Genomic DNA, 57,671 nt, shown 5'->3' with positions numbered 1-57,671 from the left:
CGCCGGCACCACCGCCGGGCGCTCGAACGCGAACGCCACGCAGACCCCCGGATACATCGAGGTCCGCACGAACCACCGGTCGCCCCGGCCGAGGCCCGCGAAGACCAGGGTGTACGCCCCGCCGCCCGACCCGACGCCGGTCAGCGCGAGCCACGGCGCCGCGCTGCCGTTGACCGTCTGCTCCCCCGTCGCGTCGGCGGTGAACACCTCCGCCCCGCCACCGGCGGCGGCCCGCCAGAAGAACCCGCCGTATCCGGCCCCGCCCGGTCGGCCGTTGGTGGCCGGGCTGCCCAGGCGCACCTCCCGGCCGGCCGGGGCGGTGAGGACGGAGTCCAGGTCGAGCCGCCAGACGTCCGGCGCGACCGCCGACGCGGCGAGCCCTCGTCGTTCGGTGAGCAGCACACCACCGGCCCGGTCGCGCCACTGGAGGTCGTGCGCGTACCGGCCCGGGGACCGCCGCACCTCGCCGAGGTGGGCGATGACGCCGTGGTCGTCACGCCAGGTGTAGCCGACGTCGCGAACGTAGGTGCGCCCACCCCAGAGGTTGTTGCCGTCGACGTCCTGCACGGCGAGGGACGCGCCGAGGTGCCACACGTGGTCGGCGGGCAGCGCGTCGGTGACCACCGTGCCGCCGAGGGTGCGTACCGGATGCAGGTACGGCCGGGGCCCGTGCCGCGCGTCCAACGCCGGGTCGAGCACGTACTCGGCCACCCCGGTGGCCCCGACCGACAGCCGTACCGGCTCGGTACTCACGGCAGCTCCCGGCGGGCGGCGACGGCGTGCAGGGCGGCCACGGTGTATCCGGCGAGGATCGGCACCGCGACCGGGGTGACCAGGACCGCGAGCAGCGCGGCCAGGGCGACGACCCCGGTGGGAGCGGCCCACCGGGTGGGCGCGTCGAGGCAGGCGCGGGCGACGGACCGGGCCGAGGCCCACCACCGCCCGCCCCCGTTGCCGCCCACCTCGACGACGACCAGCCCGGCGTACCCGGCCAGGCCGGCCACGACCAGTGCCGTCACCAGCAACGCCGGCGGGCCGCCCGGCACCCGGCCGGTGGCCAACGCCGCCAGGTCGGCGGCGAGCAGCCCGGCCACGGCGAGCGCGAGCAGGCTGACCGGTACGCCGGGCAGCACCGACCGACCGAACCGGCGGGCGGTGGTCCGCGCCGACGGCCAGCTGCCGGTCCGCGTCCAGTCGTGCACGGCCGCGCTGGCCGTGCCCGCCGCCGCGGCGGCGGTGAGCAGGGGCGCCGCCGCGACGGTGAGCAGGATGCCGAGCAGCGCCAGGTCCGCGGCGTCGCGGGCGACGTCGCGCCAGTCCCGCCGCCCGCCGGTGTCGACAAGTTCGGCCGTGGACGCCGCGTCAGCCCTTGATGCCACTGGTGTTGATCCCCTCGACGAGCATCCGCTGGAACGCGACGAAGAACAGGAAGACCGGCAGCAGCGACAACACCGACATGGCGAACATCGGCCCGACCGCGCTCTGACTGGTCGAGTCGATGAACAGGGTCAGCGCGACCGGCACGGTGTAGTCCTCCAGTTGGGACAGGAAGACCAACTGACGGAAGAAGTCGTTCCAGGTCCAGATGAACGAGAAGATCGCCGTGGTGACCAGCGCGGGCCGACTCAGCGGCAGGATGATGTGCCGGAAGATGCCGTACGGGCCGGCGCCGTCGATCCGGGCCGCCTCGTCCAGCTCGCGGGGCACGCCCCGCATGAACTGCACCATGAGGAAGACGAAGAACGCCTCGGTGGCCAGGAACTGTGGGATGAGCAGCGGCAGGTACGGCCAGTCGCCGCCGACCAGACCGAGCGTGCGGAACAGGATGTACTGCGGCACGATCAGCACGTGCTGCGGCAGCAGCAGCGTGCCGATCATGACGGCGAACCACATGCCCCGCAGCCGGAACCGCAGCCGCGCGAAGGCGTACGCGGCCAGCAGGCAGGAGAGCCCGTTGCCGACGACGGTGAGCAGGCTGACCATCGCGCTGTTGAGGAAGAACCGGCCGAAGCTGATGTCGAAGTTGGACCACCCGGCGGTGTAGTTGCCCGGGGTGAACCGTTGCGGCAGCAGCCCGACGTTGTTGACGATCTCCTCCTGGGACTTCAGCGAGGTGCCCACCATCCAGATCAGCGGGTAGAGCACCACGGCGACGATCGCCACCAGGATCAGCAGTCGCAGCAGCGGCCGTCCGCCGGGCCGCCGGCGCGCGTCCGGCGCCGCCGCGGTCGGCGCGTCGGCCGTCGGGGTCATCGTCACCGGTCCTCCCCGTCGGAGTAGTGCACCCAGAACCGCCCGGTGCTGAAGAAGACCGCGGTGATGACCGCGATGGCGAGCAGGAACACCCAGGCCATCGCCGACGCGTAGCCCATCTCCAGGTCGGTGAAGCCGGTGATGTAGAGGTTCAGCGTGTACATCAGCGTGGAGTCGACCGGGCCGCCGGTGCCGTTGCTGAGCACGAACGCGGCGGTGAAGCCCTGGAAACCGTTGATGGTCTCCAGCACCAGGTTGAAGAAGATGACCGGGGAGAGCATCGGCAGGGTGACGTTGCGGAACTGGCGGAACCGGCCGGCCCCGTCCACCGACGCGGCCTCGTACAGCTCGGTGGGCACCTGCTTGAGCCCGGCCAGGAAGATCACCATCGGCGCGCCGAACTGCCAGATGGCCAGCACCATCAGCGTCTCCAGGGCCCAGTCCGGGTCGTTGACCCAGGGTCTGCCGGTGATGCCGAACAGGCTCAGCAGCGAGTTGAACGCGCCGTCACGGTTGAACATGTTGACCCAGACGATGGCCAGGGCGACGCTGCCGCCGAGCAGGGACGGCAGGTAGAACAACCCACGGAACAGCCCCACCCCACGCCAGGCACGGTTGAGCAGCAATGCCACGCCGAGCGCCGCGGCCAGCTTCAGCGGCACGGCGATCAGCGCGAAGGTCACTGTCACCCGTACCGCGTGCCAGTACGACGGGTCGGCGGTGAACATCCGTTCGTAGTTGGCCAGCCCCACCCACTCCACCTCGGAGAAGGGGGTGAGGATGTCGTAGTTGGTGAAGCTCAGGTAGAGCGACAGCAGCATGGGGATTGCCGTGACACCCATCAGGCCGATGAGCCACGGCGACAGGAAGACGTACCCGGCCAGACCTTCGCTGTGCCGGAAGCGTCCGGGCCCACGCCGGTCGGCATGGGCCCGGACGGATCCGGGGCCGCGTCGGGTCGGGTCGGGCGCCGTGGTCAACGCCACGAACGGCTCCTCTCCTCGCCTCGCGGGGCGGTCAGGCGATGGCGGACTTGCACGCCTCGACGAATTGGGTGGCGGCCTCGGCGGGGGTGGCCCGGCCGTACTGCGCGTTCTCCGCGGCCTTGATCAGTTCGGACTTGACCTTGCTGTGTCCCTTGATCGGCACCTGCGGCGACTCGCCGAACTTCTGGGTCAGCTCGGCCTCGACGGCGATGGACTGCTTCATGGCCGGGTCGGTGGTGTCGTCGCTGACGACCCGGCGCAGGTCCAGGTTGGACGGCAGCCCCCGGTCGGTGCCGAGCAGCTTGACCGCCTCCACGTCGTTGTTCAGAAAGTTGATCACGTCGACCGCGACGTCCTTGTTCTTGCTGCCCTTGAAGACCGACCAGTACATCGACGCGCGGGCCCACTGCGCGCTGGGGTCACCGGGGTAGGCGACGACGCCCAGCTCGTCCTTGGTGTTCTTCTTCAGGTCGGGCATCTGGTTGGCCCAGACCCAGGAGGTCGCCGACTTGCCGGTGACCACCAGCTGCTTGGTGACGTCACTGGAGTTGCCCTCGTGGATGACGTCGGCGGTCGGGGTGGCCTTGCGGTCGCGGGCGCCCTTCCACAGGTCGAACCACTTGGTCACGTCCTCGGCGGTGAAGCCCAGATCCTTGCCCTGGTAGAGGTCCTTGCCCTGCTGGCGCAGCCAGACCCAGAACGCCTTGTAGTCGGCGCTCGGATCCTGGGTGCCCGGCACCTTGGTCCTGGCGGTGACCTGCTCGGCCCAGGCGATGTGCTGCTCCCAGCTCATCCCGGTGGTCGGCTCGGGCAGGTTGTGCTTGGTCAGCAGCGTCTTGTTGTAGACCAGACCCTGCGTGTTCTCCCCGGCGGCCAGGCCGGCGAGCTTGCCGTCCACGACGCCGTACTGCCAGAGGCTCTTGGGGAATTTGGAGGTGTCCAGTTTGCCGGACTCCTGGTACGAGGTCAGGTCGAGCGTGGTGTTGCGGGCCGCGTACTCGGCCAGGTAGTTGTCGTCGATCTGGAACAGGTCCGGCGGGTTGCCGCCGGCGGTGAGCGTGGCCAGCTTGTCGAAGTAGCCCTGGTTGGCCTGCCAGGTCTTCTCGAAGGTCACGTTCGGGTGTTTCTTGGTGTAGAGCGCCAGCGCGTCCTCGGTCAGCTTGGCCCGGGCGTCGCCGCCCCACCAGAAGACGGAGAGCTTGACCGGCGCGTTCGGGTCGGCGCCGCCGCCGCCGTCGTCGCCGCAGGCGGCGGCCCCGAACATCAGCGGCGCCGCGACCGTCAGGGCGAGCAGACCGCGCAGCAGGCGCCGCCGAAGCAGCGGGGTACGGTCATTGCGCCCGACGGGCGCGTCAGTGGTGGGGGGCGTTGCGGGGTGCATGTGCGCTCACTCCTCGGCATTAGGAGGCGACGGCGTCACCGGTGGCCGCGGTCGGGATGCCCGGACCCGCAGGGCAATGCGGGTCCGGGCCACGCGGCGCGGCCAGGGGACGTGCCGGTCGGGCGTGCGGGCCCGGGCCGGTCGAGTCGCGGATGACCAGGTCGGTCTGGAGCATTACCTGTGCGGTGGTACGACGGACGCCGAGCGCCGTGCCGGCACCGGGCCCCCGCGCGCCGCGCGGTGACTCGATGTCCTGTTGCAGCAGCATGTCGACGGCCGTCCGGCCGGCGGCCCCGGTAGGTGTGGCCACCGTCGTCAGTTTGGGTCGGGTCAGCCGGCTCAGGGTGATGTCGTCGACCCCGACGACGCTCACCTCCTGCGGCACCCGGACCCCGAGCGCGTCCAGCCCCTCGATCAGGCCGATCGCCATCAGGTCGTTGTAGGCGAGCACGGCCGACACACCGCTGCGTCGCACCTGCTCGGCGACGGCGGAGCCACCGATCTCGGTGGGCGCGTTGGGACCGAGCAGGGTCAGTTCCGCGCCACCGGCGCGGGCGGCCGTGCCGGCGGCACGGCGCATCTCCCGGTTGGTCCACGAGCTGCGCGGGCCGCCGAGCAGCGCGATGCTGCGGTGCCCCAGGCCGACCAGGTGTTCGATCGCCGAGCGGGCGCCCTGCCCGACGTCCATCAGCACGCAGGGCAGCCCGGTCACCTGGCGGTTCACCACCACCAGGGGCACCTCCCGGCTGAGTTGCTCGATCAGGCTGTTGCTCATCCGCGGGCTGCACAGCAGCACCCCGTCCACCTGTTTGGCCAGCGCGTGGACCAGTTCCTCCTCGGCGGTCGGGTCCTCGTTGGTGTCGGCCACGAAGACGTGGTAGTCGCGGTGCCGGGCCTGACTCTCCGCGGCCTTGATCAGGGGCGGGAAGAACGGGTTCGCGATGTCCGCGATGATCAGCCCGATGTTGTGCGTCCGCCCGGTGATCAGAGCCCGGGCGGCGCGGTTCGGTCGATAGCCCAGATCCTCCGCGCACGCCAGCACCCGGACCCGGGTCTCCGGGTTGACCAGGTGCGGAGCGGAGAAGGTGCGGGACACGGTGGAGATGTGCACGCCGGACGCCCGGGCGACGTCCCGGATGGTGACTGGCACTGCGGCCCCTTCGTCCGATGTGGCGGCGGTCACGTGGGTGTGGCCCATTAATGCAAACGGTTGCTCCACTGTCAACGGTCAATGGTTACGGCTTTGTTGCACCCGGACTCCCCTTGGTGACCCGCTGCCCCGCAAACACTGACATTTACCCCCGATCCCATCGCCGTCGTTGACGAGATCGAATCGATCGTGATTACTTCATTGCAAACCTTTGCAGGATCGCGGGAGGCGACCGCATGTCACCCAGAGCCACCGGACGCGCCCGGTACGCCGTCGTGGGCACCGGCGCGCGGGCCGAGATGTTCGTCCGGGCATTGGTGCTCGACCACGCCGACACCACCGAGTTGGTCGCCTTCGCCGACACCAACCAGGCCCGGATGGACGCGCACAACCGCTGGCTGACCGAGCTGGGTCACCGCCCGGTGCCGACGTACCCGGCCGGCGACTTCGCGGCCATGCTGGACTCCGAGCGTGTCGACGTCGTCCTGGTCACCAGCGTGGACGTCACCCACGACGAGTACGTGGTGGCCGCACTGCGCGCCGGCCGCGACGTCGTCACCGAGAAACCGATGACCGTGGACGCGGCGCGCTGTCGACGGATCCTGGACACGGTGACCGAGACCGGCGGCCGGGTGACGGTCGCCTTCAACTACCGCTACAACCCGCTGCACGAACAGGTCCGCCGGCTGCTCGCCGAGGGCGCGGTCGGCGAGATCGGCTCGGTGCACTTCGAGTGGCTGCTCGACGTCCGCCACGGCGCCGACTACTTCCGCCGCTGGCACCGCGACAAGGCCACCTCCGGCGGTCTGATGGTGCACAAGGCCAGCCACCACTTCGACCTGGTCAACTGGTGGCTGGCCGCCACACCCGTCGAGGTGTACGCGGCCGGCCGGCTCTTCTTCTACGGCGAGCAGGGTCGCCGGCACGGCTACGCCCGCGACTACGAGCGCGCGCACGGCTCCCCCGCCGCGGCCGACGACCCGTTCGCGCTGCGGCTCGACGCGCACCCCCGGCTGCGGGAGCTGTACCTCGACGCCGAGGCCGAGGACGGCTACCAGCGCGACCGCAACGTCTTCGCGCCCGGGGTGAGCATCGAGGACGACATGGCGGTGCTGGCCCGCTACTCCACCGGCGCCACGATGACCTACCACCTCACCGCGTACGCGCCCTGGGAGGGCTACCGGGTGATGGTCAACGGCAGCCGGGGCCGACTGGAGCTGGAGGTCACCGAGAACGACTTCGTCGACCGGGGCACCGCCGGCGCGGTGAAGGGCGCCGCCCTGCACGGCGTCGAGGCGCCGGCCGAGGGCGGCAGCGCGACGCTCACCCTGCGCCCGTTCTGGGCTCCGCCCCGGCAGATCCCGGTGCCGGGCCGCAGTCGGCACGGGCACGGCGGCGCGGACGCCCGGATGACCGGGGTGCTCCTCGGCGGTCAACCCGACCCGTTGGGCCGCGCGGCCACCGCCGAGGACGGCGCGTTGGCCCTGCTCACCGGCCTGGCCGCCAACCGTTCCTTCGAAACCGGCCAACCCGTCCGCGTCGCCGACCTGCTCACCCCCCGCTGACCCAGGAGACGAGGAGCCTCACCCCGTGCCGACGTTCGACCACACCGACCTGCTTCTGCCACCCGAACCGGGCCAGCGCGCGCTGGCCCGGGAGCTGTACGCCCTCGCGGCGGAGCAACCCATCATCTCGCCGCACGGTCACGTCGACCCCGCCCTGCTCGCCGAGGACCGCCCCTTCCCGGACCCGGCGCAGCTGCTCATCGTGCCCGACCACTACCTGACCCGGATGCTGCTCAGCCAGGGCGTACCCCCGGCGGATCTGGGGGTGCCCACCCGCGACGGCAGCCCGGTGGAGACCGACGGCCGGGTGATCTGGCGACGCTTCGCGGCGCACTGGCACCTGTTCCGGGGCACCCCGTCGCGGCTCTGGCTGGAGCAGACCTTCCGCACCGTGTTCGGGGTGCACACCCCGCTGGGCCCGAGCACCGCCGACGCCCTCTACGACGAGATCGCGGCCCGGCTCGCCGAGCCGGACTTCCGGCCCCGGGCCCTGTTCGAGCGCTTCAACATCGAGGTCCTCGCGACCACCGAGTCGCCGCTGGACGACCTCGGGCAGCACGCCAAGCTCGCCGCCGACGGGTGGGGCGGGCCGGGCGGCCGGGTGGTCACCACGTTCCGCCCGGACGACGTGGTGGACATGGAGTTCGAGGGCTGGTCGACCAACGTGGACCGGCTCGGCGAGCGAGCCGGCGAGGACACCGGCACGTACGCCGGCTACCTGGCCGCGCTGCGCGCCCGACGCGCCGCGTTCATCGCCGCCGGCGCGACCTCCTCCGACCACGGCCACCCCACGGCGCGCACCCTGGACCTGACGCCGGCGCAGGCCGAGCGGCTCTACGACCGGGGCCGACGCGGCGAGGCCGACGCCGCCGACGCGGAGGCGTTCCGGGCGCACATGCTCGTGGAGTTCGCCCGGATGTCGCTCGACGACGGCCTGGTGATGCAGTTGCACCCCGGCGCGGTGCGCAACCACAACCGATGGTTGCACGCCCGGCACGGCCGCGACGTCGGCGGCGACATCCCGCAGGCCACCGAGTACGTGCACGCGCTCGCCCCGCTGCTGGAGCGCTACGGCAACGACCCCCGGCTACGGGTGGTGCTCTACACCCTCGACGAGGACACCTTCACCCGCGAGTTGGCGCCGCTCGCCGGCGGGTACGCCGCGCTGCTGCTCGGCGCGCCCTGGTGGTTCCTGGACTCCCCGGAGGTGCTGCGCCGGTTCCGGGAGGCGGTCACCGAGAGCGCCGGCTTCTACAACACCACCGGGTTCGTCGACGACACCCGGGCGTTCTGCTCCATCCCGGTCCGCCACGACGTGGCCCGCCGGGTGGACGCCGGCTTCCTGGCCCGGCTGGTCGCCGAGCACCGGCTGCCGCTGGACGAGGCGGCCGAGACCATCGTCGACCTGGCGTACCGGCTGCCCAAGCGGGTCTTCAACTTCGGAGGACAGGCTCAATGACCGTCACCATCACCTCCGTCGAGGTGCACGACGTGCGGTTCCCGACCGCCGCCCGGGGCGACGGCTCCGACGCGATCAACCGGGGCGACTACTCGGCGACGTACGTACGGCTGGGCACCGATGCCGGCCCGGTCGGCGCCGGGTTCACCTTCACCAACGGTCGGGGCAACGAGATCACCTGCGCGGCGGTGCGTGCCCTGGCACACCACGTGCAGGGCCGCACGATCGAGGAGATCACGGCCGAGCCGGTGGCGTTCTGGCGCTCGCTCAGCGCCGACGTGCAGCTGCGCTGGCTGGGCCCGGAGAAGGGCGTCATCCACATGGCGACCGGTGCGCTGGTCAACGCCGTGTGGGATTTGCGGGCCACCCTGGCCGGCAAGCCGATGTGGCGGTTCCTCGCCGAACTGCCCACCGAGGACCTCGTGGCCAGTGTCGACTTCCGGCACATCACCGACGCGCTCACCCCGGACGAGGCGACGGCCATCCTGGACAAGGGGCGCGACGGGCTGGCCGACCGGTTGGCCACCCTGGAGCGGGACGGCTTCCCGTCGTACACCACCTCGGTCGGGTGGCTCGGCTACCCCGACGACAAGGTGCGGGCGCTGACCCGGCAGGCGTACGCCGACGGTTGGCGGGCGATGAAGATGAAGGTGGGCGGCCCGCTCGCCGACGACCTGCGTCGGGCCCGGATCATCCGGGCGGAGATCGGCCCGGACGCGCTGTTGATGATGGACGCCAACCAGGTCTGGGACGTCGACGAGGCGATCACCGCGATGGCGGCGCTGGCCGAGGTCGACCCGTACTGGATCGAGGAGCCCACGCACGCCGACGACATCCTCGGGCACGCCCGGATCGCCCGCGCGGTGACCGAGCTGACCGGCGGCCGGTGTCGGGTGGCCACCGGTGAGGTGGCAGCCAACCGGGTGATTTTCAAGCAGCTCTTGCAGGCCGAGGCGATCGGGGTGATGCAGATCGACGCGTGCCGGGTCGGCGGCGTCAACGAGGTCCTGGCCGAGCTGCTGCTGGCGGCGAAGTTCGGGGTGCCGGTCTGCCCGCACGCCGGCGGTGTCGGCCTCTGCGAGTACGTCCAGCACCTCGCGATCTTCGACTACCTGCGGGTGGGCACTCGCCTGGACGGACGAATGATCGAGTATGTCGACCACCTGCACGAGCACTTCGTCGATCCGGTGCGGACCCGAGGCGGCCGCTACCTGTTGCCCGAGCGGCCCGGGTACAGCGCCACCATGAAGCCGGCGTCGATCGCCGAGTTCCGTTTCCCGGACGGCCCGGCGTGGCGGTGACCGTCGGCGCCTCCCGGCTCGGCCTGGGCATGCTGCGCCGGCTGCCCGCCGAGGCCCGTCCCCTGATCCGGCCGGGCACCGTGCCGACCGGCGTGGTGCACCTGGGGCTGGGCGCGTTCCACCGCGCACACCAGGCCGTCTACACCGAGGCCGCGGTCGGCGCGGCCGGCGGTGACTGGGGCATCGTGGCCGTCGCCCCACGCAGCACCGCCGTGGTCGACGCGCTCGCCGCGCAGGACAACCTGTTCAGCGTCAGCACGCTCTCCGCCGCCGGCAGCGCCACCCGGGTGGTGGGCGCCCTGAGCGGGGTACGGCACGCTCCCCGCGATCCGGACGCCGTGGTGGCGCTGCTCGCCGACCCGGCGGTCCGGGTCGTGACCCTGACCGTCACCGAGAAGGCGTACCAACTCGACCCGGTGACCGGCCAGCTGTCCCCGGACGCGGCGCTCGCCGCGGACCTGGCCGGCGGCGCCGCACCGAGCACGGTGCCGGGGCTGTTGCTGCGGGGGCTGGCCGCCCGTGCCGCCGCGGACGCCGGGCCGGTGGCCCTGGTCAGCTGCGACAACCTGCCGGCCAACGGCCGACGACTGCGCGGCATGCTCGAGCAGGCGGTCGGCCGGGCGGGTCGGGTGCCGGCCGGTCTGGTCGAGTGGGTGGCCGGCAACGTCACCTGCCCGGGCACCATGGTGGACCGGATCGTGCCGGCCAGCACCCCGGCGACGATCGAGGCGGCGCGCCGGGCGCTCGGGGTGACCGACCTGGCCGCGGTGGCCGCCGAGCCGTACGCGCAGTGGGTGATCGAGGACGACTTCCCCGGTGGCCGGCCGGGCTGGGAACACGCCGGGGCGGTACTCACCGACGACGCCGGCCCGTGGGAGCGGTTGAAGCTGCGCACCCTCAACGGCGTGCACTCGGCCATCGCGTACCTCGGGGCGTTGGCCGGTCGGGAGACGATCGCCGACGCGCTGGAGATTCCGCACCTGGTCGGCGTGCTGCGCCGGCTGATCGCCGAGGACGTGGCGGCCAGTTTCGTCCCGCCGGACGGGGTCCGGGTGGTCGACTACGGAGAGCAGGCCCTCGCCCGCTTCGGCAACCCGGCGATCCACCACCGCACCCTCCAGGTGGCGATGGACGGTTCGCAGAAGCTGCCGCAGCGCGTCCTGCACACCATCGCCGACCTGCGCGCGGCCGGGCGCTCCGCGCGCTGGGGCGCGCTGGTCGTGGCGTCCTGGTTGCGCTTCGCGCTCGGGTACGCCGACGACGGCCGGCCGCTGCCGTTCCAGGACCCGCTGGCCGGGCCGATCCGGGCCGCGTTGGACGACGGCGCGCAGAGCCCGGCGGGCGCGGTCGACGCGGTCTTCGCGCTGCGCGACGTCGTCCCGGCCGAGGTGGCCGGAGACGACGAGGTCCGCGCCGACGTGATCGCCTGGCTGACCGCGCTGGAACGGCACGGCGTCGAGGCCACCCTGGCCGGTGCCCGATGACCGGGGCCACCCTGGCCGGTTGCCCGATGACCGGGGCAATGCGGGCCGGTGGGCGGTGAACGGGGCCGCGCCGCCGCCCCGGGTGGCGGTGATCGGGGCGAACGGGCACGGTCGCTGGCACCGGCGGGTGATCGCGCCTCTGCACGCCGCCGGTCGGCTCCGGCTGGTCGCCCTGGTCGACGTCCGGCCGGTGGAGGACGACCCGGCCGCCCCGGTGCCGCCCGGGGTCGAGGTGTTCACCGACCACCGGGCGATGCTCGTCGCCACCCGGCCGGAGGTGGTGGTGATCTGCACACCGCCGCACACCCACCTGGCGATCGCGCGCGACGCCCTGGCCACCGGTGCGGACCTGCTGCTGGAGAAGCCGCCGGTGCTGTCGCTGGCCGAGCACGAGGAGCTGACCTGGGCCCTCGCCGCCGCCGGCCGGGTGGCCCAGGTCGGCTTCCAGGCGCTCGGCTCGGCGGCCCTCACCGCGCTGACCGACGCGCTGGCCGCCGGCCGACTGGGCACGGTCACCGGCATCTCCACCGTCGCCGCCTGGCAACGACCGGACGCCTACTACACCCGCTCCCCGTGGGCCGGTCGGCGGAGTCTGGACGGCCGACCGGTGCTGGACGGGGCGCTCGCCAACCCGCTCGCGCACGCGGTGATGCAGTGCCTGGCGATCGCCGAGGCACTCGCCGGGGCGACGCCCTCGCCGGTCGCCATCGAGGTGGAGCGCTACCGCGTTCGCCCGATCGAGGTGGAGGACACCGCCGTGCTGCGGGTCCTGTTCCGCGCCGGCCCGCCGATGCTGGTGGCGGTGACCCTGGCCGCCGAGGAGTTCGTGGCGGGCGAGGTGGTGGTGACCGGTACCACGGGGCAGGCGGTGCTGGAGTACCCGACCGACCGGTTACGGCTGCCCGGGGACGTGGTGACCCGCCGGGTGCCGGGGCGGCTGGGGCTGCTGGAGAACCTGCTCGCCCACCGGGCCGACCCGGCCGGCGTGCCGCTGATCGCACCGCTGGCCCGTACCGCGCCGTTCACCGCGCTGCTGGACGCGTTGCGGCCGGCGCCGGAGCCCCGGCTGCTCGACGGCGACCTGGTGGCCACCCACGGCGAGGGCGGGGAGCGGGTCCGCCACCTGCGGGGTGTCGTCGACGTGTTGCGCCTGGCCGCCGAGCGGGGGGCGCTGCCGAGCGAGCTGGCGGTGCCGTGGGCGTCCGCCGCGTACCGCGCCGAACTGGCCGGGTAGCCGCGGACACCAGCTGGGACGAACACCCACCACCAACGAATGGAGCGAGTCGATGCGCAGAATCCTCACCGGCGCCACGGTGGTCGCCCTCCTGTTCGGCGTCGCCCCGGCCGCCGCCGCGGCACGTCCCGACGTCGCGTCCGCGGACCGGCTCTCCTGGTGGTCTCGGCAGCTCGGCCGGCAGACGCTGCCTGAGCGGGACGGCTGGGCGGCCGACGGCCCCGGCACCACCGGCGGCTCGGCGGCCACCTCCGAACGGACCCGGGTGGTTCACGACCGGGCCGAGTTGGTCGCCGCGCTGGGCGGCGACAACGCCGGCAACGCCACCGACGCCACCCCGAAGCTGATCTACGTCGACGGTGTCATCGACGGCTTCGAAGGACCCGACGGCACGGCGCTGAGCTGCGCCGACCTGGCGGACCCGGGGTACCGGCTGGACGCCTACCTGGCCGCGTACGACCCGGCGGTGTGGGGTCGCGTGCCGCCGAGCGGGCCGCTGGAGGAGGCCCGGGTGCGTTCGGTGACCAACCAGACCCGGCAGACCCAGATCAACGTCGGCCCGAACACCACGATCGTCGGGCTGGGCGGCGCTCGACTGACCGGGCTCACCCTCATGATCGACCGGGCGTCGAACGTCATCGTCCGGAACCTGACGTTCGTCGACGCCCGGGACTGCTTCCCCGCCTGGTCCCCGACCGACGGCGAGGCCGGCAACTGGAACAGCCAGTACGACCAGATCTCGGTACGCCGTAGCGAGAACGTCTGGGTCGACCACAACACCTTCACCGACGGCGACAACCCGGACAGCGCCCAACCCGTCCACTTCGGTCGCCCGTACCAGGTGCACGACGGGTCGCTGGACGTCACCCACACCGCCAGCCTGGTCACCGCGTCGTGGAACCGTTTCACCGGCCGGGACAAGCTGATGTTGATCGGCTCGTCCAACACCGTCGGCCCGGACGTGGGCCGGCTGAAGGTCACGCTGCACCACAACCTCTTCGACGGCGTCCTGCAACGGCTGCCCCGGGTGCGTTTCGGTCAGGTCGACGTCTACAACAACCACTACCGGCTCGGTGGGGACGACTTCCAGTACGCGCTCGGCGTCGGCGTCCAGTCGGCGATCTACGCGCAGAACAACTTCTTCACGGTGGACGCGGTGGTCGACCCGGCGGACCTGCTCTACGACTGGGGTGGCACGGCGTTGACCGAGCGGGGCTCCTGGGTCCGTCAGGGTGGCGGCCCGGCGCGACCGGTCGACCTGTTGGCGGCGTACAACTCGAGCCACGACCCCGACCTGGCCGCGGACGCGGGCTGGACGCCCACCCTGCGCCGCGACCCGGTTCTGCCGGCGCCGCTGGTGCCGCTCCTGGTGGGCCCGCTCGCCGGCGCCGACCGGTTGCCGGTCTGACGGCGAGAGGCGCCCGCGACTCACCGTCGGGTCGGCGACGTTCGGGCTCATCGATGTGGTGAAGATCGGCTATAAGTGACGCATGGACTTCCCGCCGCACCTGGGCAGCATGCCGATGCACGCGATCACCGAGATCCACGGTGAACCGGGCCTGCTGGAACGTTTCCGGTTGGAGGTCCAGCAGTTCGACGACGCGGCCCGGGCGCGGTTGACCGCCGCGCTCGACCTCGCCGCCGAGCTGCACCGCGACGATCGACGGGTCCGCGAGCCGTACCTCAACCATCTGCTGCGGGTAACGATCCGGTTGATGCACCACTACCAGGTGCGCGACGTGGACGTGATCGTCGCCGGCCTGCTGCACGACGCGGTCGAGGACCACCCCAGCGAGCTGGCCGACGGCGACCCGGGCGCCGACCCGACCGGGGCCGCGCTGGCCGCGCTAGCCGCGCGGTTCGGGCCACGGGTGGCCACCCTGGTCGCGGCGGTCACCAATCCGGTGTACGACCCCGAGCGGGACCGCAACGCGCAGTACCGGGAGCACCTGGCGGTCAGCCTGGAGCGGGAGCCCTGGGCCCGGGTGATCAAGGTGTCGGACTTCACCGACAACGGGGTGGGCGTGATCCACACGGTCGGGCCGAAGGTGATCTCGTCAGCCCGCAAGTACCGACCGCTGGTGCCGCTGTTCCGGGACCTGATCGGCCGACCGGACACCCCGTTGTCGCCGGCGGTGAAGCGACACATCTTCGACCAGCTGGATCTCGCCGAGGAGCGGTTCAGCGCCATCCTGGACCAGCCCGCCCCGAACTGACGGCGGTCGCATCACTCGACCGGGTTCCGCGACAAGTTCTCGGATATCGGGGACGTGCGGAACCTTACGGTGGGTTTGCGCCAGATGCGAGCCAAGGAAGTCCCTGGCCGGATTGCCTGGTGCAACCCCAATCGAGAGGATGTGGCCATGCGTGACCTTTCTCGTCGCGACCTGCTCAAGGCGACGGCGGCGGGCGCCGGGGCGGTCGCCCTGCCGGGCGTGTTGGCCGGCGGCAGCTCGGCGATCGCGTCCGACGGCATCGGCCCGTCCGACGCGACGTACCCGCCCGCGACCCTGACCGGGCGCGTCGTTCGCCCCCAGAGCCCGGAGTACGCGCAGGCGAGCCTCGGCTGGGACGAGTTGTTCGTGCGCTATCCGCTGGTCATCGTCTTCGCCCAGGAGACCCGGGACGTGGTCAACGCCCTCACCTGGGCGCGGCAGCACGACGTCGCGCTGCGGGTACGCAGTGGCCGGCACAGCCTGGAAGGCTGGTCGAACGTCGACAACGGCATCGTGATCGACGTCAGCGAGCTGAAGGACGTCCACATCGACACCGCCACCCGCACGGCGAAATTGGGCGCGGGGCTCAACCAGTCGGAGGCGGTGACCGCCCTCGGGGAGTACGACCTGGCGGCGACGACCGGCACGGAGGGGACGGTCGGCCTGTCCGGCGCGACCCTCGGCGGCGGCTTCGGCTTCCTCACCCGCTACCTCGGGATGGCCTGCGACAACCTGATCGGCGCGGAGATCGTCGTCGCCGCGGGCGCCGACGGCGCGAAGGTCCTCGAGGTGGACCCGTGGAATCACCCGGACCTGCTCTGGGCGCTGCGTGGCGCGGGCAACGGCAACTTCGGAATCGTCACGTCCCTGACCTACCAGGTGGCTCCGCTCACCAGCGTCGCCTACCTGCAGGTGACCTGGCCCGGTCTCGGCGACCTGCACGAGGTCTTCGACGCCTGGCAGCGCGTCGCGCCCTTCACCGACCCCCGCCTCGGCAGCCAGATCGAGGTCCACCCGACCGAGATCCTGCTGTTCGCGGTGCTCGCCGAAGGGTCGGAGGCAGAGGCCAGGAAACTGCTGGCGCCGATCCTGTCGATCGGCAACCCGACGGTCACGGCACAGATCGGCGGTTGGGGCGACGTCTACGCCGGCTTCCAGATCCCGACCGAGGACGAGCCCGCGAAGTGGAAGTTCTTCTCCCAGTTCACCCGCGAGCCGTTCCCGGAGGAGGCGATCGGCGTGATCCAGGCGTTCATGGAGAAGGCACCCTCGCCCGACAGCAACTTCTTCACCCAGGCATTCGGTCGCGGGGCGCAACGGCAGGAGCCGTTCGGTGGCGCGGCCTTCCCGCACCGTGACGCGCTCTTCTACTCCGAGCCCGGCGTCGGCTGGGGCACCCGCGGCGAACCCGACAGCGACGACGCCGTCACCCCGATCGCCCAGACCTGGATCGCCGAGTTCAGCCAGGCGCTACGGCCCTACGTGGACGGCGCCTACGTCAATGTGCCGAACATCGGCATGGCCGAGTGGGAGACCGCCTACTGGGGGCGCAACTTCCCCCGACTGCGCAAGATCAAGGCAAAGTACGATCCGCACAACGTCTTCCAGTACGAGCAGAGCGTCCCGCCCGCGACCCACTGAGCCGGATGACCGGCGGTGCGGGTCACGCCCACCCGCACCGCCAAGGCGCCTGTGACCGGGTAGGAGGCACGGCCACGCGCGGGAGGCGTGCCACTCGCAACAGCGATATACCTCAGGGTCATATTCATACCTCAGGGTCATAACGCTCATCGAGGTAACTGCTTCCGGCGGCCGTCACCCACCGTGAGATTTCGTCCACGCCGGCCCTGATGACCGATCAGGAGGGCGCGGCTTCACGCAGGACCACGCGCAGGGGGTGCGGAGCGTTGGTGGCGACGTCGCCGAGCACGGCGAGCAGCAAACCGTACTGATCGGTCGGCTCGTCGGCGAGCAACTGGCCGGCGTCGGTGATCAGCAGGGTGAGCGGGCCGGCGTCGAGCCGGTCCCGGAGCACGTCGGAGAGGGCGTCCCAGGTCTGCCCCAGGTACGCCGGCAGGGCGAGCGCGGCGCTGAGCGCGCCGAACAACCCGGCCCTGGTCCGGCTGTCCGCTCCGGCCAGCGCCACCGCGCCGGGCACGTCGACGGCGTCGTCGCGGCGGACGATCAGCCAGTCGGGCGTCCGACCCGCGTCCTCTTCGACCATCGTGTGCCTCCTGATCGGACCGGTGTGACTTCTGACCGGGGCGACGAGCCGGGGGCCGGCCCGCCGCGACCGGCCGGCCCCCGGGCCGGTCAGAGCCGGTAGAAGTCGGTGTAGTGGTTGGGCGAGAACCAGGTGACCCCGGTGCTGCGGTTCACCACGATCCGGTACGCGTCCCGGGCGGCGCCCTGGGTGCGCGGGTAGACGTCGTACTCGTAGTAGGTGGCGTTGGTGGGCAGTTGACCCTCGTAGTTGTAGAACTGGCCGCCGGCGAAGTTGGACTTCCCCCCGCTCCAGGAATACCAGCCGCGGCTGGTCGGGAACCCCTTGGCGGACCAGCCCGAGCGGGCGGTGCGGGCGTCGGCGCAGCGGCTCATGGTGCAGGAGCTGTAGACCGCCGCGGAGGCCGGGTCGGTCAACCGGGGGGAGACCACGGACGGGCCGACCAGCGCAGCGGCGACCATGGCAAGGAGCAGGGCGAGCGTGGTGGTACGCCGGCGGATCGCGCCGAGCGTGGCCGGTGGGGACACGAGGGTGGACACAGGCTGCCTCCAGACCATCCAGTTCATCGATCCGCGTGATTGTCGGACCGGACCCAGTCTCACCGCTGTCGGCCGGCCGCAACACCCCTCGGCGCCCCAACTGCTCCACAATGCTCGGTGAACCCCGGATGATCATCCTGCTCGGCACGCCCGATCGGGAGCAGCGTCAGCATGCCGATGCTGACCCAGACGTACGCGTTGGCGCCCACGAACCCCGCCGGCCCCGCCGACCCGTTGGCGAAGACCCAGACCAGCCCACTGCACAGCACCACGTAGGCGGCGACACCCGCGTACGCCCGGCGACGGAGCGTCGCGTCGACCGGTGGCCAGGGCAGCGTGGACGCGGCGAGCACCACCAGCCCCGGTACCAGCCACACCAGGTGGTGCACCCAGCTGACCGGGCTGACCAGGCACCCGGCGACACCGGTCAGCGCGAAGCCGGCCCGTTCGTCGCCGTCGCGCACGGCCCGGCGGACCCGCACCACCCACACCGCCAGCACGGCGACGACCAGCAGCAGCCACAGCCGCCGGTCCGGGTCCGCCGGGTCGACCCGGGCGACCAGGCCGAGCAGCGACTGGTTCGACACGTACGCCAACTCACCGACCCGGTCGGTGTCCCACAGCGCCTCGGTGAAGAACGCGCGGCTGGCCTCCGGGGCGAGCGCCGCCGCGAGCACGGTCGCGCCGACGGCGGTGCCGATGGCCGTCGCGGCGGCCCGCCAGCGCCCGGTGACCAGCAGGTACCCGATGAAGATCGCCGGCGTGAGCTTCACCGCCGCGGCCAGTCCCACCCCGATCCCGGCCCACCTGCTGCCCCGCTCCCACAACCACAGGTCCAGGTAGACCAGCGCCACCAACAGCAGATTGACCTGCCCGAAGCTGACCGTGTCCCGGACCGGGTTGAGCCCGGCCAGCAGGCAGCAGGCCAGCGCGAGCGCGTACCAGCGGGTCCACCCGTGCCGCCGGGCCAACGGGTCCACCAGCAGACGCAGCAGGAACGCGACGGCCAACGCGGTGAGCAGCAGGTTCGCCACGATCGTCGGATACCAGGCCAGCGCGGCCATCGGCAGCATGCTGACCGCCGCGAACGGCGGATAGGTGAAGCCGTACCCGTTGCCGGTGGTCCACTCGTACAGGTCGCCGCCGCGTACCCAGTGCCCGACCGCACCGTGGTAGACACCGACGTCGAACCAGCCCCGATGCCCGGGCAGCACCGCGATCGCCACCGCCAGCACGGTGGCCAGCCCGAGCACCGTCACCACCCGCCGTCGCCCCGCGTTCACCGCAGCACCCCCACCGGGGCGGGCGGCACCAGCAGGCGCAGCGAACCGACCGCGAGCAACCCCACCAGCACCCCGGCGGCGGCCAGCACCGCCTGCGCCGCGTCCGGCCCGAAGCCACTGGGCAACGCCACGAACGCCAACACCACCGCGCCCAGCGCCGCCACCGGCCGGGCCCGCCCGTGCGCCGCCGCCGCGATCAGCACCAGACCCCAGAGCGCGTACCACGGCCGGGTCGCCGGGCCGAGCAGCGCCGCCGCCACCAACACCAACCCCAGCGCGTACGCCGGGCCGAGCCGCCGCCGATGCCACCACGCGCCGATCGCGACGGCCAGCGCGGCGGCCACGCCCAACGCCAGGCACAGCCGCATCGGGGCGTCCCCCAGGTGCAGACCGAACCGCCCCGCCGCGCGCGACGCCACCCGACCCAGCGCGCTGGAGATCGACCAACTGTGCCGGTACACCGGTGTGCCGAGCGCGCCGATCCACCCGTACCCGATGCCGGTGGCCCAGGTGACCACTGCGGCGGTGCCCAGCGCGAACCCGGCGGTGCGGGCCACCGCGGTCGGCAGCCCGCGGTGGCGCGCGGCGAGCGAGACGACCACCAGCAGCCCGACCACTGCCGGCACCTTGACCAACGCGGCGAGGGTGACCAGCACGGTGGCCGCGCCGTAACGGTGCTCGAAGGCGAGACTCAACCCGGCCACCAGCAGCCCCAGCATCACCGCCTCGTTGTGCGCGCCGGCGATGAGGTGCAACGGCACCAGCGGGTTGAGCACACCCAGCCAGAGCGCGGCGGCCGGATCGACACCGCAGTGCCGGGCCAACCGGGGCAGGTACGCCACCAGCAACGCCACCCCGGCCAGCGCGACCAGGCGTAGACCGAGCACACCCAGCACCAGTTGACCGCCGGTCACCCCACTGACCACGGCCGCCACCGCGAGGAACACCGGCCCGTACGGCGCGGGGGTCTGCTGCCACATCTGCGGCACCTCGCCGGCCAACGCGCCGCCCAACTGGGCCACCCCGTGCCGGTACACGTCGATGTCGGCGAGGACCATCGCGCCCTGCGCCAGGTAGCTGTACGCGTCCCGGCTGAACAGCGGCGGCGCCACCAGCAGGGGCCCCGCCCAGCAGGCCAGGGTGAGCATCGCGGACCGCCGGTCGACGACCTCGTCCGGTGCGTGCCGGTGCCGTCCCGCCCACCACCAGGCAGCGACGAGGAGAGTCAGACCGGCGTACCCGCAGAGCAACCCCGGCCCGGCGAGTTGCCGCAGCGCGCTCCACCAGGCGGCGTGCGCGCCGACCGGGAGCGCCCCGGCGGCCAGACCGGCGCAGGACAGCAACGTGGCACCGACGCCCCCGAGCAGCCGGTACGCGACGACGGTCGGCAGTGTGCGCACCCGGGCAGGATGTCGTTCGTGGCTGACCGGCACGCGACGCCCCGACGATCAACAGGCGACGTCGCGATGTCGTACCGGCTCGGCCGCCCCCGGGTCGCGGGCGGGCGGGTCCGGTTCGTAACGGTATGCGGTCTGGTCGGTGCGGCGTGGCGGCCGACAAATCGGGCACCGGTTGTTAGCGTGGAACGCGGATCCGCGACGGTGGAGGGTGCCATGACGGACGCCCCCGACGGGAGGCCGAGACCCCCGGACCAGTGGCGGCACCGGGGCATCCGCGGGGTGACCATCGCCCGCGACGCCGGTGTGCGCGGCTGGCGGTGGTGGGCGCGGAACTGGGATCGGCTGGTCGCCGCGCTCCAGGACGAGGCGCCCGTGGGCTTCGCCGCCGCGCCGTCGCCGTCCGGCCCGCTCGTCGAACAACGCGACGCGCCCCGGCTGATCGCGGTCCCGGCCCGCGGGTACGTGTACTCGTTCTACGTCCGCGCCACGTTCGCCTGGTCCTCACCGGCGAGCCTGCGGGCCGAGGTGCTGAGCTGGTACGTGCAGTATTTCCAACCGCACGCGATCCAGCGGCTGACCCGGCTCGCCGCGGACGCCGCCCGGGACCTGCCCCCGCACCGCGCCGGGGACCTGGAGGTGGCGTTGCAGCGGGCGCTCGCCGAGGATCCCCAGTGGCCCTACCAGCGGGGCGACATTGCGCTCACCTGCCGCCCCGACGCCGCCGTCCGCCTCGACGAGCGGATCATGCCGGCACTTCAGCCGCACGTCGACCGGCTGGTGAAGCTGGAGTACCAGTTCGACGAGCAGCTACGGAAGGCCCGGTACGCCGAGGAGTTGAGCCGCCGGTGGGCGACGATCCTGAGCGTCCACCCCGACGACAGTGACCTCGCCGACGCCCGTGACCACCTGCTCACCGCGCAGCGGGAAGCGGCGCGATGGATCGCCGAACTCCTCCGCCACCGCCACGCAGACCTCTCACCGGAGTCGGTACTCACACCCCCGCCCAGGCAGCCCTCGACCCAGGCCGCACCCCCTCGCACTCCCACTCCACCCCGTCCCCCGTCGCCTACCACCCCGTCACGAGGTAGACCCACCCGTGACGAATGACCGCCGCCGGGCTGGTCAACCCGGCGGCGGCCACTGGGGTCCGGGGGCGTTCGTCCGAGCAGGTGCGCGTTAGTAGGTGAAGGTCCAGAGGAAGTAGAAGCCGGGGCCGGTGGGGCCGGACTGGCGGTACTCGCAGTAGTACCAGCTCCACAGGCCGGTCTGAGCACCCTCACTGCCGTAGCTGTTGCAGAACTGACCGTCGTAGTAGACGCCGCGCAGCGTGCCGCCCGGCGGATCCGCCGCAGCCGGAGTGGCGCCGATCCCGAGCAGCCCGCCCAGGGCCAGCGTCATCGTCGCCACCATGGTCGCCCATCTGCGTCCGCGCATGAAGCCTCCTCACATCACCGTCCACAGTGCGCACGGCGCGACGTCGAGCCGGGACCAGGACATCGAAGTTCGTGAAAGTAAGGCTTGCATGGGGGCGTGCGGATCGGCTCCCGACAACGGGCGGCGCTACCGCGATGATCCGCCAACGCGATCTCCGTCGAATGGGCATCCACCCTGAACACCCGTCAGCCACCGTGCCACATGGGGGCGCTGCGGTTGACGGTCCGCACCACGATGACCGGGTCGGTGAGGACGCCGGCCAGCCGTCGGGACGCCGCGACCGCGAGCGGTCCCAACGTCTGGTGCTCGATCACCGCGTGGCACAGCTGAAGCCCCAGTTCGGCCAGCTCGCGTCGACCCAGCTCGATGCGCCGCGGGTGGTCCCGCCGCTGCGCCAGCACCGCCCGGATGCGGCGGCGCAGCTCGGCCTGTTCGTCGGTGTGCTGTCGCATCACCTCGACCGACCAGCGCCACGTCTCAGCGAGCAGCAGCAGGTCGACCCGGTCGGGTGGTTGGTCGGCGAGGAGCAGTTCCTGGTGGCAGACGACCAGGGCCGTGGCGGGCTCACCGTCGGCCGCGAGCATTCCGGCGAGCAGTCCCGCACCGATGGGCGAAGGGTCGCCGAGGTCCTGGTCGGCCGCCGTGCGTAACAGGTCCAGGTGGGTACGCGCCGCTTCGACGTCCCCGCCGAGGTGGTGCAGGACGGCCAGGAACTCCTGCATCCCGGGGGCCGCCGGGCGGGCTGGGACAGTGGATTCCGGCGTGGCAGCGGTGGTCGCGCGGGTCAGCTCCTCGGCCGCGACCAGCAGTTGCGTCACGGGCGCGCCGTCCGCGAGCAGCCGGGCGACCCGCTGCCGCTGCGCCGTCAACGGCGTCGGCCCGGTCGGCGGTGGGATGAGCGCCAGCAGCCTCGCCAACTCGGTCCACTCCCCCGCGGCGGCGCCGGCCAGCAGCGCCCGGCGCAGCGCCGCCACGGTGAGGTCGTCGGCGTGCCCGATGCTCGCGGCCCGCGTCGTGGTGACGTCGGCGAAGACACCGAGCGCCTCCGGCCAGTAGCCGGCGCGGGCAAGCTCGACGCCGAACTCCTCGCGCAGCCGGCTGCCGCGTCGCGCACTCACCGATCCGCCGGCGAGTCGGCTCTGCAGGCGGGCGTGCCGGAACCGGTAGGCACCCGCGCCGTCGCGCAGCAGGCCGACGACCTCGGCGTACGCCAGGAAGGCGAGCAGTCGGTGCGGTGTACGGCCACGGACGGCGAGGGCGGCACGGGTGAGGGCGAAGCGCAGCCACGCCCCGCCGCCGCGCCGGTGCAGCCACCAGCCCAGCCCGAGCCCCACCCCGGCCCAGACCAACCCCGGCAGCGGCGGCACGGCGGGCAGCACCCCGGCGAGACGCGCCGCCGCGACGACGATGAGCAGCCGGAGGACGCCGGTGGCGGCGCTGGCCAGTGCGGAGGCGACGCTGGCGGCCCGGTCGGCTTGCAGGGTCTCGACCACGCTTGTCGCACCGAGTTCGGCGGCGGGCGCGGCGACGTCCACCCGCAGTCCGGCCAGGACCACGTCGTACGCCCAGGTCAACAGACCGACCACGACGGCGGCCCGGACCGGGTCGGACCACGGTGGCAGCCCCGGCACGCGGTCCAGCAGCGCGACCAGGTGCGGGGTGGGCGCATAGGCCGTGAGGACGGCGAAGGTGAACAGTGCCGTGAAAGCCCCGACGAACAGCGCGCCGGGCAGCCCGTCGCGGAGCGCCCGGAGCCCGCCGACGAACGCCACCCGGCGGGGTCGTTCCCGACCGGCCCGACCCGAGCCGCGGACCAGCGCCACGACGGTGGCCAGCAGGAAAGCCGCCAGCGTCAGGGCGTCCGTCTGGCGGACCAGATCATGCAGGAGGTTCCGGGTCGGTGGGTGGGTCACCAGCTCCGCCGTCGCCGTGAGGGCGTCCGCGGAGAGGGCCAGCGTCAGCCACACCGCCACCGCGGTACGCGCACCGGCGACGAGCGCCCAGAACGGGCCGGGCTGCGCGTTCGCCAACTGCCACCACCGGAACTCCCGGACGTCGAGCGACTCCAGGTGCGCGGCGAGGAAGGCCAGGTAGCGCCGGGCGGTCCCGGGGGCCCAGCGCTGGAGGCCGTGTGAGCCGCGGCGGGACCGCAGCGCGGCGTCCACGGCCCTGGTCAGCAGGTCGTCCTCGACCGAGCGTTGCCCCCGCTCACGAGCCAGGGGCACGAGGTCCCGAGGGTCGGTCCCCGGCTGGTCGAAGGCGCTGCGGGCCATCGCCACCATCAGCGGGGTGGAGAGTGCGGCGGTGAGCTGCGGGGCGTCCCCGAGGGTGGCGGCGACCGTGGTCCAGTTGTCGACCTGGTGCAGCGGTGCCGCGTCCACCAGGTAGTCGGCGACCTCGCCGGGAGCGGGTGGTTCGAGCATGACCACGGCGGCGCCGCGCAGCTTCTCCCCCTGGGTCAGGTAACGCTCGTAGACGGAGGTCCGGCAGGTGAGGACGAACCGCTGGGTCGGCAGTGCGTTGAGCTCGTCGAGGCAGGCGATCAGCCGGTCCTCGGGCACCTCGTCGAGTCCGTCGAGGACGGGCACGACGAGGTCGGTCTCGATGAGGTCGCGCAGCACGGCGTCGCGGCGCGGGTGCCCGGCCGCGAGCCGCGGGTAGCGTCGCGCGATCCGGTCGACCAGCCAGTCGTGGAAGCCCTGCCGGTCGGGATCCCAGGAGTCGGCCGGAACCAACACCGGTACGGGAGTGTCCGGCTCGCGGTGCACGGGCAACTCCCGGGCCATTCGCAGCGCGAGGATCGACTTGCCGGAACCAGCCGGCCCCAACAGCAGCAGCCGCCCGGAGGGTATTCGCCGGTAGCAGCTCCACAGTGTCCCGTTGCCACCGTCGAGGTCGACCGGGACGGCGTCGCTTGATCGACCGATGGCCCGCCAGGAGGGGAGCAACCGGTCGGGGGCGGTGCGCCACCGCACCGGCAGCGGATAGGGCTCGTCGACGGTGCGCAGCAACGCCTCGTCGGTCGGGTCGCGACGGATCAGCTCCACCAGTTCGTCGGCGGCGGCCCGCCGGTGGGCGGCGGCCTCGGCGAGACCAGCCGTTCCGGTGCGGAAGACCTGATCCAGGAGGACGTAGACGGCGATGACCCCGGCGACGACGCCCCAGGTCCAGTTGACCTTCTCGAAGTCGTACCGCAGCCACACCCACGCCGTGCCACCTGCCGCCAGCGCGGCCACGACGCCCAGCGATCCCCATTTCCACCCGCGACGCCGCACCGCACGATTGTGGTCGACCCGCGCCCGCCAGGACACCCCGCCCGTTCCGGGCCTCGCTCAGCCGACGCCAACCAGGACGCCGAGGAGCGCCGGTAGCCGCGGCAGAAGCGTGCTCACCCCGCCGCGGTTGGCAGCACCGGGCAAGCCCCGCCGAGTCGGTTCAACGAGTGAACAGCTGGACCCAGGTGCGGGAGGCGAAACGCCAGCCGCCGTCGGTGCGGACGAAGGTGTCGCGGTCCTCGCCGATCGCGAACGGGGCCGTTGTCGCGGGATCGCCGGGTGCGACGAAATAGGCGGTGACGAGTGAGGTCCCGCTGCTACGGCCGTTCCCCTCGTCGACAAACCGGAGGTTGGTCACGGCGTGACGAATGCCCGGGTACTGGTTTCCCTGATCGAGCTGCTCACCCCAGGCTTTGATGGCGTCCGAACCGACGACGGGTTCCGGACCGATGCGTAGTTCGGCATCCGGGGTGAACAGCTCGTGTGCGGTCGAGGCGAGACCGGCGTCGATCCTGAAGGTGAGCTCGATCACCAGCCGGGTGAGCTCGACGTGCACGCCGTCGGACACGAGCGTGGTCGAAGTGGTCCGGCTGGTCATAACCATTCCTTCCGCCGTGACAAGCGCTGGGGTGAGGGCCCGAGCCGGTGCGGCCAGCACCAACGCCTCCCGGTCTGCTGGCGGGAAGACAGGTTCAGTAAAGCCGAGGTTTCGACGCGCCACGGAGGATCAGGCCGATTGCCTGACCGGACGCCAGGCAGCCGCTCAGCTCGGGACGTCGCGGCGGCGGAAGGCGGTCACGCCGACGGCGAGCAGGGCCGCGGCCACCGCCACCAGCACCACCAGGGGAAGCGCCGCCGGGTCGACAGCGGGCACGGCCGGCACATGGGTGTACGGCGAGACGTCGAGCGCGGCCTGGGGCAGCTTCAGCACCGCACCGAGCTGCCCGAGCAGCAGGAAGACCAGCAACACCACCCAGGACAGCACCACCGACCAGCGGGGCAGCAGCCCGAAGATCGCGGTCACCACCCCGGCCACCACGAGCAGAGCGGGCAGTCGCAGCAGCGCGGCACCGCCCAGCTCGACGGTCTGACCGAGCGGGTCGCCGGTGACGATGCCGTAGCCGAGGCCGGTGGTGGCACCGGCGAGCAGCAGCAGGGCGATGGCGCCGAGTGTCGCGGCGAGCACCTGGGTGCCGAGCCAGCGGGTGCGGCTGACCGCCGTGGCGAGGGCGGCCTCCAGCACCCCGTCGGCCTCGTCGCCGCGTATCCGGAGCAGGGCCTGCACCACGTACGCGCCGATGGTGAGGGCGAAGAGGCCGAGCATCGCGGCCAGGTACGCGTTGATCAGGTCGGTGCCGCCACCCATCGCGTTGATCGCCTCGGCGGCGGCCGGATTCGCGTCGATCATGTCGTTGAACTCGTCGGCGGCGACGCCCATGGACAGGCCGAGCACGGCCACCCCGACCGCCCAGCCGAGCAGCATGCCGCGCTGCATCCGCCAGGCCAGCCCGGCGGGGCTGAGCAGCCGTGACGCAGCGGTCGCCGGGCCGCGTCGGGGGGCGATCAGGCCGGCGCCCAGGTCGCGTCGTTCGGCGAGGGCGTACGCCAGTGTCACCCCGGCGAGCAGCAGCGCCACGGGCAGGGCGAGCACCCACCAGCGTTCGTCGTCGAAGGCGCGGACCTGGTTGCCCCAGCCGAGCGGGGAGATCCACGACGGCCAGGCGCTGCGCACGTGGGTTCCGTCGGCGCTCTGCTCGCCGAGCACGTCGCCGGCGGCGCGCAGCACGAAGGAGAGCCCGACGGTGGCGGCGGCGAGCGCGTTGGCGCCGCGCGAGGTCACCGAGAGCTGGGCGGTGACCGCCGCGACGGCGGTGAAGGCGACCCCCACACCACCGATCGCGCCGGCCGCCAGCACCGAACCGGCGAGAGGTAGACCGGTGCCGGCCAGCGCGACCGCGAGCAGAGCGGCGGCCAGGGCGTTCGTCGCGACGATGACGAGAAGCGCGGCGGTCAGCGACGCGTACCGGCCGACCACGGAGGCACCGAGCAGCTCGGCCCGGCCACTCTCCTCGTTCTGGCGGGTGTGCCGGGTCACCGCGAAGGTGCTCAGCAGCGCGACGATCAGGGCCAGCGTCACGTACGTCTCGGCGACCACCACGGCACCGAGGTCGGTGCCGTGGATGGGGCCGTTGAAGGCGCGGGCGACCAGGCTGGACGCCGAAGTGGTGGCGTAGCCCAGCCGGGCCGTCTGGTCCGGGTAGATGCCGGCGACGCTGCCCGCGAGGGCGTAGCCGAGCAGGGGTGTGCCGAGGACCCAGACGGCGAGGCGGATCCGGTCGCGGCGCAGCACGAGCCGGGCCAGTGCGGTGGTGCCGGCGAGCGCGTTCACCGGGCACCGGCCCGCGAAGCGTCCGCGCCCCGGGCTGCGGCGACGTGACCGTTGGTGGCGGCGGGGTCGTCGCCGTAGTGACGCAGGAAGAGTTGTTCCAGGGTGGGTGGGGTGCTGGTCAACGCGCGGACGCCGAAGCCGATGAGCCGACCGAGCAGCGCGTCGAGGTGGGCGGGGTCGACTTCCAGGTGGGTGCGGCCGTCGACCTGGTGCACGTCGTGCACCCCGGGCAGCGCGTCCAGGCCGGTGACCGGGCGGGCGGTCTCGACGGTCACCGCCGTGCGGGTGAGGTGACGCAGCTCGGTGAGGGTGCCGGTCTCGACGGTGCGACCCTCGCGGATGATGCTGACCCGGTCGCAGAGCGCCTCGACCTCGGCGAGCACGTGGCTGGAGAGCAGCACGGTGGCGCCGGCCTGCTTGACCCGCCGGACCTCGGCCTGGAACACCGCCTCCATCAGCGGGTCGAGGCCGGAGGTCGGCTCGTCGAGCACGTACAGCTCGATCGGGGAGGCGAAGGCGGCGACGATGGCGACCTTCTGCCGGTTGCCCTTGGAGTAGGTGCGGCAGCGGCGGGTCGGGTCCAGGTCGAAGTGGTGCAGCAGCTCGTCGCGGCGACGTCGGTCGAGGCCGCCGCGTAGCTTGCCGAGCAGGTCGATGGCTTCGCCGCCGGTGAGGTTGGGCCAGAGGCTGACGTCGCCCGGCACGTACGCGAGCCGGCGGTGCAGGCGGACCGCGTCGCGCCACGGGTCACCGCCGAGCACCTGGGCGTCTCCGGAGTCGCGGCGGAGCAATCCGAGCAGGATTCGGATGGTGGTGGACTTTCCGGAGCCGTTGGGCCCGAGGAAGCCGTGCACCTCCCCCTGCTCGACGTGCAGATCCAGCCCGTCGAGTGCCCGGATGGCGCCGAACGTCTTGACCAGGTTGTCGATCGTGATGACGGGCATGGCCCCTCCTGCCGTTGGCTACCTCGACCAACTCCACTGTACTGACCGCCGGTCAGTCGAATCAACGGTGATGGTGGCCACCGGTCAGGGCGTCGTTAGGCTTGTCGGCATGACCGCCGATCCCGCGGACGACACCGACACCCGCACCCGGATCCTGCGCGCCGCGCTCGACCTGTTCGCCGAACACGGCTACCAGCGCACCTCGCTGCGCCAGATCGGTGAACGTCTGCGGCTGACCAAGGCCGCGATCCTGTACCACTTCCCGGCCAAGGAGCATCTGCTCGCCGCCCTGGTCGAGCCGCTGGTGGCCGACCTGGAGGCGTTGCTCGACTCGGCCCGGACGCAGCCCACCGAGCTGGCCCGGTGGACGGTGCTGGAGGGCTGGGTGGACGTCATGCTCGCCCATCGTCGGCCGCTCGGCATGCTCTTCCACGACATCGCACTGGTCGGCCGGGGCGACACGTACCACCGCCTCATGGAGATCGCGATGCGGGCCAACGACCTCATCGCCGGCCCGGACGCCGGGCGCCGCGAGCGGGTGCGGGCCGTGCAGGCGGTGGCGGCGTGCAGCGACGTGGTCATCTTCTTCACCGACGTGTCCGACGAGGTGCTGCGGGCCGACATGCTCGACGGCGTACGCCGACTGCTGGCGCCGGCCGGGGACGGCCCGGCGGCGCCGGGCGCGACGACGGCGATCCCGGGGCCGGCCCGCGAGACGCCGGCGGACACGACCCGGAGCAGCGGGAAGCGCCGTCGGCCGGGACGGCCGCGCGCGCTGGGCCGGGAGCAGGTGGAGGCGGCCCGACGGATGCACGCGGCGGGCACCCACTCGGTGGATGCCATCGCCGCCGCGCTGGGTGTCTCACGGGCCACCGTCTACCGGCACCTGACCACGCCATAACGAGACAGTTCCGGGACGGTTATGAGACGGTTGTGAGCCGCCGCTCAGGCGGCGAGGGTGGCATAGCGGCCGTTGCGGTCCAGCAGGCTGTCGTGGGTGCCGGCCTCGACGATGCGACCGTGGTCGAGCACCGCGATCTGGTCGGCGTCGCGGACCGTGGAGAGCCGGTGCGCGATGGTGATCGTGGTCCGCCCCTGGGCGAGCAGGTCGAAGGCCCGCTGCACGGCGCGTTCGGTCTCGGTGTCCAGCGCGCTGGTGGCCTCGTCGAGGACCAGGATGCGCGGGTCACGCAGCAGGGTACGGGCGATGGCGAGGCGCTGCTTCTCGCCGCCGGAGAACCGGTGGCCGCGCGAGCCGACCATGGTGTCGTACCCGTCCGGCAGCCCGTCGATGAGGTCGTGGATCTGGGCGGCGCGGGCGGCGTCCTCGATCTCGGTGTCGGTGGCGTCCGGCCGGGCGTAGCGCAGGTTCTCCCGGACCGTGGTGTGCAGCAGGTACGTCTCCTGGCTGACCACGCCGACGATCGCGGCCAGGTCGGCCAGCCGCAGGTCGCGCAGGTCGACGCCGTCGATGGTGATCCGGCCGGCGGTCGGGTCGTGCAGCCGGCTGACCAGCCCGGCGAGGGTGCTCTTGCCGGAGCCGGTCTCGCCGACCAGGGCGAGGCTGGTGCCGGCGGGCACGTCCAGGGTGATCCCGGCGAGGGCGGCGGTGTCACTGCCCGGGTAGCCGAAGGTGACGTCCTCCAGGCGCAGGTGGCCGCGCACCCGGGCGAGGTCGAGGTGGACCGGCTCGGCGGGGTCGGCCACGTCGACGGGCAGGTCCAGGTACTCGAAGATCCGGGCGAAGAGCGCCAGCGAGGCGGTGAGCGAGACACCCACGTTGAGCAGCCCCATCAGCGGTCGGAACAGGCCGCCCTGCAGTGCGGTGAAGGCGACCAGGGTGCCGATGCTCAGCGTGCCGGCGGTGCCGGGCAGCCCGGCGGCGAGGTAGATGACCGCCGGTACGGCGGCGAAGATGATGCTCATCGAGGCCATCCGCCAGCGGCCGGCCAGCTCGCTGCGCAGCTCCAGGTCGACCAGGCGCGCCGAGGAGGCGGTGAACCGGTCGATCAGCGCGGGGCCGGTGCCGAGGGTCTTGGCCAGTTGCACGCCGCTGATCGAGAGCCCCTCCTCGACGGTGACGTTGAGGTCGGCGAGTTCGCGTTGCCGCTGGGCGGTGATCTCACGGCGCATCCGGGCGACGCGACGGGTCAGCCAGATGGCCGGCGGCAGCACCACGAGCGAGACGAGGGAAAGCTGCCAGGAGAGCGCGATCATGGCGACGGCGGTGGCGACCACGGTGGTGAGGTTGGCCGCGACGGCGGTGGCGGTGGAGGTGACCACCGACTGCATGCCGCCGATGTCGTTGGTGATGCGGGACTGCACCTCGCCGGTGCGGGTGCGGGTGAAGAAGCCGAGTGACTGACGCTGGAGGTGGCTGAAGACGTCGGTGCGCAGCCGGTGCATGACCCGCTGGCCGACCTGGGTGGAGATCCAGGTCTGGACGACGCCGAGAGCGGACGTCACCGCCGCGACGGCGACCATGCCGAGGACCAGCCAGACCAGCAGCGTCACGTCGCCCTGCGGGAGGGCCCGGTCGATCACGGCACGCAGCAGGAACGGGGAGGCCATCGCGATGATCGAGGAGAGCACGATGATCGCGGTGACGACGGCCAGCGCGGGCCGGTGCGGGGTGAACAGGCGGCCGATGCGGCGCAGCGACACCTGGCGGGCCTGCGTCTTCTCTTCGGCGCTGACGGTGCGGTGGCCGCGGTCGCGGCCCATCGAGGTGGGTTCCAAGGGGTGCTACCTCTCGTCGACAACATTGCTGAGGTTACCTCATCATGAGGTAGCAACCACATCTCCTGCTACCGTATTCCGGTGATCGAGCACACCGCCGACAGCGCCGACGACGAGAGCCTGGCGGAGACGTTCTGGGCCGTCGCGTCCCGTCTGCGCCGACAGACGCGGGATTCGCTGGTGCCCTGGGACGTCACCCCCAGCCAGTCCCGGGCGCTCGGTGTGCTGGCCCGCCACGGCGAGGTACGCCCCGGCACCCTCGCGGAGCACCTGCGCATCGCGCCCCGCTCGGCGACCGAGGTCGTCGACGACCTCCAGGCCCGCGGGCTGGTCGAACGCCGACCCGACCCGGCCGACCGGCGGGCGACCCTGGTCGCGCTCACCGCGGAGGGCGAGCGGGTCAGCACCGCCATCCGGTCCGCCCGACGGGCCGAGGCGGACCGCTTCTTCGGCCACCTCGACGACAACGACCGGGCCGAGCTGGCCCGCATCCTGCGCACCCTGCGCGGCTGACGGGTTTGCCACCCTGCCGCCCGGGTAGCCAGCGGCCCCCGTCCGGTCGGCGGGACCGGCCGACACCGGTCGGGGCGAGGTGACAGGAGGCCCGGCCGATGTGCGGGATCAGCGGGGAGGCGCGATTCGACGGCCGCCCGCCCGACGCGGCGGCGGTAACCCGGATGACCGAGGCGATGCGGTCACGCGGCCCGGACGACGAGGGCCTGTTCGCCGACGGTTGGGTGACCCTCGGGCACCGCCGGCTGACCATCATCGACCTGTCCGACGCCGGCGGGCAGCCGATGGTCCGCGACGACCTGGGCCTGGCACTGGTCTTCAACGGCTGCATCTACAACTACCCGCAGCTGCGCCAGGAGCTACAGAACGCCGGCTACACCTTCCGGTCCACCAGCGACACGGAGGTGATCCTGGTGGCGTACGCGCACTGGGGTGACCGTTTCGTCGACCACCTGGTCGGCATGTTCGCGATCGGACTGGTCGACCGGGCTCGGCGGCGACTGATCCTGGCCCGCGACCGGCTCGGCATCAAACCGCTCTACCTCGCCGAGACACCGGGGCGGCTGCGGTTCGCCTCCACCCTGCCCGCGCTGCTGCGCGCCGGTGACGTCGACACCGGCATCGACCCGGTGGCGCTGCACCACTACCTGTCCTGGCACTCCATCGTGCCCGCCCCGCGCACGGTGCTGCGCGGCGTACGCAAGCTGCCGCCGGCCACCCTGCGGGTGATCGAGGCGGACGGGACCAGCCGTGAGGAGGTGTACTGGCGCCCCGACTACGTGCGGGAACCCGCCGACGCGGGAATGGACGCCGCCGACTGGCGGGCCGCGATCGGCGACGCGCTACGCGCGGCGGTACGCCGACGGCTGGTCGCCGACGTGCCGGTGGGGGTGCTGCTCTCCGGTGGGCTGGACTCCAGCCTCATCGTGGCGTTGCTGGCCGAGGCGGGCCAGGAACACCTGCGCACCTTCAGCATCGGCTTCGACAGCCGCGGCGGCGAGTCCGGCGACGAGTTCCACTACTCCGACCTGGTGGCCCGCGCGTACGACACGGACCACCACCGGATCCGGCTGGCCGACGACGATCTGGTGCCCGCCCTCCGCCGGGCGGTGCTGGCGATGACCGAGCCGATGGGCAGCCACGACGTGGTCGCCTTCCACCTGCTCTCCGAGCAGGTGGCGCAGCACGTGAAGGTGGCCCAGTCGGGGCAGGGCGCCGACGAGGTGTTCGCCGGCTACGGCTACCACCAACCGCTCACCGAGGCGCCCCGGCACGGCGCCGCCGAGACGTTCGCCGCCGCGTTCTTCGACCGGGGCCACGACGAGCTGCGCCGCATCGTCGGCCCGACGTACGCGCTGGAGCACGACGTGAGCCGCGACCTGCTCACCGGGCACCTCGCCGCGCCCGGGGCGCAGACCGCGCTGGACGCCGTGCTGCGCCTGGACACCCACCTGATGCTCCCCGACGACCCGGTCAAGCGGGTGGACAGCATGAGCATGGCGTGGGGTCTGGAGGTGCGTACGCCCTTCCTCGACCAGGACCTGGTCACCCTGGCCGCGCACTGCCCACCGGAGCACAAGGTCGCCCAGGGCGGCAAGGGCGTGCTGAAGGAGGTCGCCCGGGAGGTACTGCCGGCCGAGGTGATCGACCGTCCCAAGGGCTACTTCCCGGTGCCGGCGCTGCGCAACGTGGACGGTCCGGTGCGCGAGCTGGTCGCCGAGGCGTTGCAGACGCCCGCCGCGCGCGAGCGGGGGCTGTTCCGCCCGGAGTACGTGGCACAGCTGCTCGCCGAGCCGGACCGGGCGGAGGCGGCGGCCGGCAGCAACAAGCTGTGGCAGCTCGGCCTGTTGGAGCTGTGGCTGCAGACGCACGACATCCGCTGAGTCGCCGGGACCGGGGGTCAGCCGGCGGACGTGCGGGTGACCAGGTCGTCGAGGACCGCGCGCAGGTCCCCGGCGCGCGCCAACAAACGGCGCTGCCGGGTCGCTCCGGTGCCGTCGCGCCGCAGCCGGGCCAGTTGCGCCAGCACGTACCCGAGGTCGCCGTGGCGCAACAGCGCCGGGGCGATCACCGCCATCAGCTCGTCGACGAGCGCCCAGGCCGGACGGGTGCCGCCGGCGCGCAGGTCGATCAGATCGCCGTCGAGCCCGTGGTGGGCGGCCCGCCAGTGCGCCGCGGAGACCAGACAGTCGCGCACCGGCGGGGCGGTCACGCCGTCGCGCACGTCGTCGGCGAGGGTGGCGACGAGCGACCGGACCAGCGCGGCGACCAGCACCGCGTCGTCGACCTCGGTGCAGACGTCGCCGACCCGCACCTCCACTGTGGGGTACGCCGTCGACGGCCGGGCGTACCAGTAGACCATCGCGGCGTCGAGCATGATGCCGGCGGCGATCAGCTCGTCGACGGTGCGGTCGTAGTCGGCGGCGGAGTCGAAGTACGGTGTCGGGCCGATGCTGGGCCACCGTTCCAGCTGCATCGACCGCCAGCTGGCGTGCCCGGTGTCGTACCCGTCGTGCAGCGGCGAGTTGGCGGTGATCGCCTGCACCACGGGCAGCCACACCCGCAGGTGGTTGCAGACCTGCACGGCCAGCTCCCGGTCGGGCAACCCGACGTGCACGTGACAGCCGCACACCGCCGGGTCGTGCGCCACCGGCCCGTACCGGCGCGACATGGCGTGGTAGCGCGGTTCGTCGGGCACCGTCCGGTGCGGTTCGGCCACCGGTGTGGCGCCGACCGCCACCAGCCGCGCCCCGGCTGTCGCCGCGGCCTCGGCGGCGCTGTGGCGCAGCGTCACCAGGTGCGCGCGCAGTTCGGTGAGGTCGGCGCAGACCGGGGTGACCATCTCCACCATGCTGTGCCGGAACTCCTGGCGGCTCTGCTCCCGGGCGGGGCCGCGCAGCGCGGCGAGCACCTGGTCGGCCACCGGCAGGTTCCGGCCGCTGCCCGGGTCGAGGAGCAGGTACTCCTCCTCGACGCCGAGGGTGAGGATGGCCAGGTCGGGTGCGGTGTCGACGGCCGTCGGACGGTACCCCATCGCCCCTCCCATCCCCCTGCTGCGGCGGTGTCTCGGGTTCCCGGCCGCGACTGCGACAAACGCCGGCTCAAAGCGCCGTCAGGGCCGTCGCGCGTGCGGTGAGGAAGGCCCGTTCGGCCGCGTTGTCCGTCAAGGCGACGGCCGTCCGGTACGCCTCGACGGCCTCCCCGCCCCGGCCGGGCCGGGCCGGCGGTGGCGAGGCGGGCACGACCGTGGCCGGCCCGGTCTCGGCGGGACCGGGCCGGCCTCGGCCCACGGTGCGACCCGGCCGACCCGGTCCGTCAGAGGTCCGGGCCGGCGCGGGCGCCCCGGTCAGGGGTAGGTGGTCAGGTACACCGTCTGGTTGGCCGCGTTCGCGGTGCCACCGGCGTTGTTGATCACCCGGTTGATGGTGCCGACGCCACCGAGCGAGACGGTGACCATGTTGGTGAAGCGCACGTTCGGGTTGGTCGGTACCTCGAAGGACCGTTCCTCGACCACCGCGGGGTTGACGTTGAAGTAGCTGTAGCTACCCAGTCCGAACGCCTGGTGACTGGTCACCGAATCGGCGACCTTGTACGCGGCGTAGCCCCGGGTCGACCCGTTCATCCAGGCGGCCTGGTTGGGCGGGTCGTACGGCAGTTCGTTCTGGTAGAAGTACGTCCGGCCGCCGTTGCCGTTCCAGATGGTCTGGTACTTCTGGTAGTGCTCGACGAAGAGGCCGTACATGGTGACGTTGTCGCCGTTGACGGTGAGCCCGGTGTCGGCGGTGTTCAGCGTCCACCCGGTCGGCACGCCGCTGGCGGCGTGGTCGGCCCGCCACAACCACATGTGGTCGCCGATCACGTTGTCGCTGTTGACGGTCAGCGTGTTGGTGGCCTTGCCGACGTGCGGCCCGCCGATGCGGAAGAACACGTCGTGCAGCGAGGTCGGGTTGCTGGCGTGGCTCGCGGACGAACCGGACGGGCCGACCTCCATCAGCACCGGCGAGTTGGTCGTGCCGGCCTCGAACATGATGCCGGCGACCTTGACGCCGTCCACGTCGGCCACCCGCATCCCGACGGTGCCGTTGTCGGCCTGGATGGTGGCCAGGCCGAGGCCGAGGATCACCGTGTCGGCCCGGTTGACCTGGATCGGCTCGGTGACGCGGTGCACGCCCGGGGTGAAGAGCAGGTGCTTGCCCTGGGCGAGTGCGGCGTTGATGGTGGCGGCGCTGGTGCCGGGCTGGACGACGAAGAACTGCGACAGCGACAGCGACGAGCCGGCCGGGGTCTTGTTGTACCAGCTGGTGCCGGTGGAGTTGCTGCGCAGCGCGGGCACGAACACCCGGTACTCACCGCTGCTCGTCACGTAGAGGAACGGCTTCTCCCGGACCTGCGGGGTCTGGGCGATGACGGTGTGCGACGGGTTGGGGAAGCTCGGCGCCGGCGCGCCGACGACGCCCTGGAAGACCATGTTCCACACCGAGCCGGTCCAGCCGTTGCCGAACTCGCTGTTGCGCGAGTACCACTGCTGCTGCGAGCCGGAGACGACCAGGCCGTCGATGCGGGTGTCGGCCAGCAGGCCGCCGCTGGACCAGCCGTCGCCGCCGTTCCAGAGCTGGATCTGGTTCTGCGCACCGCGCAGGTGCATCCGCCGGTACGGCGCGGCCTGGGACACCGCCCACCGCTCCACCGTCTGCCCGGCGGGCAGGGTGACCGAGAGGTTCTCGGCGGCCCGCCAGAAGTTCTGGGTGGCGTTGCCGCCCATCCAGAACGCCTCGGTGCGGACGTGGCCGTTGAGGTTGACGTCGTCGGGGCTCATGCCGAGGCCGGCGACCTGGGTGAAGAAGCCGAGGTTGACGTCGGCGGTGTAGGTGCCGGGCTTGAACAGCACCGCGTAGCGCTGCGGGCCGAACTGGTTGGTCTCCTGCTGCGTGAAGAGGGTGTTCAGTCGACTCTGGATGGTCGACGTCGGCGTGCTCGGGTCGAAGACGAACGTGTTCGACCCGAGGTTGGGGTTGTACGGGTCGGTGGGCGTCACCGGCGGGTCGTTGGTGCCGCCGCCGGTCTCGCCGTAGACCTGGAACTCCCAGAGCGAGTAGCCGTAGCCGGTGCCCCGGGTGGTGCCGTACATGCGGACGTAGCGGCCGGCGCCGGAGACGGTGAGGTTCTGGGTGCCGCCGGTGCCGGTGGTGGTCGAGTAGATCGTGGTCCAGGTGGACCCGTTGTCGGAGGTCTGGAGCTGGAAGGCCCGGCCGTAGGCGCCCTCCCAGAGCAGGTTGACCTGGGTGATGGTGGCGCGGGCGCCCAGGTCGACCTGGAGCCACTGCGGGTCGCTGAACGCGCTGGACCAGCGGGTGCCGGTGTTGCCGTCGACGGCGGCGGCGGCGGGGGTTCCGCCGTTCTCGGTGGACGATGCGGTGGCCGTGCGGCCCTGGGACAGCAGGACGGGGGCGGCCTGCGCGGGTGCGGTGGCTCCGGCCGGGATCAGCGCCGCGACCAGGGCAACGGTGAGTCCGACGAGCAGTTGCCGCACGGCCCGGGGACGCGGGCGTACGGATCTAGCATGAGATGTCATGACATCGCCTGTCAGTAGGGGGTTACGGGTTGCCGCACGGATGGGGGACGGGCTCGCCCGTAGCGCCGTGGATGGTGCCGCCGAGGCGACGCCGCGGGGAGGAGAGCGCTCTCGTAGGAGTGTTGCGGCGAGATTGCGGCGGCGTCAAGACATCGATCTATAACACCGTTATTTATCCCGAGAACCAGGATTTGTGTAATTCGTCGCCACCCCGGACGGTCGCGTCGGTCAGCGGCGGACGCCGCCCTCGGTGAGGAAGCGGGCGATGGGCAGGGTCGCCGCTCCGAGGGCCACCGCGTCCACGCCGAGCCGGCACAGTTCGATGGAAGCCTGGTCGTACGGCTGGCGCAGCGCCTGCCGGCCGGCGGCCTCCCGGACGGCCGGCAGCAGGTCACCCAGGGCCATCGCCGCCCAGCCACCGAGCACCACGCGTTCCGGGTTGAACAGGTTGATCAGGTTGGCCACCCCGGCGCCGAGGTAGCCGGCGGTGTCGTCCAGCACCCGGCGGGCGGTGGCCGAGGTCCCGGCGGCGGCGACCAACGCGGCGATCTGGGACTCCTCGTCCTCGCCCGGCACCGGCCGACCCCGGCGCGCCTCCCGGTAACGATCGATGATCGCCTCCGCGCCGACGTACGCCTCCAGGCAGCCGCGCGCGCCGCACCGGCAGGCCCGCCCGCCGTACACCAGGGTGGTGTGCCCCCACTCCCCCGCGCTGCTGGACGCGCCCCGGTAGGTGGCGCCGTTGGTCACCACCGACGCGCCGACACCGGAGCCGACCAGCGCGAACACGGCGTGTCGGGCCCCCCGGCCGGCGCCGAACCACATCTCGGCCTGACCGAGGGTCTTCGCGCCGTTGTCGATGTGCAGGGGCAGGTCGGTGCCGGCGCCGATCAGGCGCTCCAGCGGTACCCGGTCCCAGCCGAGGGCCTGGGCGTGCACGACGGCCTCGGCGCCCTGCTCGACCACCCCGGAGACACCGATGCCGACACCGAGCACGTCGGCGGGGGCCACCCCCGCCGCCCCGGTGACCGCGTCGATGCCGGCCAGCACGTGCCCGGCCACCAGGTCGGGCTCGGTACGGGCCGGGTCGAGCGGGTACTCGATGCTGGCCAGCAGGGTCATCGCGAAGTCGAACAGCTCCACCCGGACCCGCGTCTCGCCGACGTCCACGCCGATCACGAAGGCGAAGCGGGGCGCGATCCGCAGCAGCATGCTGGGTCGGCCGCCGTCGGACTCGGCCGCACCGGCCTCGGCGACCAGCCCCTCGTCGATCATGTCGGCCACCACGTTGCTGACCGCGGGCTGGCTCAACCCGGTGCTGCGCACCAGGTCCTGCCGGGTGAGCGGGCCGTCCAGGAAGAGCTTGGTCAGCAGGGCGGACCGGTTGCGCAGCCGCACGCTGCGGTTGGTGGCACGCGCCAGCTCCACTCGGCACCTCGTTCCCGTCGGCCGTTCGAGGCGACTGTAACCGCCTCGTGCTTGACGACCCACTGACCAGCAACTTTAATGACGACATAAATTAAGCCGTGATGTAACTCCCGGGAAACGCCGACGGACCCCGACGGCGCACCCCGACCCCCGTCCGCAGCCGGCCGCTCGTCGCCTTCGACCCCTATCGGCGACGAAGGCCGGCGGACCCCCACCACGCACCGGAAGGGCTGACCCGTGTCGAAACGACACCTCGGGATATTCACCGCCGCCGTACTGGCCGCCGCCTCGTTGACGGCCTGTGGCTCCGGCGACGACTCCGCCGCAGCACCGAAGACGCTCACCTACTGGGCCAGCAACCAGGGCCCCAGCCTGGAAGCCGACAAGACGATCCTCCAGCCGGAGCTGGACAAGTTCGAGAAGCAGACCGGCATCAAGGTCAACCTTGAGGTCGTCCCCTGGTCGGACCTGCTCAACCGCCTGCTCGCCGCCGCCGCCTCCGGCAAGGGCCCGGACGTGGTCAACATCGGCAACACCTGGTCGGCGTCCCTGCAGGCCACCGGCGCTCTGGTCGAGTTCGACGACGCCACCCTGCAGACCATCGGCGGCAAGGACCGGATCGTGCCCGCCGCGCTCGCCGCCGCCGGCGCCCCCGGCAAGCCGCCGGCCGCCGTGCCGCTCTACAGCATGGCGTACAGCCTGTACTACAACAAGAAGTCGTTCGCCGACGCCGGCATCACCGCACCGCCGACCACCTGGGAGCAGCTCGCCGAGTACGGCAAGAAGCTGAGCACCGGCGGCAAGTGGGGCCTGGCGGTCGAGGGGGCCAACCCGTCGGAGAACGCGCACCACGCCTTCACCTTCAGCCAGCAGTACGGCGGCGAGTGGTTCGACTCGGCCGGCAAGCCGACCTTCGACACCCCGCAGAACGTCTCGGCGATCAAGCGGTACATCGACTTCATGGCCGTCGACAAGATCACCAACCCGAGCAACGCCGAGTACGCGCAGAACCAGTCGGTCTCCGACTTCGCCAACGGCAAGGCGGCCATGCTGCTCTGGCAGTCCGCCGGCTCGAACCTGAAGACGCAGAACATGCCCGCCGACGCGTACGGGGTGGCCCCGGTGCCGTTCCTGGCCAGCCCGCCGGCCGGCGGCAAGAAGGTCAACAGCATGGTCGCCGGGATCAACATGGCGGTCTTCAAGCACACCAAGAACAAGGACGGCGCGCTGAACTTCGTCAAGTTCATGACCAGCGACGAAGAGCAGACGATCCTCAACAAGACGTACGGCTCGCTGCCGGCGGTCAAGACCGCGGCCTCCGACCCGGCGTTCAGCGCCCCGGAGCAGAAGAGCATCCAGGAGACCCTGGTCACCACCGCGGCCCCGCTGCCGCAGGTGCCCGACGAGAGCACCTTCGAGACCCTGGTCGGCACCGCGATGAAGGAGTTGTTCGCCGACGCGGCCAGCGGCAAGCCGGTCACCGAGGAGTCGGTGAAGGCCAAGCTGACCGACGCGCAGCAGAAGATGCGCTGACCCAGGCGTCACCGGTGGCCGTGGTCGGGTGTTGAGCCCGGCCACGGCCACCGCCTCCGAGAGGACCCCGATGGCAACCAGCACCACCGCGCCGGACGCCGACCGGCGCGAACCCCGGGCCGGGTCGCCCGCCCGGGGGCCGGCCCGCCGGCCCCGCGGCCCCCGCCGCTCACTCCTGCCGTACCTGCTGCTCGCACCGGCCATCGTGCTGGAACTCGCCATCCACGTGATCCCCATGGTCGTCGGGGTCTGGATGAGCCTGCTGGAGCTGACCCAGTTCCACATCCGCGACTGGTCCACCGCGCCCTTCGTCGGGCTGGAGAACTACCGGGCGACGCTCGACCTGAACAGCGCCGCCGGCAAGGAACTGCTCCACTCGTTCTGGGTGACCCTGGCCTACAGCCTGCTCTCGGTCGGGTTCGCCTGGCTGCTCGGCATCTCCGCGGCGGTCGTCCTGCAACGACCGTTCCGGGGTCGGGCGATCCTGCGGGCGCTCTTCCTCACCCCGTACGCGCTGCCGGTCTACGCCGCCGTGATCACCTGGAGCTTCCTGCTGCAACGCGACACCGGCCTGGTCAACCACGTGCTCGTGGACCAACTCGGGCTGATGGACGACCGGCCGTTCTGGTTGATCGGCGACAACAGTTTCTGGTCGCTGCTGGTGGTGTCGGTCTGGCGCAACTGGCCGTTCGCGTTCCTCTGCCTGATGGCCGGCCTACAGAACGTGCCCGGCGAGCTGTACGAGGCCGCCGCGATCGACGGTGCCGGGTTCTGGCGTCGACTGCGCTCGGTCACCCTGCCGATGCTGCGGCCGGTCAACCTGGTGCTGCTGCTGGTGCTGTTCCTGTGGACGTTCAACGACTTCAACACCCCGTTCGTGCTGTTCGGCGGCTCCGCGCCCGAACAGGCCGACCTCATCTCCATCCACATCTACCGCAGCTCCTTCAAGACCTGGGACTTCGGCTCCGGCTCCGCGATGTCGGTGGCGCTGCTGCTGTTCCTGCTGGTCGTCTCGGCCGTGTACCTGCTGATCACCAACCGTCGGAGGGACGACCATGCGTGAGACCGCCGGTGAGCGCTGGGGCCGGCGCATCGTGCTGACCCTGCTCACCCTCTTCGTCGTCATTCCGCTCTACGTGATGGTCAGCTCGGCGGCCAAGCCGTTGCAGGACGTGCAGAACGGCTTCACCTGGTGGCCCAGTCGGCCCACCCTGCAACCGTTCATCGACATGTGGAGCACCGTCCCGCTGGCCCGGTACCTGGTGAACAGCCTGGTGGTGTCGAGCATCGCGGCGATCTGCTCGGTGGCGGTGGCCATCTTCGCGGCGTTCGCCGTCAGCCGGTACCGCTTCCGGGGCCGGGGCGTCTTCTCGGTGACGGTGCTGTCCACGCAGATGTTCCCCGGCATCCTGTTCCTGCTGCCGCTGTTCCTCATCTACGTCAACCTGGGCAACGCCACCGGCATCGAGCTGTACGCCAGCCGCACCGGCCTGGTCATCACGTACCTGACCTTCTCGCTGCCGTTCTCGATCTGGATGCTGGTCGGCTACTTCGACTCGATCCCCCGGGGATTGGACGAGGCGGCGCAGGTCGACGGGGCCGGTCCGCTGCGCACCCTGTTCCAGGTCATCCTGCCGGCCGCCGTGCCCGGCGTCGTCGCGGTCACCGTGTACGCGTTCATGACCGCGTGGGGTGAGGTGCTCTTCGCCTCGGTGATGACCGACGAGGGCAGCCGCACCCTGGCCGTCGGCCTACAGGGCTACTCCACCCAGTTCAACGTCTACTGGAACCAGATCATGGCCGCCTCGCTGGTGGTCAGCATCCCGGTCGTCGTCGGGTTCCTGGCCCTGCAGCGTTACTTCGTCGCCGGCCTCACCGCCGGTGCGGTCAAGTGAGTCATCCAACCCCAGAGGAGAACCGACCCGTGCCCGACCTGTCCAAGCTGCCACCCGACTTCCTCTGGGGTGTCGCCACGGCGGCGTACCAGATCGAGGGGGCCGTCGACGTCGACGGCCGGTCGCCGTCCATCTGGGACACCTTCTCGGCGACCCCCGGCAAGGTCGACAACGGCGACACCGGCGCGGTGGCGTGCGACCACTACCACCGGTGGCCGGAGGACCTGGCGCTGCTGCGCCGACTCGGCGTGGACGCGTACCGTTTCTCGGTGGCCTGGCCCCGGGTCATGCCCGACGGCGTCGGCCGGGTCAACCCCGCCGGGCTGGACTTCTACGACCGGCTCGTCGACACGCTGCTCGCCGACGGGATCCGGCCGTTCGTCACCCTCTACCACTGGGATCTGCCGCAGGTCCTGCAGGATTCCGGCGGCTGGCCGGAGCGCGCCACCGCCGAGGCGTTCGCCGACTACGCGGCGGTGGTCGCCGGCCGTCTCGGTGACCGGGTCGCCGACTGGTGCACGGTCAACGAGCCGCTCTGCGTGTGCTGGATCGGGCACCTCGACGGGAACATGGCCCCCGGCGAGCGGGACCTCACCCGCGCGGTGCACGCCTCGCACCACGTGCTGCTCGGGCACGGCCTGGCCACCCAGGCGATCCGCGCCAACGCGGCCCGGCCGGCCTCGGTGGGTCTGGTGCTCAACCTCAGCCCGATCGAGGCGGCCACCGACCGGCCCGAGGACGTCGCGGCGGCCCGCCGGGCCGACGGGCACGTCAACCGGTGGTGGCTGGACCCGATCCACGGGCGCGGTTACCCCACCGACATGATCGCCACCTACGGGGTCGAGCCGCCGGTACGCGGCGACGACCTGGCGGTCATCGCCACGCCCACCGACTTCCTCGGGGTGAACTACTACTTCCGTCAGTTGGTCGTCGACGACCCGACCGGCGCCGCGCCGTACACCCGGCAGGTGCCGGTGCCCGGCTCGGTGGAGACCGCGATGGGCTGGGAGATGTACCCGGCGGGCCTGGAGCGGCTGCTCGTCGATGTGCACGAGGAGTACCGGCCGGGCCGGATCATCGTCACCGAGAGCGGTTCGGCGTGGCCGGACGAGGTCACCGCGGACGGCACGGTGGAGGACAAGGAACGCACCGACCACCTGGAGCAGCACCTGGCGGCGTGCGCGTCGGCGGTGGCCCGGGGGGTTCCCCTGGACGGCTACTTCGTCTGGTCCCTGCTGGACAACTTCGAGTGGGCGTACGGCTACGACAAGCGTTTCGGGTTGGTGCACGTCGACTACGCCACCCAGCGCCGGACGGTGAAGGCCAGCGGTCTGCGCTACGCCGACCTGATCCGCGCCCACCAGCAACTCGCCCGCACGAGCGACACCGCCACGCCGGTGGCCTGACACCGGGGTACGGCCGCCCGGGGTCGACACCCCGGGCGGCCGTACCCGTCGCGATCGGCGCAAACCGCCACCGGCGGCCACGCGCAGTGGCTAGCCTGCGGCAATGTCCGCCACATCCGACGAGGTCGAGCAGCCCGATCCCCACGGGCGGGTGGCCGGCACCGACCGGATGACGGCCTTCAGCGACGGCGTCTTCGCCATCGTCATCACGCTGCTGGTCATCGAGCTGCGGGTGCCGGAATACCACGAGGGCGAGTTGCTCACCGGCCTGCTCGGCGAGGGTGCCTCCTACCTGGCCTTCGTGGTGTCGTTCGTCTACGTCGGGGTGCTCTGGCTCAACCACCACGCCCTGCTGCGGCTGATCCGTGGGACCACGCTCACGCTGAGCTGGATCAACCTCGCCCTGCTCTTCGGCGCGGTGATCATCCCTTTTCCCACCGCGGTGCTGGCGTCGGCGTTCACCCACGGCGACACCGACGACCAACGCGCGGCCGTCGCCCTGTACGCGCTGGCCGCGGCGTTGATGTCGGCCCCCTGGCTGGTGTTCTTCGGCTACCTGCACCGGCATCCGGCGCTGCTCGAACGCCGGGTCAGTCCCGAGTACGTGCGTACGCAGCGGCTGCGGCCGATCACCGGCCTGATCCTCTACGGGCTCAGCGGCCTGCTCGGCTGGTTCGTCAATCCGGTGCTGGGCCTGATCGGCGTCATCCTCATGATCACCTATCACGCGATCACCAGCGAGGGGTTGCCCCGCTGGCTCACCCGTCGCTGAGCGGGCGGAGTCGGAGCAGGTCGGCCGGAGTGTCCACGTCGACCGGGGAGCCGACGTCGTCGCAGGGCACCTCGACCACCAGGTCCGGCCGGTCGCGCAGCAGATCACGGGCGCCCCGGTCGCCGACGGCGTACCCGCGCAGCAGCGGCCAGGTTGGCCGACCCAGCAGGATCGGGTGCCCGAACCGACCCGCGTAGGTGGCGACCGCGACGACCGCGCCCTCGGCGTGCGCCGTCCGCACCCGGCGCACCGCCACCGGGCTGAGCAGCGGCTGGTCCACGAGGATCACGACGGCGGCCGGCACATCGTCCGGCAGTGACGCCAGACCCCGCAGCAGCGACGAGCCCAGCCCGTCGGGCCACCTGTCGTGCCGGACCGGCACCGCCGGGGCCAGATCGGGCACCTCGTCGGCGCCCGCACCGAGCACCACGTGCACGGGGGCGCAGCCGCCGTCGCCGAGCAGCCGGATCCCGCGCCGGACCAGCGGCTCACCGGCCAGCTCGACGAGTGCCTTCGGTCGGCCGTACCGCCGCCCGGCACCGGCGGCCAGCAGCAGCCCGGCGGTCACCCGTGTCACCTCCCGTACGAACGCTTTGCGTTATTCGCCCTGAGATATACCGACAAAGCTAGTCTGGGCCGGTGCAGGGCGGACCAGAGAACGCGACGACGATCGACGAGCGGCACTCGTCCCGGGTGACGTTCGAGGTCAACGGCGCGTCCCGTGCGGTGGTGCTGGACAACCGCACCACCCTGCTCGACACGCTGCGCGAACACCTCGACCTGATTGGGGCCAAGAAGGGCTGCGACCACGGCCAGTGCGGCTCCTGCACGGTGCTGCTGGATGGCCGCCGGGTGAAGAGCTGCCTGGTCTTCGCGGTGACGGTGGACGGTCGGTCGGTGGTGACGGTCGAGGGGCTGGCCGGGTCGGACGAGCTGTCCCCGTTGCAGGCCGCGTTCATCGCGCAGGACGCGTTCCAGTGCGGCTACTGCACGCCCGGGCAACTCTGCTCCGCCCGGGGCATGCTCGACGAGGTGTCCCACGGTTGGCCCAGCGCGGTCACCGACGACCTGAACGCGCCAGCCGAACTGACCGACGCGGAGATCCGCGAGCGGATGGCCGGCAACCTGTGCCGTTGCGCGGCTTACCCACACATCGTCGCGGCCGTGCGCGAGACAGCGGGTGTGCGCGAGACGACGGGTGTGCGCGAGACGGCGGGTGTGCGCGGGTCGACGGCCGGCGCGACGAGGACGGCGACGCGGTGAGGGCGTTCCGCTACCACCGGCCCGCCGACGTGGCGGAGGCGGTCGCCGTGCTGGCCGCCGAGCCGCGGGCCGCGTACCTGGGCGGCGGCACCAACCTGGTGGACCTGATGAAACTCGGGGTGCAGCGCCCTGACGTACTGGTGGACGTGACCCGGCTGCCGCTGGACACCGTCGAGGAGCTGCCCGACGGCGGGCTGCGGATCGGCGCGACCGTACGCAACAGCGACCTCGCGGCCCACCCGGTGGTGCGCCGCGACTACCCGGTGCTGGCCCGCGCCCTGCTCGCCGCCGCCTCCGGGCAGCTGCGCAATATGGCCACCACCGGCGGCAACCTGTTGCAGCGCACCCGCTGCGTCTACTTCCAGGACACCGGCAAGGCGTGCAACAAACGGGAACCCGGCAGCGGTTGCGCCGCCCTGCACGGCCAGAACCGCGACCTGGCGGTGCTGGACTGGTCCGAGCAGTGCGTCGCCACCCACCCGTCCGACCTGGCGGTGGCGCTGACCGCCCTCGACACGGTGGTGGAGGTGCACGAGGCCGACGGCCGCCGCGACATTCCGATCACCGACCTGTACCGCTCCCCCGGCACCCACCCGGAACGGGAGACCACCCTGGCCCGGGGCGCGCTGATCACCGCCGTGCGGTTGCCGGCCCTGCCCGCCGCGCGCCGCTCGACGTACGTCAAGGTGCGCGACCGGGCCTCGTTCGCCTTCGCCGTCGGCTCGGTGGCCGCGGTGCTGGACCTGGACGGCGACGTGGTCCGCGACGTGCGGCTGGCCTACGGGGCGGTGGCGCACCGGCCGTGGCGGGCGTACCGGGCCGAGGAGGAGCTGCGCGGTCACCCGTTCAGCCCCGAGCTGGCCGCGCGGGCCGCCGACGCGGAGCTGGCCGAGGCCCGCCCACTGCGGCACAACGGCTTCAAGCTGCCGCTGACCCGGGCCATCACCGTACGGGCGCTCACCGAACTGGCGTCGTCGTGAGCACCGGGGCGGTCGGACGGGCGTACCCCCGGTTGGAGGGCCGCGAGAAGGTCACCGGCACGGCCCGTTACGCCGTGGAGTACCCGGTGGACGGGGTCACCTACGGCTGGGCGGTGCCGTCGGCGGTGGTCCGGGGCCGGATCACCCGGGTCGACACGTCGGAGGCGCTCGCGTCGCCGGGCGTGCTGGCCGTCCTGCACCACGGCAACGCCCCCCGCCTCGCGCCCAGCCCGGAGCCGGAGCTGTGGCTGTTGCAGGAACCGGCGGTGCACTACCGGGGGCAGTACGTCGCCGTGGTGGTGGCCACCAGCCTGGAGGCGGCCCGCGAGGGCGCCCGACTGGTCCGGATCGACTACGACGCCAGCCCGCACAGCACCGTGCTCACCGACGACCACCCCGGCCTGTACCAACCGGACCACGTCAACCCCAGCTACCCGACGGACACCGCCGAGGGTGACTTCGACGCCGGGTACGCGGCCGCCCCCCTGCGGGTGGACGTCACGTACCGCACGCCGGCGTACCACAACAACCCCATGGAACCGCATGCCACGACGGCGCAGTGGCACGACGGACGGCTGCTGGTGCACGACTCCAACCAGGGCGCGTCGTCGATACGGGCCACGCTGGCCGAGCTGTTCGACGTGTCCCCGGAGTCGGTGCGGGTCGTCAGCGAGCACGTCGGTGGCGGCTTCGGCAGCAAGGGGTACGCCAAGGCCGCGGTGGTGCTGACCGCCCTCGCGGCCCGGCACGTGGACCGACCGGTCAAACTGGCGCTGACCCGCCAACAGCTGTTCGGGCCGGTCGGCTACCGCACCCCCACCATCCAGCGGATCCGCCTCGCCGCCGACACCGACGGGCGACTCACCGCCATCTGCCACGACGCGATCAGCCAGACCTCGACCATCCGCGAGTTCGCCGAGCAGACCGCCGTCTACACCCGCAGCATGTACGCCGCGCCCCACCGCCGCACCACACACCGGCTGGTCCGCCTCGACGTGCCCACGCCGTTCTGGATGCGCGCCCCCGGCGAGTGCCCCGGCGCGTACGCCCTGGAGTCGGCGATGGACGAGCTGGCCATCGCCCTCGGCATCGACCCGGTGGAGCTGCGCATCCGCAACGACACCGAGGTCGACCCCGACCAGGGACGGCCGTTCACCAGCCGCAACCTGGTGGCCTGCCTCCGCGAGGGCGCACAGCGGTTCGGCTGGACGGACCGGGATCCGGCGCCCCGCTCCCGGCGTGACGGGCGCTGGCTGATCGGTACCGGGGTCGCCGGGTCGAGCTACCCGGCCCGCGCCCGGCCGTCGTCGGCCAGGGCCACCGCCCGGCCGGACGGGAGCTTCCTGGTCCAGATCAACGCCACCGACATCGGCACCGGCGCCCGGACCGCGATCTGGCAGGTGGCCGCCGACGCGCTCGGGGTGCCACCGGAGCGGGTGGAGATCCACATCGGTGACACCGCCCTGCCGACCGCGCCGCTGGCCGGAGGCTCGATGGGCACCGCCAGTTGGAGTTGGGCGGTGATCCGGGCCGCTCAGGCGCTGCGCGAGAAGCTGCGCGACGGCGGGCCGCCGACCGGCGAGGTGTCCGCCGACGCGGACACCACCGACGAGGTGGGCGGGCAGCCCGCGCGTCCCCGGTACGCGTACGGGGCGCAGTTCGTCGAGGTGCGGGTGGACGCGGACACCGGCGAGGTCCGACTGAACCGGATGCTCGGCGTGTTCGCGGCGGGCCGGGTGGTGAACCCGACGACGGCGCGCAGCCAGCTCATCGGCGGGATGACGATGGGCCTGTCGATGGCGCTGCACGAGGAGGGACTGCTCGACGAGCGGTACGGCGACTGGGTCAACCACGACCTGGCCACCTACCACATCACCGCCTGCGCGGACGTGGAGTCCATCGAGGCGTACTGGCTGGACGAGCGGGACGACGAGCTGAACCCGGCCGGAGTGAAGGGTCTGGGTGAGATCGGCATCGTCGGCACCGCGGCGGCGGTCGCCAACGCGGTGCACCACGCGACCGGCGTGCGAATCCGGGAGCTGCCGATCCGGCTGGACAAGCTCATCGGAGTATCGGACTTGGCTTAAATAAGCCAACAGTGATACAACTGTCCGCGTGCACGCCTTCGACGTGCTGGGCGATCCGGTCCGGCGCCGCATCCTGGAGCTGCTCGCCGGCGGCGAGCAGAGCGCCGGCGCGGTCAGCGCGGTCATCCGCGAGGAGTTCGGCATCTCCCAGCCCGCCGTTTCCCAGCACCTCAAGGTGTTACGGGACAACGGCTTCGCCACCGTGCGGCCGGAGGGCACCCGGCGGCTCTACGCGGTCGACCCGCGCCCACTGCGCGAAGTCGACGGCTGGCTGGAGCACTTCCGCCGGTTCTGGACCCCGCCCCTGGCGGCACTCGCCACCGAGCTGGCCCGAGGTCGACGCGAGCGTCGACTGCGCGGACCCGCCGACCCGACAGACGAGAGGAACACCTGATGTTCGACGCCACCGAACAGATCAACGCCGTGCAGCGCACGGTCGGCAGCCGCACCCTGGCAGCCGGCGAGGCGCGGGTGACCACGATCAGCCAGACCTACCAGGCGACGGTCGAGGACCTGTGGGACGCCTGCACCAGCGCCGAGCGCATCCCGCGCTGGTTCCTGCCGATCACCGGGGACCTGCGGCTGGGCGGCACGTACCAGCTCCAGGGCAACGCCCACGGCACCGTCGAGAGCTGCGAGCCGCCGCACCGCTTCACCGCCACCTGGGAGTACGGCGACGAGGTCAGCTGGATCGAGGTCAGCGTCACCCCGGTCGACGGCGAGCGGGCCCGCCTCGACCTGGACCACATCGCGCACGTCGACCAGGACCGGTGGGCCCAGTTCGGGCCGGGCGCGGTGGGCGTCGGCTGGGACCTCGGGCTGCTCGGCCTCGCCTCGCACCTGGCCGCCGACGGCAGCGGGATCACCCCGGAGCAGGGTGCCGAGTGGACCGCCTCCGACGAGGGACGACGGGCCATCGAGCTGAGCAGTCACCTGTGGGGTGAGGCCAGCATCGCCGCCGGCACCGACGCCGACGAGGCGAAGGCCGCCGCCGAACGCACCACCGCGTTCTACACCGGCGCCCCGGCGGCCTGACCGCGCCTCGCGGCCTGAGCAACGCAGCGGCGGCGCGAGGGGCGGGATACCGGGCGGCGGAGTGCGGCAGCGCGGCGGCGGCGCGGCGGCGGCGCGGCGGCGGCGCGGCGGCGGCGCGGCGGCGGCGCGGCGGCGGCGCGGCGGCCGAGCGGCGGCAGCGCGGCGGCCGAGCGGCGGCAGCGCGGGGGCGGGGCGCGGCGGCTGGGCGCGGCGGCTGGGCGCGGCGGCTGGGCGCGGCGCTCCGGGCGGGGATCGGGGGTAACGTGCTGCGGCATGACCGGCACGCCGTACGCGCACTGCTCCTACTGCGGCGCCGCCTACCCGGCGGCCGCCGGATGGCCGCGAGTCTGCGCGGTCTGCGGCGAGACCGTCTGGCGTAACCCGCTGCCGGTGGCGGTCGCGGTGCTGCCGGTCCGCACGGCCGAGGGTCTGGGTGTGGTGGTGGTCCGCCGGGACATCGAGCCGGCCCGCGGCTTGCTCGCCCTGCCCGGCGGCTACATCGAGCACGGCGAGGAGTGGTCCGACGCGCTCGTCCGTGAGTTGCGGGAGGAGACCGGCCTGATCGCGGCGGCCGAGGACGCCCGGCTGTTCGCGGTGCACGGCGCGCCGGCCGGCGACACAATGATGATCTTCGGAGTGCTGCCGGAACAAACGGCCGAGGACCTGCCACCGTCGGCGCCGACCGAGGAGGCGACCGAGTGGCTGGTGCTCACCGACCCGGTCGAGCTGGCGTTCTCCACCCACACCCGGGTACTCGCCGATTTCCTCACCACCGGTCGCCCCGCCTGACCCCCACCACCCGCCCCGCATGAATTCCGCCGCCCCGAGCGGCCCAAACCCGCAAGATCGTGCTCGATCCTTGTTGTAGTGGTATCAAAAACTGGCGAGGCCACTACTTCCTAGATCGAGCACGATCTTGCGGTGCGGTGCGGTGCGGTGCGGTGCGGTGCCGTGCGGTGCGGCGCAACCGGGGTGCGGGACGCAGCCGTTCACTGCCTCTGGGCGGTCGGCGCGGTGCTCGGGTCGTCGGGTGGACCCTCGGTGATGGGCAACAGCACCCGGAAAGTGGTGCGACCTGGCTCGGTCTCCACCCGGATGTCGCCGTGGTGTTTGTGCACCACGATCCGGTACGAGATGTCCAGCCCCAGGCCGGTGCCCGCGCCGACCGGCTTCGTGGTGAAGAACGGCTCGAAGATGCGTGGACGCACCTCGGGCGCAATGCCCGGCCCGGTGTCGGTGATCTCCACCGCCAGCAGGTCGTCGACCCGTCCGGTGCGGACGGTCAGCACACCCTTCTCCCCCATCGCGCCCAACGCGTTGTCGATCAGGTTGGTCCACACCTGATTCAGCTCGGCCGCGTACGCCGGCACCGGCGGGATTCCCCGGTCGTACTCACGGACCAGCTTGACCTCGGCGGGAATCTTGCCCTTGAACATCACCAGCGTGGCGTCGAGCAGGTCGTGCACGTCGACCACCCGGTGCGGCGCGCGGTCCAGCTGCGAGTACTGCTTGGCGGCGCCCACCAGCCCGGAGATCCGGGTGACCGCGTCGCCGATCTCGCGCATCAGCAGCTCGGTGTCGACGGTGTAGGTGAGCCAGCGCACCGCCGCCTCCAGGTCCGCCGCGCCGACCGCCGCCTTCACCCGCGCCAACCAGGCCGGGTCGAGCCCGCCGCCGACCAGGATCGGCGCCAGATCCCAGGCCCCGTCGACCCCGTGCTCCTCCAACCAGTCGGTGAGGGTGTCCTCGGCGTCGGCGGTGGCCATCGGGGTCAGCTTCGGGGCGGTGGCGACCCGGGCGACGGCCTCCTCCTGCAACGCGACAAGACCGTGCAGGGCACGGCCGTCGAGCCGGCCGTCGGCGATCATCGCGAGTTTGTGCCGCATCCCGGCGACCCGGTCCCGCAACACCGACGTGGCCCGCACCGCCGCCGCGGCCGGGTTGTTCAGCTCATGCGTCAGGCCCGCCGAGAGCGAACCGAGCGCCAGCAGTCGCTCCCGCTCCCCGACGATGACCTGGCTGTCCCGCATCCCGAAGAACAGTCCCTCCAACAGGTGCATCGGCATCGGGAACCAGGACCGCAGGGCCTCCGCGAAGTCCTCCGCCGGCAGCACGAAGAAGTCCGCGTCGGTCACCGCCCGCAACGAGTTGCGGTAGACCTGGTCGACCTGATCACCCAGGTACGCCTGAACCGCCCCGCCGTACACCCCGCGCTGATCGGTGCGATTGACCTCGACGTCGTCGCCGCGCACCTGACGACTCATCGCCACCGCGCCGCGCAGCAGCACGAAAAAGCAGGTCGCCGGCTCACCCTCGCCGTACACCAGGGTGCCCCCGGCGCGCTGTTCGACTCGACCACGCTCGGCCAGCCAGTCGAGCTGCCCGTCGTCGAGCGCCTCGAACAGGAACAGGGTGCGCAACTGCGCCGGTGTCAGCCGGTCAGACTCGGTGCTCACAGGGGCTCCTTCGTTCGCGACTGCGGGGCTCGCAACACCGGCTCACTCCTCGCGCTCACAGGGGCTCCTTCGTTCGCGACTGCGGGGCTCGCAACACCGGCTCACTCCTCGCGCTCACAGGGGCTCCTTCGTTCGCGACGGCTGGCTGGCTCATTGGGCTTCCAGGTAGCGGTGCACGAGCGACACCGCCATCGCGCCCTCACCGACGGCCGAGGCGACCCGCTTGACCGACTCGGCCCGCACGTCCCCGGCGGCGAACACACCCGGCACGCTGGTCTCCAGGTGGTACGGGTCGCGCGACAGCGACCAGCCGGCCGGCCGCCGCCCACCGGCGAGCAGGTCCGGGCCGGTCACGATGAAACCACGCCCGTCGCGGACCAGCACCCCGTCCAGCCAGTCCGTACGAGGCTCGGCGCCGATGAAGATGAACAACCAGGAGGTGTCGACCGAGCGCGCCTCCCCGGTGCGGGTGTCGCAGAGGGTGAGCCGTTGCAGGTGGTCCTCCCCCGCGCCGCCGACCACGGCGGTGTGCGGATGCACGGTGATCTTGTCGATCCGGTCCAGTTGGTCGATCAGATAGCGCGACATCGAGGCGGTCAGGTCCGCACCACGGATGAGCAGGTGCACCCTCGACGCGTACCGGGAGAAGTGCACCGCCGCCTGACCGGCGGAGTTGGCCCCGCCGACGATGTAGACATCCTGTTCGACGCAGCTCGGCGCCTCGGTGGCGGCAGCGCCGTAGAACACCCCCCGGCCGGTGAAGTCGGCCAACCCCGGGGCGTCGAGCACCCGGTACGACACACCGGTGGCCAGCACCACCGTGTGCGCGGCGATCTCGGTGCCGTCGCCGAAGCGCAACAGCCGGGCACCGCCGGCCTCGCTGAGACCGACCACCTCCCGGGCGCTGAGCAACTCGGCGCCGAACTTGACCGCCTGCCGCCGGGCCCGATCGGTCAACTGCGCGCCGGAGACGCCGTCCGGGAAACCCAGGTAGTTCTCGATCCGGCTGCTCTGCCCGGCCTGACCGCCGGTCGCCCGTCGCTCGACGAGGACGGTGCGCAGCCCCTCCGACGCGCCGTACACCGCCGAGCCGAGGCCAGCCGGCCCACCGCCGATCACCACCAGATCGTAGAAGTCGCACGCCGGCACCACGGTCAGCCCGGCCAGCGCGGCCAACTCGGCCTCGCTGGGGGCGACCAACGCCTTCCCCTCGGGCGTCACCACCAGCGGCACGTCCGCCTCGGTGGCCCCGGCCGCGTCGAGCAGCCGCACCCCCTCCGGGTCGTCGGACAACAGCCACCGGTACGGCACCAGGTTGCGGGCCAGGAAGTCGCGGACCTTGAACGACGGCGCCGACCAGCGGTGCCCGACGACCCGGATCTCGACGCTGGCCGCGTCCGGGGTGACCGCCCACGCCTCCAGCAGCCCGTCGACCACCGGGTACAGCTTCTCCTCCGGCGGATGCCAGGGCTTGAGCAGGTAGTGGTCCAGGTCGACCACGTTGATGGCCTCGATGGCGGCGTCGGTGTCCGCGTACGCGGTCAACAGCACCCGGCGGGCGGCCGGGAAGATGTCCATGGCCGCCTCCAGGAACTCGACGCCGGTCATCTCCGGCATCCGGTGGTCGGCCAACAACAGCGCCACCTGCTCGCCGCGCAACTTGACCTCGCGCAGCGCGTCCAGTGCCTCCGGCCCGGAGGAGGCCCGCAGCACCCGGTAGCGGTCGCCGTAGCGGCGCCGGATGTCCCGGGCCACCGCCCGGGACACCACGGGGTCGTCGTCGACGGTCAGGATCACCGGGTTAGCCATGGCGCCATGAAATCACCTGCCGAGGGTCGACCGCACCATGGCCCGGGCGCGGATCCACGGTTGATCGCGTCCGCGACGGGTAAGCCGGGGGGCCGCGCGGGTGGTCGCACATCGACGACCCGCTCGGTTGCCGCACACCTCCGGGGGGCCCATGGCGGACGCGACACCGAACGGACCGACGACGTCGGGCGGGATCGTGGAACTGCGCGTGCACGGTGTCTCCGGCGCGGGGGCGGACCAGGTGTTGGACCGGCCGCACGTGCACCAGGTCGCCGGGGACCGCAGCGGAGGGTTCTACCGACCACGTCCCGGCTACCCGGACTCCACCGGAACGGACGGGGTGACGCTGGAGGCGTACCGCTGGAGCGACCTGCCGTCCGGCACGGTGGTGCGGACGCTGTCGCTGCTGTTCCTGCTGCCATTCATGCTCTGCAACGTGGCGCTCTGGATGCGCCCGGCGAACACCGGGTCGGCGCGCGGCTTCATGGCGTTGTGCCGGGTGCTCGCGCTCACCCTCACCGTGCTCTACGTGCTCTCCATCGTCGGGGTGGCACTGGACCTGATCGCGTGGCGCTGCATGGGGACGCCGTCGTGTCTGGCCGGCCGGAGCTGGCTGTCCTGGCTCGGCGGGCGCCCCACCGGGCTGCGCCTGGGCGTGCTGGCTGTCGTGCCGGTCGCCGCCATCGGGCTCGTCTGGTGGCTGGGCGCCCGCCCGGGCCACTCGTTCGACGCGTTCCGAACGCCGTCGACCCGGACGTCGAAACATCGTCTGAGCGCGGTCGGTCAGTGGGACGGCGCACCGCTCGTCGGACGGCTGCGCTCGGTGCACGTCGCGGCGGCGTTCGCCACGCTGGACGGCAGCCTGCTGGCCGCGCGGGCCAGCCAGCACGCCTCGCGCGTGATGGTGGCGCTGCTGACGATCACCGCGGCGGTGCTGCTGGCCTGTCTGGCCCTCGTCACCGTGGTGCCGAGCATCGACCGGGCCGGCCCGGCACCCCGGGTGGACGGCGTGTTCCGCGCGCTGCGCACGGTCACCGTCGGCCTGACAATGCTGGTGATCGTACATATCGTCATCAGCCCGGCACCGTGGCCGAGCGGTGGTGCGCTGCCCGGTTACGGCGCGATCGTCGCCTGGCTGTTCGTCAGTCAGACCGTACTGGTGGCCGCGCTCGCCGCGTTGGTGCTCTGGCGGCGGGGTGGCGGGCAGCACCGGGGGCCGCTGCGCGCGCTGGGAGCGCCGGTCTTCATGACGGTCTCGGCCGGGCTCGCCGTGGCGTTCTCCGCCGAGCTGGTCTACCGGGTGGCGGACCTGCTCGATCGCGAGGGAACGACAGCGGACGGGCTGGAGACGAGCCCCCCGCTGGCGTACAAGTGGGCGATCTTCGGGTTTTTCCTGGCGGTGGTGACCGCTCTGCTGGTTGCCGGCCTGGTGACCCGGGTGACCCGGCGCGGACGGCGGCGGGCCGCGCGAGCGATCGTCGCCGCCGACTTCCCGCACGCGCCGCCGCAGGCGGCGGACCGGCTGCGCCGGGTTGAGCAGGCGGTGGCCCGGGCTCGGTTCACCGAACGGTTGGAACCACTCCTCATGGTGTACGCCGGCCTGGCGGCCCTCGGCCTGGCCACCAGCCTGCTCGGCCTCCTCCAGCTAGTGCCGGGGGACGTGGCGCAGCGCTACGTCGGGGTGCCGGAGGGGGCGGTCAACTTCCTGATCGGGTCGGGTAGTTACGTGATCGCCGCGATCCTGCTCGGGCTGGTGGTGGGCGGCATCTTCGCGTACCGGACAGCGGCGTTCCGTCGCTACGTGGGAGTGCTCTGGGACCTGGGCACCTTCTGGCCCCGGGCGGCGCACCCGTTCGCGCCGCCCTGCTATGCCGAGCGGGCCGTTCCGGAGCTGGCCAAGCGGATCTCCTACCTGGTGGAGCAGGGGCAGGGGGTGCTGCTGGCCGGACACAGTCACGGCTCGGTGCTGCTCGCCGCCACGGTCCTGCAACTGCCCACCCGGGTCACCGACCGGGTCGCCCTGCTGACCTACGGGTCGCCGCTGAACCGGCTGTACTCCCGGCTGTTCCCGGCGTACGCCGACGGGCCGGCGCTACGGGAGATCGGCGAGCGGGTCGGCTGGCGCTGGATCAACCTGTGGCGCGACACCGACCCGATCGGTGGCTGGATCTTCGCCTCACACCGGCCCGGGGAGACCGAGACCCTGACCGGGCCGGCGGCGACGGTGGATCGGCGGTTGATCGACCCGCAGGACGTGGTGCCGCCGCCCAGCGACAGCGTTCCCCCGCCGATCGTGGCGCATTTGCCGTGCGAGTCGCAGGAGACGTTCTCGGAGGCGGTCCGTGACCTGACCGCGCGACTGCGCGCCGTACGCCCGGCGCACGACTGAGCGCGGCGCGGCCCGGCGCACGACTGAGCCGGCCGGTAGGACTGCGGCGGCGGCCGGATATCGTCGCCTGGTGACCCCGTCCAAGCCGCCCGCGCGCCGGTTGATCGCCACCAACAAGAAAGCCCGGCACGAGTACACCGTGCTGCGCACGTACGAGGCGGGCATCGTGCTGGTCGGCACCGAGGTGAAGTCGCTGCGCGAGGGACGGGCCTCGCTGGTGGACGCGTTCGCGCACGAACGCGACGGCGAGATCGTGCTGTACGGCCTGCACATCGCCGAGTACGCCTACGGCACGTGGACGAACCACGCCCCACGCCGCAACCGCAAGCTGCTGCTGCACCGGGCCGAGATCGACCGGATCCTCGACAAGGTTCGCGAGGGCGGGGTGACCCTGGTCCCGCTGTCGATGTATTTCGAGAACGGCTTCGCCAAGGTCGAGTTGGCCCTGGCCAAGGGCAAGCGCTCCTACGACAAGCGGCAGACGCTGGCCGAGCGCGACGCCAACCGGGAGATCGCCCGTGAGCTGGGCCGGCACCTCAAGGGTCACCCCCGCCGGCCCTGACCATCCGAGGGACTCCACCTTCCAGGGTCCTGACCTCTCGCTCGTCCAGCTCGTGGGCTGCTTACCCCTGGCTCGCGGACGCTCCCGCGCGGCCCCGCCCCGCCGCGCCGCGCCGCGCCGCGCCGGGACATCGTTGACGCCGTCCCAGGTGACGTGGTCTGCTCAGTCGACGCCGTTATTGAAAACGGTAATCGTTAGCTGAAGTGGAGGAGAAACCATGTCACTCACCGTCCCGCCCGCCCTGCTCGACGCCGCCGAACGCGGCCCCGTCGACGACGAGGCGTTCATCGCCTGCGTCCGCGACTCGCTTCCGTACGCCTGGGCCACCGTCAGTCGAGTGGTCGCCGAGTTGGAGGCCGGCGACGGCGACGTGGCCGACAACGTCGTCCCGCCGCCCACCGACGCCGACCGGGGTCAACTGCTCCGCGCCCTGGCCAGCGACGCTATCCGCGCCGGCCTGGAGCGGCACTTCGGCGTACGCCTGGCCTTCCAGAACTGCCATCGCGTCGCCGCGTTCCGCCCGTCGGCCGTCGACGGGGAGCGCTACCGCCGCTTCGTGTCGACCCGTGGTCAGCTACTCAACCAGTCCCCCGAACTCCGCAACTGCTGACCCTGTCGGGGGGGGGGGGCCCCCCCGGGCCCCCCCCCCCCCCCCCCCCCCCCCCCCCCCCCCCCCCCGCCCCCCCCCCCCCCCCCCCCCCCCACCCCCACCCGG

The 57,671-nt window shown here is 72.3% G+C and carries 48 protein-coding genes (1 of these 48 cut by a window edge); 26 read left to right on the top strand and 22 right to left on the bottom strand.

Going from position 1 to position 57,671, the window contains the following annotated elements; genetic code table 11:
- The 6 genes in view from AB0J33_RS14665 to AB0J33_RS14640 are tightly spaced (at most 31 nt apart) and all read right to left on the bottom strand, a layout consistent with a single transcriptional unit that may run on beyond the window.
- Positions 1-753 carry the 5' portion of a PmoA family protein gene (locus AB0J33_RS14665; protein WP_363613596.1) on the bottom strand. It extends 93 nt beyond the left edge of the window, so the window shows 753 of its 846 coding nt (coding positions 1-753); its start codon is at positions 751-753; the stop codon falls past the left edge of the window.
- Positions 750-1,379: a hypothetical protein gene (locus tag AB0J33_RS14660; protein ID WP_363613594.1), complete on the bottom strand. Its 630-nt coding sequence runs from the start codon at positions 1,377-1,379 to the stop codon at positions 750-752. Before AB0J33_RS14660 ends, AB0J33_RS14665 begins: the two co-directional genes overlap by 4 nt.
- The gene (locus AB0J33_RS14655; protein ID WP_363613925.1) at positions 1,363-2,253 is read right to left on the bottom strand and encodes a carbohydrate ABC transporter permease; all 891 of its coding nucleotides are present in this window, start codon (positions 2,251-2,253) and stop codon (positions 1,363-1,365) included. Before AB0J33_RS14655 ends, AB0J33_RS14660 begins: the two co-directional genes overlap by 17 nt.
- A gap of 2 nt (positions 2,254-2,255) precedes the next feature.
- Complete coding sequence (locus tag AB0J33_RS14650) at positions 2,256-3,239, bottom strand: sugar ABC transporter permease (protein WP_363613592.1); 984 nt, start codon at positions 3,237-3,239, stop codon at positions 2,256-2,258.
- A gap of 31 nt (positions 3,240-3,270) precedes the next feature.
- Positions 3,271-4,620: an extracellular solute-binding protein gene (locus AB0J33_RS14645; RefSeq protein ID WP_363613590.1), complete on the bottom strand. Its 1,350-nt coding sequence runs from the start codon at positions 4,618-4,620 to the stop codon at positions 3,271-3,273.
- A 19-nt stretch (positions 4,621-4,639) separates the two neighbouring features.
- On the bottom strand, positions 4,640-5,770 hold the full coding sequence (locus AB0J33_RS14640) for a LacI family DNA-binding transcriptional regulator (protein WP_363613588.1): 1,131 nt from the start codon (positions 5,768-5,770) through the stop codon (positions 4,640-4,642).
- Between the two features lie 236 nt (positions 5,771-6,006).
- Between AB0J33_RS14640 and AB0J33_RS14635 the strand changes: the two genes are divergently transcribed.
- The 8 genes from AB0J33_RS14635 (at position 6,007) to AB0J33_RS14600 (ending at position 16,670) form a co-directional block, all read left to right on the top strand.
- Entirely contained in the window at positions 6,007-7,335 is a 1,329-nt protein-coding gene (locus tag AB0J33_RS14635; protein ID WP_363613586.1) for a Gfo/Idh/MocA family oxidoreductase, read from the top strand.
- A 25-nt stretch (positions 7,336-7,360) separates the two neighbouring features.
- Entirely contained in the window at positions 7,361-8,794 is a 1,434-nt protein-coding gene (gene uxaC, locus AB0J33_RS14630) for a glucuronate isomerase (RefSeq protein WP_363613584.1), read from the top strand.
- Positions 8,791-10,095: an enolase C-terminal domain-like protein gene (locus tag AB0J33_RS14625; protein WP_363613582.1), complete on the top strand. Its 1,305-nt coding sequence runs from the start codon at positions 8,791-8,793 to the stop codon at positions 10,093-10,095. Before uxaC ends, AB0J33_RS14625 begins: the two co-directional genes overlap by 4 nt.
- A complete protein-coding gene (locus AB0J33_RS14620) occupies positions 10,086-11,579 on the top strand; it encodes a mannitol dehydrogenase family protein (protein ID WP_363613580.1) in 1,494 nt (497 codons plus the stop codon). Before AB0J33_RS14625 ends, AB0J33_RS14620 begins: the two co-directional genes overlap by 10 nt.
- Before the next feature lie 19 nt (positions 11,580-11,598).
- Positions 11,599-12,813, top strand: a complete 1,215-nt coding sequence (locus AB0J33_RS14615) for a Gfo/Idh/MocA family oxidoreductase (protein WP_363613578.1) — start codon at positions 11,599-11,601, stop codon at positions 12,811-12,813.
- Between the two features lie 52 nt (positions 12,814-12,865).
- Positions 12,866-14,221, top strand: coding sequence for a polysaccharide lyase family 1 protein (locus AB0J33_RS14610; RefSeq protein ID WP_363613576.1), 1,356 nt, complete (start codon positions 12,866-12,868; stop codon positions 14,219-14,221).
- Positions 14,222-14,303: 82 nt separating this feature from the next.
- The gene (locus AB0J33_RS14605; protein WP_363613574.1) at positions 14,304-15,029 is read left to right on the top strand and encodes an HD domain-containing protein; all 726 of its coding nucleotides are present in this window, start codon (positions 14,304-14,306) and stop codon (positions 15,027-15,029) included.
- 147 nt (positions 15,030-15,176) lie between these two features.
- Positions 15,177-16,670 carry an FAD-binding oxidoreductase gene (locus AB0J33_RS14600; RefSeq protein WP_363613572.1) on the top strand — a complete coding sequence of 498 codons (1,494 nt, stop codon included), beginning with the start codon at positions 15,177-15,179 and terminating at the stop codon, positions 16,668-16,670.
- Positions 16,671-16,887: 217 nt separating this feature from the next.
- Here AB0J33_RS14600 and AB0J33_RS14595 read toward each other — a convergent pair whose 3' ends face one another.
- From AB0J33_RS14595 to mptB, 4 genes are all read right to left on the bottom strand, one after another.
- On the bottom strand, positions 16,888-17,253 hold the full coding sequence (locus tag AB0J33_RS14595) for a barstar family protein (protein WP_363613570.1): 366 nt from the start codon (positions 17,251-17,253) through the stop codon (positions 16,888-16,890).
- 89 nt (positions 17,254-17,342) lie between these two features.
- Positions 17,343-17,792 (bottom strand): ribonuclease domain-containing protein, encoded by a 450-nt coding sequence (locus AB0J33_RS14590; RefSeq protein ID WP_363613568.1) that lies wholly within the window; start codon positions 17,790-17,792, stop codon positions 17,343-17,345.
- Positions 17,793-17,851: 59 nt separating this feature from the next.
- Positions 17,852-19,075: a glycosyltransferase 87 family protein gene (locus tag AB0J33_RS14585; RefSeq protein ID WP_363613566.1), complete on the bottom strand. Its 1,224-nt coding sequence runs from the start codon at positions 19,073-19,075 to the stop codon at positions 17,852-17,854.
- A complete protein-coding gene (gene mptB / locus AB0J33_RS14580) occupies positions 19,072-20,475 on the bottom strand; it encodes a polyprenol phosphomannose-dependent alpha 1,6 mannosyltransferase MptB (RefSeq protein WP_363613564.1) in 1,404 nt (467 codons plus the stop codon). Before mptB ends, AB0J33_RS14585 begins: the two co-directional genes overlap by 4 nt.
- A gap of 213 nt (positions 20,476-20,688) precedes the next feature.
- Between mptB and AB0J33_RS14575 the strand changes: the two genes are divergently transcribed.
- The gene (locus AB0J33_RS14575) at positions 20,689-21,582 is read left to right on the top strand and encodes a hypothetical protein (protein ID WP_363613562.1); all 894 of its coding nucleotides are present in this window, start codon (positions 20,689-20,691) and stop codon (positions 21,580-21,582) included.
- Positions 21,583-21,651: 69 nt separating this feature from the next.
- Here AB0J33_RS14575 and AB0J33_RS14570 read toward each other — a convergent pair whose 3' ends face one another.
- The 5 genes from AB0J33_RS14570 to AB0J33_RS14550 all read right to left on the bottom strand — a co-directional run bounded on the left by AB0J33_RS14570 (position 21,652) and on the right by AB0J33_RS14550 (position 28,517).
- Positions 21,652-21,909, bottom strand: a complete 258-nt coding sequence (locus tag AB0J33_RS14570) for a hypothetical protein (protein WP_363613560.1) — start codon at positions 21,907-21,909, stop codon at positions 21,652-21,654.
- A gap of 185 nt (positions 21,910-22,094) precedes the next feature.
- Positions 22,095-25,184 (bottom strand): hypothetical protein, encoded by a 3,090-nt coding sequence (locus AB0J33_RS14565; protein WP_363613558.1) that lies wholly within the window; start codon positions 25,182-25,184, stop codon positions 22,095-22,097.
- 160 nt (positions 25,185-25,344) lie between these two features.
- Complete coding sequence (locus AB0J33_RS14560; protein WP_363613556.1) at positions 25,345-25,782, bottom strand: nuclear transport factor 2 family protein; 438 nt, start codon at positions 25,780-25,782, stop codon at positions 25,345-25,347.
- A gap of 165 nt (positions 25,783-25,947) precedes the next feature.
- Positions 25,948-27,573: an anibiotic ABC transporter gene (locus AB0J33_RS14555; RefSeq protein WP_363613554.1), complete on the bottom strand. Its 1,626-nt coding sequence runs from the start codon at positions 27,571-27,573 to the stop codon at positions 25,948-25,950.
- A complete protein-coding gene (locus tag AB0J33_RS14550) occupies positions 27,570-28,517 on the bottom strand; it encodes an ABC transporter ATP-binding protein (RefSeq protein WP_363613552.1) in 948 nt (315 codons plus the stop codon). The genes AB0J33_RS14555 and AB0J33_RS14550 overlap by 4 nt, the downstream gene beginning before the upstream one ends.
- Positions 28,518-28,626: 109 nt before the next feature.
- On the opposite strand from AB0J33_RS14550, the gene AB0J33_RS14545 reads away from it, so the two are divergent.
- Positions 28,627-29,418, top strand: a complete 792-nt coding sequence (locus AB0J33_RS14545) for a TetR family transcriptional regulator (RefSeq protein WP_363613550.1) — start codon at positions 28,627-28,629, stop codon at positions 29,416-29,418.
- Positions 29,419-29,462: 44 nt separating this feature from the next.
- Here the strand turns inward: AB0J33_RS14545 and AB0J33_RS14540 are convergent, their stop codons facing one another.
- Positions 29,463-31,241, bottom strand: a complete 1,779-nt coding sequence (locus tag AB0J33_RS14540; RefSeq protein WP_363613923.1) for an ABC transporter ATP-binding protein — start codon at positions 31,239-31,241, stop codon at positions 29,463-29,465.
- A gap of 96 nt (positions 31,242-31,337) precedes the next feature.
- Between AB0J33_RS14540 and AB0J33_RS14535 the strand changes: the two genes are divergently transcribed.
- Positions 31,338-31,769, top strand: coding sequence for a MarR family winged helix-turn-helix transcriptional regulator (locus AB0J33_RS14535; RefSeq protein ID WP_363613548.1), 432 nt, complete (start codon positions 31,338-31,340; stop codon positions 31,767-31,769).
- Between the two features lie 98 nt (positions 31,770-31,867).
- Positions 31,868-33,652 (top strand): N-acetylglutaminylglutamine amidotransferase, encoded by a 1,785-nt coding sequence (locus AB0J33_RS14530; protein WP_363613546.1) that lies wholly within the window; start codon positions 31,868-31,870, stop codon positions 33,650-33,652.
- Between the two features lie 17 nt (positions 33,653-33,669).
- Here AB0J33_RS14530 and AB0J33_RS14525 read toward each other — a convergent pair whose 3' ends face one another.
- From AB0J33_RS14525 to AB0J33_RS14515, 3 genes are all read right to left on the bottom strand, one after another.
- Positions 33,670-34,803, bottom strand: coding sequence for a glutamate--cysteine ligase (locus tag AB0J33_RS14525; protein ID WP_363613544.1), 1,134 nt, complete (start codon positions 34,801-34,803; stop codon positions 33,670-33,672).
- Between the two features lie 312 nt (positions 34,804-35,115).
- Positions 35,116-37,341, bottom strand: coding sequence for a discoidin domain-containing protein (locus tag AB0J33_RS14520; RefSeq protein ID WP_363613542.1), 2,226 nt, complete (start codon positions 37,339-37,341; stop codon positions 35,116-35,118).
- A gap of 228 nt (positions 37,342-37,569) precedes the next feature.
- Positions 37,570-38,769, bottom strand: coding sequence for an ROK family transcriptional regulator (locus AB0J33_RS14515; RefSeq protein WP_363613540.1), 1,200 nt, complete (start codon positions 38,767-38,769; stop codon positions 37,570-37,572).
- A 237-nt stretch (positions 38,770-39,006) separates the two neighbouring features.
- On the opposite strand from AB0J33_RS14515, the gene AB0J33_RS14510 reads away from it, so the two are divergent.
- The 5 genes from AB0J33_RS14510 (at position 39,007) to AB0J33_RS14490 (ending at position 44,375) form a co-directional block, all read left to right on the top strand.
- Positions 39,007-40,302, top strand: a complete 1,296-nt coding sequence (locus AB0J33_RS14510) for a sugar ABC transporter substrate-binding protein (RefSeq protein ID WP_363613538.1) — start codon at positions 39,007-39,009, stop codon at positions 40,300-40,302.
- A gap of 70 nt (positions 40,303-40,372) precedes the next feature.
- Positions 40,373-41,365, top strand: coding sequence for a sugar ABC transporter permease (locus tag AB0J33_RS14505; RefSeq protein ID WP_363613536.1), 993 nt, complete (start codon positions 40,373-40,375; stop codon positions 41,363-41,365).
- Positions 41,358-42,197 (top strand): carbohydrate ABC transporter permease, encoded by an 840-nt coding sequence (locus tag AB0J33_RS14500; protein WP_363613534.1) that lies wholly within the window; start codon positions 41,358-41,360, stop codon positions 42,195-42,197. The genes AB0J33_RS14505 and AB0J33_RS14500 overlap by 8 nt, the downstream gene beginning before the upstream one ends.
- A 29-nt stretch (positions 42,198-42,226) precedes the next feature.
- Positions 42,227-43,603, top strand: a complete 1,377-nt coding sequence (locus AB0J33_RS14495) for a GH1 family beta-glucosidase (RefSeq protein WP_363613532.1) — start codon at positions 42,227-42,229, stop codon at positions 43,601-43,603.
- Positions 43,604-43,706: 103 nt separating this feature from the next.
- On the top strand, positions 43,707-44,375 hold the full coding sequence (locus AB0J33_RS14490) for a TMEM175 family protein (protein WP_363613530.1): 669 nt from the start codon (positions 43,707-43,709) through the stop codon (positions 44,373-44,375).
- Here the strand turns inward: AB0J33_RS14490 and AB0J33_RS14485 are convergent.
- On the bottom strand, positions 44,362-44,943 hold the full coding sequence (locus tag AB0J33_RS14485) for a nucleotidyltransferase family protein (protein ID WP_363613528.1): 582 nt from the start codon (positions 44,941-44,943) through the stop codon (positions 44,362-44,364). The two genes, AB0J33_RS14490 and AB0J33_RS14485, sit on opposite strands and share 14 nt — an antisense overlap.
- A gap of 125 nt (positions 44,944-45,068) precedes the next feature.
- On the opposite strand from AB0J33_RS14485, the gene AB0J33_RS14480 reads away from it, so the two are divergent.
- From AB0J33_RS14480 to AB0J33_RS14455, 6 genes are all read left to right on the top strand, one after another.
- Positions 45,069-45,638: a 2Fe-2S iron-sulfur cluster-binding protein gene (locus AB0J33_RS14480; protein ID WP_363613921.1), complete on the top strand. Its 570-nt coding sequence runs from the start codon at positions 45,069-45,071 to the stop codon at positions 45,636-45,638.
- Positions 45,635-46,618 carry a xanthine dehydrogenase family protein subunit M gene (locus tag AB0J33_RS14475; RefSeq protein WP_363613526.1) on the top strand — a complete coding sequence of 328 codons (984 nt, stop codon included), beginning with the start codon at positions 45,635-45,637 and terminating at the stop codon, positions 46,616-46,618. Before AB0J33_RS14480 ends, AB0J33_RS14475 begins: the two co-directional genes overlap by 4 nt.
- Entirely contained in the window at positions 46,615-48,705 is a 2,091-nt protein-coding gene (locus AB0J33_RS14470) for a xanthine dehydrogenase family protein molybdopterin-binding subunit (RefSeq protein ID WP_363613524.1), read from the top strand. The genes AB0J33_RS14475 and AB0J33_RS14470 overlap by 4 nt, the downstream gene beginning before the upstream one ends.
- Positions 48,706-48,733: 28 nt before the next feature.
- Entirely contained in the window at positions 48,734-49,099 is a 366-nt protein-coding gene (locus AB0J33_RS14465; RefSeq protein ID WP_363613522.1) for a metalloregulator ArsR/SmtB family transcription factor, read from the top strand.
- A complete protein-coding gene (locus AB0J33_RS14460) occupies positions 49,099-49,740 on the top strand; it encodes an SRPBCC family protein (protein WP_363613520.1) in 642 nt (213 codons plus the stop codon). The genes AB0J33_RS14465 and AB0J33_RS14460 overlap by 1 nt, the downstream gene beginning before the upstream one ends.
- Positions 49,741-50,013: 273 nt before the next feature.
- A complete protein-coding gene (locus tag AB0J33_RS14455; protein WP_363613518.1) occupies positions 50,014-50,529 on the top strand; it encodes an NUDIX domain-containing protein in 516 nt (171 codons plus the stop codon).
- 200 nt (positions 50,530-50,729) lie between these two features.
- On the opposite strand, the gene AB0J33_RS14450 is transcribed toward AB0J33_RS14455, so the two are convergent.
- Positions 50,730-52,196, bottom strand: a complete 1,467-nt coding sequence (locus AB0J33_RS14450) for an ATP-binding protein (protein ID WP_363613516.1) — start codon at positions 52,194-52,196, stop codon at positions 50,730-50,732.
- A 150-nt stretch (positions 52,197-52,346) separates the two neighbouring features.
- Positions 52,347-54,005, bottom strand: a complete 1,659-nt coding sequence (locus AB0J33_RS14445) for an FAD-dependent oxidoreductase (protein ID WP_363613514.1) — start codon at positions 54,003-54,005, stop codon at positions 52,347-52,349.
- A gap of 151 nt (positions 54,006-54,156) precedes the next feature.
- Between AB0J33_RS14445 and AB0J33_RS14440 the strand changes: the two genes are divergently transcribed.
- The 3 genes from AB0J33_RS14440 (at position 54,157) to AB0J33_RS14430 (ending at position 57,566) form a co-directional block, all read left to right on the top strand.
- A complete protein-coding gene (locus tag AB0J33_RS14440; RefSeq protein WP_363613512.1) occupies positions 54,157-56,394 on the top strand; it encodes a hypothetical protein in 2,238 nt (745 codons plus the stop codon).
- 70 nt (positions 56,395-56,464) lie between these two features.
- Positions 56,465-56,956: an SsrA-binding protein SmpB gene (smpB, locus tag AB0J33_RS14435; RefSeq protein ID WP_363613510.1), complete on the top strand. Its 492-nt coding sequence runs from the start codon at positions 56,465-56,467 to the stop codon at positions 56,954-56,956.
- 217 nt (positions 56,957-57,173) lie between these two features.
- Positions 57,174-57,566 (top strand): SCO5389 family protein, encoded by a 393-nt coding sequence (locus AB0J33_RS14430; RefSeq protein WP_363613508.1) that lies wholly within the window; start codon positions 57,174-57,176, stop codon positions 57,564-57,566.
- Positions 57,567-57,671: the final 105 nt, after the last annotated feature.

The sequence above is a fragment of the Micromonospora sp. NPDC049645 genome (assembly GCF_040675155.1).
Lineage (GTDB): Bacteria > Actinomycetota > Actinomycetes > Mycobacteriales > Micromonosporaceae > Micromonospora.
This window is presented reverse-complemented; position numbering and strand designations above follow the sequence as displayed.

Coding starts and splice junctions, on each gene's coding strand:
- AB0J33_RS14655 (WP_363613925.1), bottom strand. CDS start 2,253: ATGACCCCGACGGCCGACGCGCCGACCGCGGCGGCGCCGGACGCGCGC.
- AB0J33_RS14645 (WP_363613590.1), bottom strand. CDS start 4,620: ATGCACCCCGCAACGCCCCCCACCACTGACGCGCCCGTCGGGCGCAAT.
- AB0J33_RS14635 (WP_363613586.1), top strand. CDS start 6,007: ATGTCACCCAGAGCCACCGGACGCGCCCGGTACGCCGTCGTGGGCACC.
- AB0J33_RS14625 (WP_363613582.1), top strand. CDS start 8,791: ATGACCGTCACCATCACCTCCGTCGAGGTGCACGACGTGCGGTTCCCG.
- AB0J33_RS14610 (WP_363613576.1), top strand. CDS start 12,866: ATGCGCAGAATCCTCACCGGCGCCACGGTGGTCGCCCTCCTGTTCGGC.
- AB0J33_RS14605 (WP_363613574.1), top strand. CDS start 14,304: ATGGACTTCCCGCCGCACCTGGGCAGCATGCCGATGCACGCGATCACC.
- AB0J33_RS14600 (WP_363613572.1), top strand. CDS start 15,177: ATGCGTGACCTTTCTCGTCGCGACCTGCTCAAGGCGACGGCGGCGGGC.
- AB0J33_RS14595 (WP_363613570.1), bottom strand. CDS start 17,253: ATGGTCGAAGAGGACGCGGGTCGGACGCCCGACTGGCTGATCGTCCGC.
- AB0J33_RS14575 (WP_363613562.1), top strand. CDS start 20,689: ATGACGGACGCCCCCGACGGGAGGCCGAGACCCCCGGACCAGTGGCGG.
- AB0J33_RS14570 (WP_363613560.1), bottom strand. CDS start 21,909: ATGCGCGGACGCAGATGGGCGACCATGGTGGCGACGATGACGCTGGCC.
- AB0J33_RS14560 (WP_363613556.1), bottom strand. CDS start 25,782: ATGACCAGCCGGACCACTTCGACCACGCTCGTGTCCGACGGCGTGCAC.
- AB0J33_RS14550 (WP_363613552.1), bottom strand. CDS start 28,517: ATGCCCGTCATCACGATCGACAACCTGGTCAAGACGTTCGGCGCCATC.
- AB0J33_RS14545 (WP_363613550.1), top strand. CDS start 28,627: ATGACCGCCGATCCCGCGGACGACACCGACACCCGCACCCGGATCCTG.
- AB0J33_RS14540 (WP_363613923.1), bottom strand. CDS start 31,241: ATGGGCCGCGACCGCGGCCACCGCACCGTCAGCGCCGAAGAGAAGACG.
- AB0J33_RS14530 (WP_363613546.1), top strand. CDS start 31,868: ATGTGCGGGATCAGCGGGGAGGCGCGATTCGACGGCCGCCCGCCCGAC.
- AB0J33_RS14525 (WP_363613544.1), bottom strand. CDS start 34,803: ATGGGGTACCGTCCGACGGCCGTCGACACCGCACCCGACCTGGCCATC.
- AB0J33_RS14520 (WP_363613542.1), bottom strand. CDS start 37,341: ATGACATCTCATGCTAGATCCGTACGCCCGCGTCCCCGGGCCGTGCGG.
- AB0J33_RS14505 (WP_363613536.1), top strand. CDS start 40,373: ATGGCAACCAGCACCACCGCGCCGGACGCCGACCGGCGCGAACCCCGG.
- AB0J33_RS14500 (WP_363613534.1), top strand. CDS start 41,358: ATGCGTGAGACCGCCGGTGAGCGCTGGGGCCGGCGCATCGTGCTGACC.
- AB0J33_RS14490 (WP_363613530.1), top strand. CDS start 43,707: ATGTCCGCCACATCCGACGAGGTCGAGCAGCCCGATCCCCACGGGCGG.
- AB0J33_RS14460 (WP_363613520.1), top strand. CDS start 49,099: ATGTTCGACGCCACCGAACAGATCAACGCCGTGCAGCGCACGGTCGGC.
- AB0J33_RS14455 (WP_363613518.1), top strand. CDS start 50,014: ATGACCGGCACGCCGTACGCGCACTGCTCCTACTGCGGCGCCGCCTAC.
- AB0J33_RS14445 (WP_363613514.1), bottom strand. CDS start 54,005: ATGGCTAACCCGGTGATCCTGACCGTCGACGACGACCCCGTGGTGTCC.
- AB0J33_RS14440 (WP_363613512.1), top strand. CDS start 54,157: ATGGCGGACGCGACACCGAACGGACCGACGACGTCGGGCGGGATCGTG.
- AB0J33_RS14430 (WP_363613508.1), top strand. CDS start 57,174: ATGTCACTCACCGTCCCGCCCGCCCTGCTCGACGCCGCCGAACGCGGC.